The sequence below is a fragment of the Microbacterium sp. P26 genome (assembly GCF_023712585.1).
Lineage (GTDB): Bacteria > Actinomycetota > Actinomycetes > Actinomycetales > Microbacteriaceae > Microbacterium > Microbacterium algihabitans_A.
The window spans coordinates 566,025-623,695 of the sequence record NZ_JAMAXZ010000001.1 but is presented as its reverse complement, the minus strand read 5'-3'; the positions used below and the strand labels follow the sequence as shown (position 1 = coordinate 623,695).

45 protein-coding genes and 1 pseudogene (2 of these 46 cut by a window edge) are annotated in these 57,671 nt (G+C 70.2%); 19 read left to right on the top strand and 27 right to left on the bottom strand.

Annotation, left to right across the window (positions count from 1 at the left end; genetic code table 11):
• From M3667_RS02915 to M3667_RS02900, 4 genes are all read right to left on the bottom strand, one after another.
• Positions 1–657: the 5' portion of a helix-turn-helix domain-containing protein gene (locus M3667_RS02915; RefSeq protein ID WP_251504692.1), read on the bottom strand. Its footprint begins 300 nt before the window's first position; the window shows 657 of its 957 coding nt (coding positions 1–657); the start codon lies at positions 655–657; its stop codon lies beyond the left edge, outside the window.
• A 115-nt stretch (positions 658–772) separates the two neighbouring features.
• Positions 773–1,366: a TetR/AcrR family transcriptional regulator gene (locus M3667_RS02910; protein WP_251504690.1), complete on the bottom strand. Its 594-nt coding sequence runs from the start codon at positions 1,364–1,366 to the stop codon at positions 773–775.
• Positions 1,367–1,646: 280 nt separating this feature from the next.
• Positions 1,647–3,668: a primary-amine oxidase gene (locus M3667_RS02905; protein ID WP_251504689.1), complete on the bottom strand. Its 2,022-nt coding sequence runs from the start codon at positions 3,666–3,668 to the stop codon at positions 1,647–1,649.
• A gap of 227 nt (positions 3,669–3,895) precedes the next feature.
• Positions 3,896–4,600 carry an IclR family transcriptional regulator gene (locus M3667_RS02900; RefSeq protein WP_251504687.1) on the bottom strand — a complete coding sequence of 235 codons (705 nt, stop codon included), beginning with the start codon at positions 4,598–4,600 and terminating at the stop codon, positions 3,896–3,898.
• 97 nt (positions 4,601–4,697) lie between these two features.
• Between M3667_RS02900 and M3667_RS02895 the strand changes: the two genes are divergently transcribed.
• Together M3667_RS02895 and M3667_RS02890 are read left to right on the top strand one after the other, a co-directional pair.
• Positions 4,698–6,548 carry an FAD-dependent monooxygenase gene (locus M3667_RS02895; protein WP_251504685.1) on the top strand — a complete coding sequence of 617 codons (1,851 nt, stop codon included), beginning with the start codon at positions 4,698–4,700 and terminating at the stop codon, positions 6,546–6,548.
• A gap of 137 nt (positions 6,549–6,685) precedes the next feature.
• Positions 6,686–8,158 carry an NAD-dependent succinate-semialdehyde dehydrogenase gene (locus tag M3667_RS02890; RefSeq protein ID WP_251504683.1) on the top strand — a complete coding sequence of 491 codons (1,473 nt, stop codon included), beginning with the start codon at positions 6,686–6,688 and terminating at the stop codon, positions 8,156–8,158.
• Positions 8,159–8,533: 375 nt separating this feature from the next.
• Here M3667_RS02890 and M3667_RS02885 read toward each other — a convergent pair whose 3' ends face one another.
• Positions 8,534–9,973 (bottom strand): XRE family transcriptional regulator, encoded by a 1,440-nt coding sequence (locus M3667_RS02885; protein ID WP_251504680.1) that lies wholly within the window; start codon positions 9,971–9,973, stop codon positions 8,534–8,536.
• Positions 9,974–10,092: 119 nt separating this feature from the next.
• Here M3667_RS02885 and M3667_RS02880 point away from each other — a divergent pair, with 119 nt between their 5' ends.
• Positions 10,093–11,982 (top strand): phosphoenolpyruvate carboxykinase (GTP), encoded by a 1,890-nt coding sequence (locus M3667_RS02880; RefSeq protein WP_251504677.1) that lies wholly within the window; start codon positions 10,093–10,095, stop codon positions 11,980–11,982.
• A 100-nt stretch (positions 11,983–12,082) separates the two neighbouring features.
• Here the strand turns inward: M3667_RS02880 and M3667_RS02875 are convergent, their stop codons facing one another.
• A complete protein-coding gene (locus M3667_RS02875; protein WP_251504674.1) occupies positions 12,083–12,538 on the bottom strand; it encodes a hypothetical protein in 456 nt (151 codons plus the stop codon).
• 170 nt (positions 12,539–12,708) lie between these two features.
• On the opposite strand from M3667_RS02875, the gene M3667_RS02870 reads away from it, so the two are divergent.
• Genes M3667_RS02870 through M3667_RS02860 form a run of 3 tightly spaced genes read left to right on the top strand, consistent with a single transcriptional unit; the run spans position 12,709 to position 14,957 of the window.
• Entirely contained in the window at positions 12,709–13,473 is a 765-nt protein-coding gene (locus M3667_RS02870) for an ABC transporter ATP-binding protein (RefSeq protein ID WP_251504671.1), read from the top strand.
• Positions 13,470–13,868, top strand: coding sequence for a hypothetical protein (locus tag M3667_RS02865; protein ID WP_251504668.1), 399 nt, complete (start codon positions 13,470–13,472; stop codon positions 13,866–13,868). Before M3667_RS02870 ends, M3667_RS02865 begins: the two co-directional genes overlap by 4 nt.
• 21 nt (positions 13,869–13,889) lie before the next feature.
• The gene (locus M3667_RS02860; RefSeq protein ID WP_251505068.1) at positions 13,890–14,957 is read left to right on the top strand and encodes an ABC transporter permease; all 1,068 of its coding nucleotides are present in this window, start codon (positions 13,890–13,892) and stop codon (positions 14,955–14,957) included.
• Between the two features lie 166 nt (positions 14,958–15,123).
• Here the strand turns inward: M3667_RS02860 and M3667_RS02855 are convergent, their stop codons facing one another.
• The 7 genes from M3667_RS02855 to ribD all read right to left on the bottom strand — a co-directional run bounded on the left by M3667_RS02855 (position 15,124) and on the right by ribD (position 22,612).
• On the bottom strand, positions 15,124–17,001 hold the full coding sequence (locus M3667_RS02855; protein ID WP_251504664.1) for an ABC transporter ATP-binding protein: 1,878 nt from the start codon (positions 16,999–17,001) through the stop codon (positions 15,124–15,126).
• Between the two features lie 247 nt (positions 17,002–17,248).
• Positions 17,249–18,703 carry an MFS transporter gene (locus tag M3667_RS02850; RefSeq protein WP_251504661.1) on the bottom strand — a complete coding sequence of 485 codons (1,455 nt, stop codon included), beginning with the start codon at positions 18,701–18,703 and terminating at the stop codon, positions 17,249–17,251.
• Positions 18,704–18,883: 180 nt separating this feature from the next.
• A complete protein-coding gene (locus tag M3667_RS16705; RefSeq protein ID WP_285837337.1) occupies positions 18,884–19,012 on the bottom strand; it encodes a hypothetical protein in 129 nt (42 codons plus the stop codon).
• 132 nt (positions 19,013–19,144) lie between these two features.
• Positions 19,145–19,618: a 6,7-dimethyl-8-ribityllumazine synthase gene (gene ribH, locus M3667_RS02845; protein ID WP_251504658.1), complete on the bottom strand. Its 474-nt coding sequence runs from the start codon at positions 19,616–19,618 to the stop codon at positions 19,145–19,147.
• The gene (ribA, locus tag M3667_RS02840) at positions 19,618–20,886 is read right to left on the bottom strand and encodes a GTP cyclohydrolase II (protein ID WP_144829050.1); all 1,269 of its coding nucleotides are present in this window, start codon (positions 20,884–20,886) and stop codon (positions 19,618–19,620) included. The genes ribH and ribA overlap by 1 nt, the downstream gene beginning before the upstream one ends.
• Positions 20,883–21,539, bottom strand: a complete 657-nt coding sequence (locus M3667_RS02835) for a riboflavin synthase (RefSeq protein ID WP_251504655.1) — start codon at positions 21,537–21,539, stop codon at positions 20,883–20,885. The genes ribA and M3667_RS02835 overlap by 4 nt, the downstream gene beginning before the upstream one ends.
• A complete protein-coding gene (ribD, locus tag M3667_RS02830) occupies positions 21,539–22,612 on the bottom strand; it encodes a bifunctional diaminohydroxyphosphoribosylaminopyrimidine deaminase/5-amino-6-(5-phosphoribosylamino)uracil reductase RibD (protein ID WP_251504650.1) in 1,074 nt (357 codons plus the stop codon). Before ribD ends, M3667_RS02835 begins: the two co-directional genes overlap by 1 nt.
• Before the next feature lie 571 nt (positions 22,613–23,183).
• Here ribD and M3667_RS02825 point away from each other — a divergent pair.
• On the top strand, positions 23,184–25,721 hold the full coding sequence (locus M3667_RS02825; protein ID WP_251504647.1) for a polysaccharide lyase 8 family protein: 2,538 nt from the start codon (positions 23,184–23,186) through the stop codon (positions 25,719–25,721).
• Here the strand turns inward: M3667_RS02825 and M3667_RS02820 are convergent.
• Together M3667_RS02820 and M3667_RS02815 are read right to left on the bottom strand one after the other, a co-directional pair.
• Positions 25,714–26,577, bottom strand: coding sequence for an Fpg/Nei family DNA glycosylase (locus M3667_RS02820; protein ID WP_251504644.1), 864 nt, complete (start codon positions 26,575–26,577; stop codon positions 25,714–25,716). The two genes, M3667_RS02825 and M3667_RS02820, sit on opposite strands and share 8 nt — an antisense overlap.
• A 52-nt stretch (positions 26,578–26,629) precedes the next feature.
• The gene (locus tag M3667_RS02815) at positions 26,630–27,187 is read right to left on the bottom strand and encodes a GNAT family N-acetyltransferase (RefSeq protein ID WP_251504641.1); all 558 of its coding nucleotides are present in this window, start codon (positions 27,185–27,187) and stop codon (positions 26,630–26,632) included.
• A 413-nt stretch (positions 27,188–27,600) separates the two neighbouring features.
• On the opposite strand from M3667_RS02815, the gene M3667_RS02810 reads away from it, so the two are divergent.
• The gene (locus M3667_RS02810) at positions 27,601–28,467 is read left to right on the top strand and encodes an endonuclease domain-containing protein (protein ID WP_251504638.1); all 867 of its coding nucleotides are present in this window, start codon (positions 27,601–27,603) and stop codon (positions 28,465–28,467) included.
• 415 nt (positions 28,468–28,882) lie between these two features.
• On the opposite strand, the gene trpS is transcribed toward M3667_RS02810, so the two are convergent.
• The 7 genes from trpS to sdhC form a co-directional block, all read right to left on the bottom strand.
• A complete protein-coding gene (trpS, locus tag M3667_RS02805) occupies positions 28,883–29,887 on the bottom strand; it encodes a tryptophan--tRNA ligase (protein ID WP_308196425.1) in 1,005 nt (334 codons plus the stop codon).
• A 275-nt stretch (positions 29,888–30,162) separates the two neighbouring features.
• On the bottom strand, positions 30,163–31,011 hold the full coding sequence (locus M3667_RS02800) for an exodeoxyribonuclease III (RefSeq protein ID WP_251504635.1): 849 nt from the start codon (positions 31,009–31,011) through the stop codon (positions 30,163–30,165).
• 91 nt (positions 31,012–31,102) lie between these two features.
• Positions 31,103–32,302, bottom strand: coding sequence for a YihY/virulence factor BrkB family protein (locus M3667_RS02795; RefSeq protein ID WP_251504632.1), 1,200 nt, complete (start codon positions 32,300–32,302; stop codon positions 31,103–31,105).
• Between the two features lie 209 nt (positions 32,303–32,511).
• Positions 32,512–33,297 carry a succinate dehydrogenase iron-sulfur subunit gene (locus tag M3667_RS02790; protein WP_251504629.1) on the bottom strand — a complete coding sequence of 262 codons (786 nt, stop codon included), beginning with the start codon at positions 33,295–33,297 and terminating at the stop codon, positions 32,512–32,514.
• Position 33,298: 1 nt separating this feature from the next.
• On the bottom strand, positions 33,299–35,128 hold the full coding sequence (sdhA, locus tag M3667_RS02785) for a succinate dehydrogenase flavoprotein subunit (protein ID WP_251504626.1): 1,830 nt from the start codon (positions 35,126–35,128) through the stop codon (positions 33,299–33,301).
• A gap of 58 nt (positions 35,129–35,186) precedes the next feature.
• Positions 35,187–35,645 (bottom strand): succinate dehydrogenase hydrophobic membrane anchor subunit, encoded by a 459-nt coding sequence (locus tag M3667_RS02780; protein WP_251504623.1) that lies wholly within the window; start codon positions 35,643–35,645, stop codon positions 35,187–35,189.
• The gene (sdhC, locus tag M3667_RS02775) at positions 35,645–36,079 is read right to left on the bottom strand and encodes a succinate dehydrogenase, cytochrome b556 subunit (RefSeq protein ID WP_251504620.1); all 435 of its coding nucleotides are present in this window, start codon (positions 36,077–36,079) and stop codon (positions 35,645–35,647) included. Before sdhC ends, M3667_RS02780 begins: the two co-directional genes overlap by 1 nt.
• Positions 36,080–36,292: 213 nt before the next feature.
• Between sdhC and M3667_RS02770 the strand changes: the two genes are divergently transcribed.
• The 8 genes and pseudogenes from M3667_RS02770 to M3667_RS02735 all read left to right on the top strand — a co-directional run bounded on the left by M3667_RS02770 (position 36,293) and on the right by M3667_RS02735 (position 45,928).
• Positions 36,293–37,411 carry a mannose-1-phosphate guanylyltransferase gene (locus M3667_RS02770; protein ID WP_251504617.1) on the top strand — a complete coding sequence of 373 codons (1,119 nt, stop codon included), beginning with the start codon at positions 36,293–36,295 and terminating at the stop codon, positions 37,409–37,411.
• A gap of 194 nt (positions 37,412–37,605) precedes the next feature.
• A complete protein-coding gene (locus tag M3667_RS02765; RefSeq protein WP_251504614.1) occupies positions 37,606–38,712 on the top strand; it encodes a BMP family ABC transporter substrate-binding protein in 1,107 nt (368 codons plus the stop codon).
• Positions 38,713–38,872: 160 nt separating this feature from the next.
• Positions 38,873–40,393 (top strand): ABC transporter ATP-binding protein, encoded by a 1,521-nt coding sequence (locus M3667_RS02760; RefSeq protein ID WP_251504611.1) that lies wholly within the window; start codon positions 38,873–38,875, stop codon positions 40,391–40,393.
• Positions 40,390–41,754: an ABC transporter permease gene (locus M3667_RS02755; protein ID WP_251504608.1), complete on the top strand. Its 1,365-nt coding sequence runs from the start codon at positions 40,390–40,392 to the stop codon at positions 41,752–41,754. The genes M3667_RS02760 and M3667_RS02755 overlap by 4 nt, the downstream gene beginning before the upstream one ends.
• Positions 41,751–43,049: an ABC transporter permease gene (locus M3667_RS02750; protein ID WP_251504605.1), complete on the top strand. Its 1,299-nt coding sequence runs from the start codon at positions 41,751–41,753 to the stop codon at positions 43,047–43,049. The genes M3667_RS02755 and M3667_RS02750 overlap by 4 nt, the downstream gene beginning before the upstream one ends.
• A 34-nt stretch (positions 43,050–43,083) precedes the next feature.
• Positions 43,084–43,497: pseudogene (locus tag M3667_RS02745) on the top strand (cytidine deaminase); the annotation flags it as partial.
• Positions 43,494–44,798, top strand: a complete 1,305-nt coding sequence (locus M3667_RS02740; RefSeq protein WP_251504602.1) for a thymidine phosphorylase — start codon at positions 43,494–43,496, stop codon at positions 44,796–44,798. The pseudogene M3667_RS02745 and the gene M3667_RS02740, both read left to right, overlap by 4 nt.
• A gap of 23 nt (positions 44,799–44,821) precedes the next feature.
• The gene (locus tag M3667_RS02735) at positions 44,822–45,928 is read left to right on the top strand and encodes an adenosine deaminase (protein ID WP_251504600.1); all 1,107 of its coding nucleotides are present in this window, start codon (positions 44,822–44,824) and stop codon (positions 45,926–45,928) included.
• Between the two features lie 249 nt (positions 45,929–46,177).
• On the opposite strand, the gene M3667_RS02730 is transcribed toward M3667_RS02735, so the two are convergent.
• Together M3667_RS02730 and M3667_RS02725 are read right to left on the bottom strand one after the other, a co-directional pair.
• Positions 46,178–46,855 carry a response regulator gene (locus M3667_RS02730; RefSeq protein ID WP_251504585.1) on the bottom strand — a complete coding sequence of 226 codons (678 nt, stop codon included), beginning with the start codon at positions 46,853–46,855 and terminating at the stop codon, positions 46,178–46,180.
• A complete protein-coding gene (locus M3667_RS02725; protein ID WP_251504582.1) occupies positions 46,855–48,429 on the bottom strand; it encodes an ATP-binding protein in 1,575 nt (524 codons plus the stop codon). The genes M3667_RS02730 and M3667_RS02725 overlap by 1 nt, the downstream gene beginning before the upstream one ends.
• Before the next feature lie 169 nt (positions 48,430–48,598).
• Here M3667_RS02725 and M3667_RS02720 point away from each other — a divergent pair, with 169 nt between their 5' ends.
• The 3 genes from M3667_RS02720 to M3667_RS02710 are packed head-to-tail and all read left to right on the top strand — an operon-like array spanning position 48,599 to position 51,837.
• Positions 48,599–49,615 (top strand): tripartite tricarboxylate transporter substrate binding protein, encoded by a 1,017-nt coding sequence (locus tag M3667_RS02720; protein WP_251504579.1) that lies wholly within the window; start codon positions 48,599–48,601, stop codon positions 49,613–49,615.
• The gene (locus tag M3667_RS02715; protein ID WP_251504575.1) at positions 49,612–50,163 is read left to right on the top strand and encodes a tripartite tricarboxylate transporter TctB family protein; all 552 of its coding nucleotides are present in this window, start codon (positions 49,612–49,614) and stop codon (positions 50,161–50,163) included. Before M3667_RS02720 ends, M3667_RS02715 begins: the two co-directional genes overlap by 4 nt.
• A 12-nt stretch (positions 50,164–50,175) precedes the next feature.
• Positions 50,176–51,837 (top strand): tripartite tricarboxylate transporter permease, encoded by a 1,662-nt coding sequence (locus tag M3667_RS02710; protein WP_251504572.1) that lies wholly within the window; start codon positions 50,176–50,178, stop codon positions 51,835–51,837.
• Between the two features lie 131 nt (positions 51,838–51,968).
• Here M3667_RS02710 and M3667_RS02705 read toward each other — a convergent pair whose 3' ends face one another.
• From M3667_RS02705 to M3667_RS02695, 3 genes are all read right to left on the bottom strand, one after another.
• Positions 51,969–52,823: a class C sortase gene (locus tag M3667_RS02705; RefSeq protein ID WP_251504569.1), complete on the bottom strand. Its 855-nt coding sequence runs from the start codon at positions 52,821–52,823 to the stop codon at positions 51,969–51,971.
• 134 nt (positions 52,824–52,957) lie between these two features.
• Positions 52,958–54,472 carry a SpaH/EbpB family LPXTG-anchored major pilin gene (locus M3667_RS02700; protein WP_251504566.1) on the bottom strand — a complete coding sequence of 505 codons (1,515 nt, stop codon included), beginning with the start codon at positions 54,470–54,472 and terminating at the stop codon, positions 52,958–52,960.
• 83 nt (positions 54,473–54,555) lie between these two features.
• Positions 54,556–57,671, bottom strand: the 3' portion of a protein-coding gene (locus tag M3667_RS02695; protein ID WP_251504563.1) for an LPXTG cell wall anchor domain-containing protein. Its footprint extends 1,168 nt past the window's final position; 3,116 of the gene's 4,284 nt are visible here — the last part of the coding sequence; its start codon lies beyond the right edge, outside the window; the stop codon is at positions 54,556–54,558.

The window sequence follows — 57,671 nt, the reverse complement described above, 5'->3', positions numbered from 1 at the left end:
CTCGACCCGGCGGCGCAGTCCCGCGTGCGGGTCGGTCGCGTCGACGCCGCTGCCGAGCTCGTGCGCGTAGACGGTGGCCAGCAGGTCGAGGGCGGTGTGTACGAGGCGCGACCCGGAAGGGCTCGCGACCTGGTCGAGGTGCGTGCCGAGCTGCGCGAGGAACGGCGCGACGACCCCGCCGAGCCCTCCGTCGCCGGCGATGCGCACCGCGGTGAGCTGCGCCAAGGCCGACGAGGGCAGGGGCAGCGCGCTGGGGGCGAACATCGTGACGATCGTGCGGAAGTCGCCGCTGAAAGCCAGCGTGTACGGCCGCGACGTGTCGTACACGGCGAAGTCGCCGGGGCGCAGCAGCGCTTCGCGGCCGTCCTGGATGAGAAGGCCCGAGCCCGCGAGCATGAGGCTCATCTTCACGGCCGGGCCGTCGGCGCGGGCGATGAGGTCGGGCGTGCGCTCGACCACGTGCGCCGAGGCGGCGACGGTCGAGACATGGATGCCGTCGGCCGAGGCCGCGCGGATGCTCCCGCGGAAGTGGTCGGGGTCGGCGGCGGTGACGTGCAGCGGCACGAAACTGTCGTCGACGGCGGCGCGGAAGGCAGCCAGGTCGGCGGCGTGGATGGCGGTGACACCCGATCCGGGTCGGGTCATGACGATCGACATGGGAGACCTCCTCGTTTCCCTTGACCTTCGGCTCCCGCATCATTTTTATCCGACGCTTGTAGAGCCAAAGTTTCCCGAATATTACCTCTCTGTATCGGCTGCCGCGAGTGCTTTCTCAGCGGAGCATGTCGACGAGGGCGTCGACCGTCGCTCGCATGCGCTGCTCGCGCGCCGTCTCGGGCAGCAGGATGCCGTTGGCCTGCATCCCGTTCACCGCGTGCAGGATCGCATCGCTCACGGCCTGCACATCGAGGCCGTCGCGCACCTCGCCCTGGGCCTGCGCCTCGGCGACCATCTCGGCGAACGCCTGCTGCCACTCGCGCATGAGATCGCGGAACATCGTCGCCAACGCGGGGTCGGCGGCGGCGTACTCGAGGAAGGCGATGACGATGCGCGCCTCGAGAGCGCGCTCCTCGTCGATGGGCGCGGCCTCGAGCAGAAAGGCCCGCAGTGCGGCGAGCCCCGTCGCCCCCGACGCGGCGCGATGCGCGGCGACGCGCGCATTGGTCGCGGCGAACACATGGGCGAACGCCGCCGTGAGGATCGCGCTCTTGTCGGGGAAATAGTGCGTCACGCTGCCGTTGGCCAGGCCCAGCTCGCGCGCGAGCTCGCGCATGGTCGTGGCCTCGATGCCGCGCTCGGCGATCAGGCGCCAGGTCGCCAGCACGATCTCGTGTCGGCGGGCCTCGTGGTCGACCAGTCGGGGCACGCGCGTCCTCTTTCCTCGTGTCCGGATGCCGGGAGGGATCGGCTCGACCGGCTCACCCTATCCGGCGGGTCGGGGGCGGCCGGCCTGAGCTGTCGTAACCCCAGCGATTCGCGCATCCTCCGCGGCATCCGGGGCCTCCGGGCTGAGGTCGTGCGGATCGCCGAGGTTCTGCGGCGCACCGGCACCCGCGGGGCGCAACCTCAACGATTCGCGCATCCTCCGCGGCATCCGGGGTCTCCGGGCTGAGGTTGTGCGGATCGCCGAGGTTCTGCGGCGCCCGTCAGTGCCCGCAGCTGCAGGCCGCCCCGCCCCCGCAGCATCCGTCGCCGCCGCCCGCGTGCGCCTGCGACGACTCGGGCAGATCAAGCGCCGGGTTGCGGTCGAGGAAGCCGTAGGGCTTGAGCCAGAATCCGGCGTAGTCGACGGGCATGATCGGCCAGTCCTCGGGCCGTGGCACGTGGGTCAGGCCGAACGTGTGCCACAGCACGAGATCGGCGCCGTCGATCGAGCGATCGTCGGCGGTGTAGGCCGGAAGCCCCGCGCCACCCGCGTGAGCATTGGGGTAGCGACCGGCGGGCCAGCGTTCGTCGGGGTCGTACGCGGTGCCCCACAGGTGCTTGGTCGCGAAGGCCGCGCGTGCGGCGACCGTCGAGGCCGGATCCGCCATCAGCAGAGCCGTCGGCTCGGGGATAAGGTGGTACGCGGTGGGCTTGCCGACGTAGTTGGTGCGGGTGGTCGACTGCACCTCCCACACGCGGGCGACCGAGGTGTCGGCCTCGCGCTGCGCCTCCTGCTCGGTACGCAGCGGCGTGTGCGACCAGGTGAAGGCGTTGCCGAACGGATTGTCGTCACCCATCGGGATGCGCTCGGCGTCCACCTCGAACAGGCGGTTCTCGTCGCCGTCGACCGCCATGTCGAGCCGCGCCGAGAAGAGGTGCTGGTGCACCGGTGCGAACACGCCGGGCGCGATCTCGGGGGCGTGCCGGTTGGTCGAGCCGGGCTCGCCGCCGCCGACGAACACGATGCCGGTGGCCTTGGCCTCGACCTGGATCGACCCGTCGAGGTAGAAGTACCAGAAGAAGCCGTAGTCGTAGTTGCCGATCGTGGCGAAGTACGACACCACCAGGCGCCGCGAACGACGCACGTGCGAGCCGACCGGGCCGGGCTCGGTGTGCTTCCACAGCACGCCGTAGTCCTCCTCGTGCATGCAGACCGCGTTGGGGATGCGCATCGCGTGACCGTGGTCGTCGGCGACGTGGCCGTCGAAGTAGTGGATGACGCCGAGGCAGTCGCACCCGAGCTCGAGGTGGTTGGCGTTCTTGCCGAGCAGGTACTCGCCGGCGTCGAAGTAGCTGATCCAGAAGCGGGTGTTGCTGGTGTCGCCGTAGGGCACAACCATCTCGGGCACGCTCGCGCGCGAGAGCACGGGGCGGTCGTCGAAGCGCACGTCGTGCAGCACGAGTCCTTCGCGGGCGTTGAAGTCGACGCGCAGCGACCAGTTCTCCCACTGCACGTGCGAGCCGGTGACCGCGAAGCTCGGCCCCTCGGGCTGGGTGATCTCGATCGGCCTCAGCGTCGTGCGCGCGGGTCCGGTCGCCGCGGGGTCGTATCGGCCGCTGCCGGAGGGCACGGGCACGTCGCCCTCGTCCTCGATGCCGATCACCCGGTTCGCGGTGAGGTCGATGTGCACGATCAGGCCCTCGACGGGGTGCGCCCACGCGATGTCGTCCTCGCTGTCGCGGAGGAAGGTGAGCGAGCGGATGACGCGGCGCCCGACCTCGTTCTCCCGCCCGACGAACCCCGGGGCGAGCGGTGTGCAGAACGCCAGGTCGATGCGGTCGGCGAGCCCGCGACGCTCCATCGCGGCCTGCCACTCGGGCGAGGCCTTGACCAGTTCGGCGGCGCGCTCGTACTCCTCGAACAGGTACTGCGGCTGCCCGTAGGGCGCGGTGTCGGACACGTACCGACGGCTGCTCACCACGTCGCCCGCGGTGATCGCGACGATCGCCTCGGTCACCTCCCCGGTCGCGGTGTCGAGCAGGGTGACGTCGGCGCGACGGTCGAGGGGGTCTCCCGGATGCCACGCGGCCACGGCCGTCTTCTCGGGTTCGGCGGGCAGCAGCATGGGCACCCGCACGGTCTCTCCGAGCAGTCCCGCCGCGACCAGGATGTCGCGCGTGCGCTCGATCTCCCCCGCGCTCAGCGGGTCGAGGGGATGTGTCGCCGGCCGGGCGCCCGTCGCGGGCTCGAGGTCGGGGTTCTCCATCGCCTGGTCGACGGTGGGGTGAGCGTGTTCGTGCATGTGTGTCTCCTCCACCGTCCACCCTCGTCGCCCGGGATCGAGCGGGGTTGTCTGCGCGTGCACGGCCGATGTCAGCGCGTGCGTGGCCCGTCTGGCCGTGAGACTGCACCTCGCTGACGAGCCCGTTGCAGCCTGACACGCAGATGTCAGCGAGTTGCAGTCTCGGCGGAATGCGTGTCGGGCAGGGCCGGGGCGCAGCGCGGGGGACAGCGCGACGCGCGTCCGATCTACAGCGCCCCCCGGATCGCGGATGCCGCGGCCTCGAGCCGCGTGGCGATCGCGGCGTCGTCGAGGTCGGTCGACACGTGCACGGCGGCCACCGCCGCGGGCTCGCGGCCCTGCACCGCGAGGGGGACCGCCACCGCGCGGAGCGTCGGGATCACCTCGTCGTGACTGCGCGCCCAGCCGCGGTCTGCGGCATCCGCCACCTCCGACGCCAGCCGGGCGTCGACCTCGTCGGGCCACCGCCGCGGAGGGAGCTGCGCGAGGATCGCGCGACCGGGAGCACCTCGGGTGACCGGATGCCGCGACCCGGGCCGCTGCGCCACCGCGGTCACCGTGTGCCGGGGTTCGACGCTCGCGAGGGTCACGCATTCGTCGTGGTCGAGCACGACGAGGAAGCACGTCATGCCGAGGTCGTTGGCGGCCGCGGTGAGCTCGGGCAGGGCCTCGGCCTGCAGGTCGGCGGCGACGCCCGCGGCCAGGGCGGCCAGGCCCGTGCCGAGGCGCACGGCCCCCGCGGCGTCACGGGTGACGAGGCCGTGGTCTTCGAGCGTGCGCAGCAGGCGATAGGCGACCGAGCGGTGCAGGTCGACGCGCCCCGCGAGCTCGTCGATCGTGAGCGGCGTGCGGGCGTCGGCGAGCACCTCGAGCAGCCGGATGCCGCGACTCAGCGTCTGCGAAGCGGGGGCGGAGTCTTGCCGTGGCGTCATGGCTCGGCTAACCTCTCGTTCGATAGCGGAACGCTGCGTTCGAATATAGAACACACCGTCTCGCGGGGCAACCTCGACATCGACGTCAGGAGAAACGATGCAGTTCCACCACCACGGCTACGTCTCGGGCGATCCGCGCGTGCAGAACGCCGCGGGCACCGGCCTCGACCGACCCGAGCGCCTGCCCGACGAGGTCGACGTGCTCATCGTGGGCTCCGGACCCGCCGGCATGCTGCTGGCCGCGCAGATGTCGCAGTTCCCCCAGCTCACCACGCGCCTCATCGAGAAGCGCGGGGGGCGTTTGCCGCTGGGTCAGGCCGACGGCATCCAGCCCCGCAGCGTCGAGACGTTCCAGGCGTTCGGCTTCGCCGACCGCATCACCGCCGAGGCCTACAACATCGGCTGGATGAACTTCTGGGCTCCGAACCCCGAGGCCCCCGACGAGATCGTGCGCACCACCCGCACCGAGGACTACGGCTTCAAGATCAGCGAGTTCCCGCACCTCATCGTCAATCAGGCGCGCGTGCTCGACTACTTCGCCGAGGCCGCCGCCGACGGCCCGGCGCGCATCCGCCCCGACTACGGCGTCGAGTTCCTCGGACTCACGGTCGGCGAGGGGGAGTACCCCGTCGAGGTGCGCGTGCGCACCGCCGAGGGCGAGCGCACGATTCACGCGAAATACGTCGCCGGATGCGACGGTGCCCGCAGCGGCGTGCGCCAGGCGATCGGCCGCATCCACGTCGGCGCCGCGGCCCGGCACGCGTGGGGCGTGATGGACGTGCTCGTCGAGACCGACTTCCCCGACTGGCGCATCAAGTGCGCGATCAACGCGGCGGCGGGCAACATCCTGCACATCCCGCGCGAGGGGGGCTACCTCAGCCGCATGTACATCGACCTCGGCGAGGTCGCGGCCGATGACGACCACCGCGTGCGGCAGACCCCGATCGACGAGGTGATCCGCCGGGCCAACGAGATCCTGCACCCGTACTCGATCGACGTGAAGCAGGTCGCGTGGCACAGCGTGTACGAGGTGGGGCACCGGGTGACCGACCAGTTCGTCGACGACCTCGACAGCCCTCGGGTCTTCCTCACCGGCGATGCCTGCCACACCCACAGCGCCAAGGCCGGGCAGGGCATGAACGTCTCGATGCAGGACGGCTTCAACCTCGGCTGGAAGCTCGGGCACGTGCTCACCGGCCTGGCCTCCGCCGACCTCCTGCGCACCTACGACGATGAGCGTCGCCCCGTCGCCCAGCAGCTGATCGACTTCGACCGCGAGTGGTCGTCGCTCATGGCGCGCAAGCCCGGCGAGATCACCGACCCCGCGGAGCTGTCGACCTACTACCTGGCCACGGCCGAGTTCCCCTCGGGCTTCATGACGCACTACGGCCCCTCGGCGATCACCGCCGACGCGCCCGCTCAGGAGCTGGCATCCGGATTCCCCGTCGGCAAGCGCTTCAAGAGCGTCGAGGTCGTGCGGGTGTGCGACGGCAACCCCGTGCACCTCGGTCACCACGCGCGCGCGGACGGTCGCTGGCGCGTGTACGTCTTCGCGGATGCCGAGGGCTCGGCACTGCGGGAGTGGGCCACGGCGGCGCGCGAGATCGTCGAGCGTCTCACCCCCGCGGGGGCCGACCTCGACGCGGTGTTCGACGTGAAGGCGGTGTACCCGGGGCGCTGGGAAGACGTGGTCGACGTGCCGGATCTGTTCCGGCCGCGCTCGGGCCCGCTCGGCCTGACCGACTGGGAGAAGGTCTTCGCCGCCGCGCCCTCCGCCTGGACGAGCGCCGACATCTTCGCCGAGCGCGGGATCGCCGCCGAAGGAGCCGTCGTGGTCGTGCGCCCCGATCAGTACGTCGCTCACGTGCTGCCGCTGACCGACCCGGCCGGGCTCGAGCGCTTCTTCGCCGGGGTGATGGCGCAGCCGGCGGAGGCGGTCGCGCACTGACGGCACGGGAACGTGCGCCGGGGACGGCTGGCCACGACGGCGAGCACGCCAACCCCGTTGTACGCAACGTATATCGGCGCACCCCCGTGTGCTGACGAGAATGGGCGGGACACCCCCGCATCGATCCAGGAGGATTCATGACCGATTCGCGCGAGAGCGAGCTGCTGGCATCCGTACCCACCGGCCTGCTGATCAACGGGGAGTGGCGCGCCGCCACGGGCGGCAAAACCGTCGACGTCAACGACCCCTCCACGGGTGAGGTCATCCACCAGATCGCCGACGCGACCGTCGACGACGGCATCGCGGCGATGGATGCCGCGGCCGACGCGTTCCCGTCGTGGGCCGCGACCCCCTCGCGCGAGCGCGCCGAGATCCTCCGTCGTGCGTTCGACCTGCTGCAGGAGCGCAAGGAAGACATCGCGCTGCTCATGACCCTCGAGATGGGCAAGCCCCTCGCCGAGGCGCGCGGAGAGGTCGGCTACGGCGGGGAGTTCCTCCGCTGGTTCAGCGAGGTCACCGCGCACACCCAGGGCCGCTACGGCGCCAACCCCGAGGGCACCGGTCGCATGATCGTGTCGCAGCACCCCGTGGGCCCGTGCTACCTCATCACCCCGTGGAACTTCCCCCTCGCGATGGCCACGCGCAAGATCGCGCCCGCGCTCGCCGCCGGCTGCACGGTCGTCATCAAGCCCGCGACCCTGACGCCGCTCACGACGCTGTTCTTCGCGCAGATCCTGCAGGACGCAGGCCTCCCCGCCGGTGTCGTCAACGTCGTGACCACCACCCACACCGGTCCGGTCTCCGAGCGCATCATCTCCGACCCGCGCCTGCGCAAGCTCTCGTTCACGGGTTCGACCCCGGTCGGCGTGAAGCTGCTGCAGCAGGCCGCGCCCGGCGTGCTGCGCACCTCGATGGAGCTCGGCGGCAACGCCCCGTTCGTCGTGTTCGACGACGCCGACCTCGACAAGGCGGTCGAGGGGGCGATGCTCGCAAAGTTCCGCAACATCGGTCAGGCCTGCACCGCCGCCAACCGCTTCATCGTGCAGCGCGGCGTCGTCGAGGAGTTCACCCGCCGAGTCACCGAGCGCGTGCAGGGCATGAAGATCGGCCGCGGCACCGAAGAGGGCGTGCAGATCGGACCCCTCATCGACGACCGCGCCGTCGACAAGGCCAAGACCCTCGTGGGTGACGCCGTCGAGCGCGGCGCGACCGTCACCGTGGGCGGCTCGCCCATCGATGGTCCCGGCACGTTCTTCGAGCCCACGGTCGTCTCCGACGTGCAGCCGGGCAGCGACATCCTCCGCGAGGAGATCTTCGGACCCGTGCTCGCGATCATCCCCTTCGACGACGAAGACGACGCCGTGCGCCTCGCCAACGACACCGAGTACGGCCTTGTCTCGTACGTCTTCACCGAGTCGCTCGCGCGCGGTCAGCGCATGATCGACAAGCTCGAGACCGGAATGATGGGCCTCAACGTCGGCGTCGTCTCCAACGCCGCGGCCCCCTTCGGCGGGTGGAAGCAGTCGGGCCTCGGCCGCGAGGGCGGCGACGAGGGCATCCACGAGTACCTGCAGACCAAGTACACGCTGACGGCGAACCCCTACGCCTGACCGGCTGAGCCCAGAACACCGGATGCCACGACCCTGGCGCCCCACGAGGGCCCGGGGTCGTGGCATCCGTCGTTCCGTCCGCATCCCCGCGACACAACGCAGGAGATCCCGTTCTCCGGCGGCCCATCTGGTCCGTTGGGAGGCTTCGTCGCGCGGAACTCCTGTGTCATGTTGGGGCAGGCGGAGGACGCCACAGCTCCCCGTTGCTCGGCGCGCCGGGGCGGCGCCGTCCGCGGCACTCGCCGTTCCACGACACGAAGCAGGAGATCCCGTTCTGCGGTCGCCTATCCGACCCCCTGGGCGACCTCGCCGACCGCACGTCCTGCGTTGTGTCGCAGGAGGGGGCGGATGCCGACGTCCCCGGCCGACCCGGCGTCAGCCGTTCGCGTGCCGGTCGAGGAAGGCGAACACCTCCGCGTCGTCGACACCGGGGAACATGCCGCGGGGGAGGGGCGAGAACATGTGCCGGTGCACGCGCGCGCTCGGCCAGGCCTTGCCCTGCCAGCGCTCCGCCGCCTCGGTGTCGGGGCGGCGGCAGCACGATTCGTCGGGGCAGTGCGACACACCCCGCGTCGAGGTCTCGCGTCCGCGGAACCACCGCGCGTCGTCGAACGGCACGCCCACGGTGATCGAGAAATCGCCGTCGCTGGTGATGCCCGTCTGGGTCGAGCACCAGAACGTGCCGGCGGGGGTGTCGGTGTACTGGTAGTGCTCGGTGGTGCGGTTGTGCTCGTCGAACGCCGACCGCGCCGAGAACTTCTTGCACACGACCTGGCCCTCGACGGACCCGGTGACGTCGGTGGGAAGCGGGAGTCCGTCGTTCTCGTACACGCGCGAGATCGCGCCGTCGCCGTCGACGCGCAAGAAGTGCAGATGGATGCCGAGGTGCGTCGTCATCAGATTGGTCATGCGCATCGCGGCTGCCTCGTGGGTCACCCCGAAGGCGTCGCGGAAGTCTTCGACGGCGAGGTTGCGGTCTTTCTTCGCCTGCGCGAGGAAGGCCACCGAGCTCGTCTCGGGCATGAGGCAGCACGCGGCGAAGTAGTTGATCTCGAGGCGCTGCTGCAGGAAGTCGGCGTAATCGGTGGGCGGGCGGTGCCCGAGCAGGCGGTGCGCCATCGCCTGCAGGGCCATCGAGCGCAGGCCGTGGCCGCCCGGGATCGAGGCCGGCGGCAGGTAGATGCGCCCGTTCTCGAGGTCGGTGACCGAGCGGGCCGAGTGCGGCAGGTCGCTGACGTAGAGCAGCTCGAAGCCCAGCTGCTCGGCCATGATGCTCACCGTGCGGTGGGTGAGGGCGCCGGTCGAGTGCCCGGCGGCCTTGAGCTGCTTCTCGGCGAGGCGCTCGATCTCGGGCAGGTGATTGGCGATCTCGCGCATGCGCAGGCGCAGCTCGGTGTTGGCGCGGCGGGCTTCTTCGGGGCTCGCGATCGTGGCGCGTTCACGGCGCTGCAGCTCGCGGTGAAGGCCGAGCACGGCTTCGATCGTGTCGTCGCTCGTGCCCTTGGTGACCTTGACCGGCGGGATGCCGAGCTGACGGAAGAACGGAGAGGTCTGGGCCTTCTCGAGCTCGATCTCGAGCGCCGCCCGCCGGTTCGGGGGTTCGCGCGAGAGCAGCTCGGTGACCTCGGTTTCGGTCGCTCGCGCGATCTCCTGCAGCAGCGAGAGCTTGGGTTCGCGCTTGCCGTTTTCGATGAGGCTCAGCTGGCTGCCGGCCACTCCGACCAGGGCACCGAGCTCGTCGAGGGTGTAGCCCCGCGCGAGGCGATGGTGCCGGATGCGATGACCCAGGGTCGTGAGTTCGAAGGTGGACGCCATTCCTTGACCATAGCGAAAGAATGCCGTTTCTTACAGGTCGGAATCTCTTTAAGACCGTGTTCTGCACCCGCACCATGGAGGAACGACACCGATATTCGCTCTCAACCGAGGAGAACGACATGGCACTCGCCGACTTCCTGGCCCCCCGCTCCACCGGCCGCGCCGCTGCGGCCCCCACCGCCCCCGCCCGTTCCGGCTACGGCGTGCGCCCGGCCGTCGACGGTCCCGGCCTCGCCGCCCTCACCGCCTGGGTCGACCAGGTCGCCGCTCTCACCCAGCCCGACCGCATCCACTGGGTCGACGGCTCGGCCGCTGAGAACGACGCCCTCCTTCGCGAGATGGTCGACGAGGGCAAGCTCATCAAGCTCAATCCCGAGTGGCGCCCCGGCTCGTACCTCGCCCGCTCGCACCCCGGCGACGTCGCCCGGCTCGAGTCGCGCACCTACATCGCCTCGAACCGCGAAGAAGACGCCGGCCCCACGAACAACTGGATCGCGCCCGCCGAGATCCGCGAGACGCTGAACGGCGTCTTCGAGGGCTCGATGCGCGGCCGCACCATGTACGTCGTGCCGTTCTCGATGGGCGCGGTCGGCGGCCCGCTCAGCCACATCGGCGTGCAGATCACCGACAGCGCCTACGCCGTGGCATCCATCGGGGTCATGACGCGCGTGGGCACGGCGGTGCTCGAGCAGATCGCGCAGGGCGCCCCGTGGGTCAAGACCGTCCACTCCGTCGGCGCCCCGCTCGCGCCGGGCGAGGCCGACGTCACGTGGCCGTGCAACGACGAGAAGTACATCGTGCACTTCCCCGACACGCTCGAGGTGTGGTCGTTCGGCTCGGGATACGGCGGCAACGCGATCCTCGCGAAGAAGTGCTTCGCGCTGCGCATCGCCTCGGTCATCGGCCGTGACGAGGGCTGGCTGGCCGAGCACATGCTGCTCATCCGCGTCATCGACCCGAAGGGCAAGGCGTACCACGTCGCGGCGGCCTTCCCGTCGGCGTGCGGCAAGACGAACCTCGCGATGCTGCGCCCCACGATCCCCGGCTGGCGCGTCGAGACGCTCGGCGACGACATCACCTGGATCCGTCCCGGCGAAGACGGGCGCCTGTGGGCCATCAACCCCGAGGCCGGCTTCTTCGGCGTCGCCCCTGGCACCGGTGAGTCGACCAACGTCACGGCGATCGAGACGCTGTGGGGCAACACGATCTTCACCAACGTCGCGCTGCGCCCCGACGGCGACGTGTGGTGGGAGGGTCTGACCGACGAGGCGCCCCCGCACCTCACCGACTGGGAGGGCAAGGCCTGGACGCCCGCGTCGGGCCGCCCTGCCGCGCACCCCAACTCGCGTTTCACCGTCGGTGCCGCGCAGTGCCCGCAGATCGCCGAGGACTGGGAGGCCCCCGAAGGCGTCCCCCTCGACGTCATCCTGTTCGGTGGCCGCCGCGCGACCAACGTCCCGCTGGTCGTCGAGGCGACCGACTGGTCGCACGGCGTGTTCATCGGCTCGACGGTCTCGAGCGAGAAGACCGCCGCGCAGGAGGGCACCGTCGGAGAGCTGCGCCGCGACCCCTTCGCGATGCTGCCCTTCTGCGGGTACAACATGGGCGACTACTTCGGCCACTGGCTGAAGGTCGGCCAGAAGCTCCGCTTCGACCGTGCTCCGCGCATCTTCCAGGTGAACTGGTTCCGCAAGGGCGACGACGGCCGTTTCCTCTGGCCCGGCTTCGGCGACAACGCCCGCGTGATCGACTGGATCATCCGACGTGTCGACGGACAGGTGGATGCCGTGGACAGCCCGATCGGCCGCCTCCCCAAGGTCGAAGACCTCGAGCTGTCGGGTCTCGACCTCCCCGCCGCCGACCTCGAGGAGCTGTTCTCGATCGACCGCGCGTCGTGGCTCGCCGAGGCCGACCTGACCGAGGAGTTCTACGACACCTTCGGTTCGCACCTGCCGGCCGCCCTGCGCGCCGAGCTCGCCGCGCTGCGCTACCGCCTGCAGCGCGCCTGAGACCGGCTCGCCCTCCGCGCCGTGTCGCGCGGACAGGGCGAGCCCTCGAATCGACGCCCCTCCCGTTCTTGGCGCGCGGGAGGGGCGTCGGTGTTTCCGCTCACGATGCGGTCGGCGACTTCTCCTTCTCGCCGGGGCTGTTGGGCGTCCAGCCGTACCAGCCGTCGGGCGTGGCGATCACCGACCATGCCCCGCACGCGAACACCCGGTCCTTCGCGTAGACGTCGGGGGCGTCGTCGATGTGCACGGTCGGGGCTGACTGCCTCTCCACCTCGACGCAGGTCGCGGTGTCGAGAGGGGAGCCGCTGCGCGCGATCGCTGCGGCGACCTCGCCGTCGCGCTTGGTCTTCACGACGATCCCGGTCGCGTCGGAGGGCAGCCACGGCACCGTCGTGTCGGCCCGGGCGGCGACGTCGGCGGCGTCGGTGTACTCCGTGGTGACCTCTTGCGACAGCGCCTGCTCGATGCCGGTGCAGCCGGCGAGCGAGAGGGTGAGGGCCCCGCCCGCGGCCACGGCCAGGGCGAACAGGAGCGGTGAGGTGCGGTGCGATGTCATGGTTCGATCGTGGCCGGGTGAGGTCGCCGGGTCGTCGTCCCCGGGGATGACGACCGTCCCTCTCGAGACGCATTTCACCCCGCCGCCCGTGCAGCGTCATCCCCGGGATGTACGACGAGACGACGTCAGGCCGATGCCGCCGGTCGGGGGTGATCCGTAGCGTCGCAGTCATGCAGCAGAATCCTTCCGACACCGCGCCGATGGCCGCGCGGGTGCAGAACCTCACGAAGACCTTCGGTACCGGCGAGTCGCGCGTCCACGCGCTCGACGACGTCACGATCGGCCTCCGCCGTGGCGAGTTCACCGCGATCATGGGACCGTCCGGCTCGGGCAAGTCCACTCTCATGCACGTCATGGCGGGACTGGATGCCGCGACCTCGGGCCGCGCATTCATCGGCGACACCGAGATCACCGGGCTCAGCGACCTCGACCTGACCGTGCTGCGCCGCTCGCGCGTCGGGTTCGTCTTCCAGTCGTTCAATCTCGTGCCGACGCTCGACGTGCTCGGCAACATCACGCTGCCGTTCGAGCTGGCCGGTCGGTCTCCCTCGCCCGAGACCCGACGCCGCATCGACGCGCTCGTCGAGTCGATGGGACTGGGCGGTCGTCTGCGTCACCGCCCGCACGAGCTCTCGGGCGGTCAGCAGCAGCGGGTCGCCATCGCGCGGGCCCTGGCGACGCAGCCCGACCTGATCTTCGCCGACGAGCCCACCGGCAACCTCGACTCCCGCACCGGCCGCGAGGTGCTGACGTTGCTGGCCGCGGCGAGCCGGGAGCACGGGCAGTCGATCGCGATGGTGACGCACGACCCCGTCGCCGCCTCCCACGCCGATCGGGTGATCTTCCTCGGCGACGGTCGCTTTGTCGCCGACACCCCGCGCCAGAGCGCCGAGGCGATCTCGGCCTACATGCTGTCGTCGGAGCTCAGAGCATGAGCGGCGTCGTCGAGCGGCCCGTCGGTGCGGCGCGCCCCCGCCGTCTGCCGCGTGCTCTGTCCCCGGCTCTGCCCCGCGCCCTGCCCCGTGCGCAACGCGGTCTCGGCGCGTCGGTCCTGGTCGCCGCCATCTCGAGCGGCTTCGGCACGCTGCTCATCGCCGCCACCGGTTTCATCGGCACGTGGTTGCTGGCGGCGCCTTACCTCGCGGGTCGCGAGAGCGTCGTCGCGGTCGTGGCGATCCTCAGCGCGCTGCTGGTCGGCGTGGCGATGTTCGTCGCGGCGATCGTCACCACCAACACCTTCGCGACGATCGTCGCCGGCCGGACGCGGCAGATCGCCCTGATGCGCCTGATCGGGGCCTCGGCGCGGTCGGAGCGCGTGCGGGTCGCGTGACAGGGTCTCGTGGTGGGGGCCATGGGAGCGGTCGTGGGGCTGATCGGCGGGACAGCGGTCGCCGCCGCCCTGCTGCCGGTGGCGCGCACCGCGTGGGGGATCGACGTCGACTACGCCCTCCTGCAGCCGGTACTTATCGCTCCCGCCGTCATCGTGACCCTCACGACGTGGGCCGCCGCCTGGGTCGGTTCGCGCCGGGTGCTCGAGGTGACGCCCCTGCAGGCGATCTCGGGGGCGACCGAGCGCAATCGGAGCGAGGCCGTCGGCGGTCGCGGTCGCCGCATCTTCGCGGGAACCCTCTTCTTCGGCGGCACGCTGGTGCTGGCCGCGGGGATCGCCCTGGGCCTTCTCTCACCCCTCGGCGTCGTCGTGGCGTTCTTGGGCGGCATCTTCTCGTTCACGGGACTGAGCCTCGGCGCGACCGTGGTCATGCCGCCCCTGCTCCGCGTGACCGGACGTCTCTTCGGTCGGTCGGCCGAGGCGCGCCTGGCGGCGGAGAACGCGCTGCGCTACCCCGAGCGCTCGAGTCGCATGGCGATCGGCGTCGTGATGGGAGTCACGCTCGTGACGATGTTCGCGGTCGCCTCGCAGTCGGCCCGTGACCTTCTCGTTCGATCGGGCGGCGGCGAGCCGCCGGAGGAACTGCTCGCGCTCATGGACACCTTCGCCACGATCATGATGTCGCTCGTCGCCGTGTCGGCCGTCATCGCCGCCGTCGGCCTGGTGAACCTCCTCACGCTCGGGGTGATCCAGCGCCGCCGGGAGCTCGGTCTGCTGCGCACGCTCGGCTTCGCCGCCCCGCAGATCCGGCACATGGTGCTGCTCGAGGCCGCCCACCTCACCGTGACCTCGGTGGCGCTCGGGCTCGTGCTCGGCGTGATCTACGGCTGGGCGGGAGCGCAGTCGCTGCTCGGGTCGGTCGGCGTCCCGCCGGAGTTCTCGTCGCCGACGTTCCTGCGGCCGAGCATCCCGTGGGCGACCGTGGGGATCGTCGCGGTGGCCACCGCACTGCTCACCGCCGTCGCCGCCGTCGCTCCCACGCGCCTGGCCACGGCGGTGTCGCCGATCGACGCCCTCTCGGGCGACTGATCCGCCGCGCCGGGCGCCACGCGGGCCGGCCGACCCACTGCGACCGCGAGACGGCATCCGGCTGACAACTCGGCGTCGAGCTGCAACGGACTCGTCAGCGAGATGCAGTCTCGCGTTCGGAGTGAGGCTCGTGCCCGCCCCGGGCCCACCGCCCGCCCCGCGCCGATCAGACCAGCAGCTGGTGCTTCGCCAAGTCGCGGTAGAGGGGAGTGGATGCCACGAGCTCGCTGTGCGTGCCCCGACCCACGACCCGGCCCTTGTCGAGCACCACGATGAGATCGCTGTCGACGACCGTCGACAGGCGGTGCGCGATGACGAGCAGGGTGCGGTCGGTCGCGACGGCGTCGATCGCCTCGCGCATGCGCTGCTCGTTGACGCCGTCGAGCGAGGAGGTCGATTCGTCGAGCAGCAGCACCGGGGGAGCGGCCAGCAGTGCGCGGGCGATCGCGAGGCGCTGGCGTTCTCCGCCCGAGAGCATGACGCCGTCTTCGCCCACGGGAGCGTCGACACCGAGCGGGCTGCGCTCGAGCACGTCGCCGAGGTTGACCGCGCGCAGCACCCGCTCGCAGTCGGCGTCGGATGCCGCCGGCGAGGCGAGTCGCAGGTTGTCGGCGATCGTGCCGGCCAGGGTCGGCGCATCCTGCTCGACGTAGCCGAAGCGGGCGCGCAGGTCGTCGCGGGAGAGGTCGCGCGCGTCGACGCCGTCGACGAGGATCGCCCCGCCCGTCGGGTCGTAGAAGCGCTCGATGAGGGCGAGGATCGTACTCTTGCCCGCGCCCGAGGGGCCGACCAGGGCGACGCGCGACCCGCGCGGCACCTCGAACGACACTCCCCGCAGCACGTCGCGGTCGTCGTCGACCTCGGCGGCCGTCTCGTCGGCCACGCGCTCGAGGTGCGCCTGCTCGAGCACCGAGCGGGCCTCGGCGGCGGCGGCCTCGCGCGCCTTCACGACGTTGTCGGGATAGCGGAAGTGCACGTCGCGGAACGTCAGGGCCGCGGCATCCGGAACAGCCGCAGGCGACGAGGGACGGTCGGCGTCGTCTTCGAGGGGGAGGTCGAGCACCTCTTGGATGCGCCCCAGCGCGCCCAGCGCCTGATTGACCGAGGTGATGGCGCCGATCGCCGAGGCCAGGGGCTGCACGAGCAGGAACAGGAAGATCACGAAGGTGACGAGCGAGGCGACGTCGATGGCGCCGGATGCCACGCGGTATCCGCCGACGCCGAGCACGACCAGCAGCGACACCTGCAGGGCGACGAAGGCGATCGGCACGATGAGCGCCGACACCCGCGCAATGCGCACGCCCGCGGCATAGGCGGCCGTGGCGTTCTCAGTCACCGCCGCGATCTCGCGCTCGGTCGCGCCCGACGCGCGGATCGTGCGGATCGAGCCGACGGCGCGCTCGACGCCCGATGACAGTTCGCCGACCTTGGCCTGCTGATCGGCGGACGCCGCGCGGATCCGCGTGCTCAACAGCACGACCACCGCGAGCGACGCGCCCACGACCACCACGATGAGCCCCAGCAGCAGCGGGTCGATGAAGGCCATCGCGATGACCGCGCCGACGAGGATGAGGGCGTTGCCCACGGCATCCGCGAAGCCCTGGGTGAGCACCGCGTACAGCAGGGTCGTGTCGGTGCCCACGCGCGAGACGAGATCGCCCGTGCGACGCGCGTCGAACTCGCTGATGGGCAGGCGCAGGATGCGCGCGATGAGTCGCCGCCGGCTCGAGAACACCACCGCGGTGCCGGTGCGCTGCAGGAGATAGTGCTGGAAGCCCGAGATGACCGACGACAGCACGACGAAGCCCACCAGCAGCCACACCAGGGCACCGAGGGGGATGCTGGCCTGCACGCGCGAGATGACCTCGCCGACGAGCAGCGGCTGCGCGAGGGTCGCGGCGGCGCCGAGCACGCTGAGAACGGCGACCACGACGAGCGTGCGCTTGTGCTCGAGCAGGAACGGGACCAGCTGACGGAACGACGCGCGCGGGCCTTCGGGCGCGCGGCGGCCGCGCCGACCACGCGCGGGAGCGGGAAACGACATGCTCACCTCGGGAAAGGAATGGGGTGCTTCGACCGTACCCCGCACCACCGACACCGCCGGTCGGTCCGCTCGACGGCGTGCACAACTCCGGAGAATTCATCGACTCACCGCGATGCGAGCAGTCCGGGCTCCCCGCGCAGCCGCGGATCTCCGGAGTTGGGCCCGCACGACGACGAAGCCCGGTGAGAACGACGGATGCCACGAGGCCTGGGCCCCGTGGCATCCGGTGTCCGATGCGAACGCGTGGTTACGGCGCGGTCGCTCCGGCGGCGATGTTGTCGTCGTAGTCGACGTCCTTCGTCTCGGGCGAGAGCACGAGGGCGATCAGCGTCAGCACGCCCATGACCGAGAGATACACGCCCACGAGCCACGGGTTGCCGTCGCCGGCGGCCCACAGCGCGACCGCGACGATCGGCGCGAGGGCCGCGCCCAGGATCGACGAGACGTTGTACGAGATCGCCGACCCGGTGTAGCGGGTGTTGGTCGGGAAAAGCTCCGGCAGCACCGCGCCCATCGGGCCGAAGGTCGCGCCCATGAGCAGGAAGCCCAGCACCAGGAAGGCCTGCACCAGCGCTCCGGTGAACTTGGGATCGGCCGCGGGCAACAGGAACACCGAGAACAGCAGACCGAACACGATGATCGCGATGGTCACGCCGATCAGCAGACGCTTACGGCCGATCGCGTCGGCGACGGGGCCGGAGAGCATCGTGAACACACCGAAGAACACCACGCCGATGATCTGCATGATCACGAAGTCGGTGTAGCCGAAGCCGAGGCCGGGCACGTAGGCGGCGGCGTCGAACGCGGTGCCGGCCTTCTCGGCCGCAGCGGCGGCTCCCTCGGCGGTGGGCTTGGTGCCGTACGACAGCGTGAAGCTCGTCATCAGATAGAACAGCACGTAGGTCGCCAGCATGATGAACGTGCCGAGGATCAGCTGCTTCCAGTTGCGGCGGAGCACCTCACCCAGCGGGAACTTGCGGATCGCGCCGCTCTTCTCGGCCTTCGCGAACGACTCGCTCTCGACCAGCTTGAGGCGCACGTAGAGGCCGACGATGACCATGATCGCCGAGAACAGGAACGGCACGCGCCAGCCCCAGGTGAGGAACTCCTCGGAGCGCTGAGCCGTGCCGTCGGGGTGCGGCAGGGCGAAGTTGATCACGAGGAACACCGTGTTGGCGATGATGAAGCCGATCGGGGCGCCCAGCTGCGGGAACGTGCCGAACAGGGCGCGCTTTCCCTTCGGGGCGTTCTCGGTGGCGACCAGCGCCGCGCCCGACCACTCGCCGCCGAGGGCGAAGCCCTGCGCGAGGCGCATGATCAGCAGCAGCACCGCGGCCCAGACGCCGATCTCGTTGAAGGTCGGCAGGCAGCCGATGAGGAAGGTCGCGACACCCATCGTGAGAAGGGATGCCACGAGGGTGGCCTTGCGGCCGAAGCGGTCGCCGAAATGGCCGAACACGACGGCACCGAGGGGGCGCGCGACCATCGCGGCGCCGAAGACGCTGAACGACAGCAGCAGCGAGGTGGTCTCGTTGCCGGTGGGGAAGAAGAGCACCGGGAACACGAGCACGGCCGCCGTGGCGTACGCGTAGAAGTCGTAGAACTCGATCGTGGTGCCGATGAGGCTCGCGGTGATGACGCGCGAGCGCGGGTTGGCCGGTGCGGCCGGGGTCGAGCGAGTGGAGGGGGATGACGTGGTCATGACTGCCTGACGGGAAGGGTCTTCAATCGCGTCCGGGGTGGGGCGCAGCGGTGGCGCGCAGCGGTCACGGGGGTGGTGGTGAGAGAGCGCACGGGCGGAGGCACCGGCGACGTCCCCGAGTGAGGGGCGTCTAGACCCTCCAGTCTATGCGCGCGCTGAGCGCGCCCCCGACGCGCGCGGTCAGCGCCAGATGACGGCGAGACCGGCGTTGAGCAGGGCCCCGACCCGCGTGCGGTCCCTGAGCTTGTCGAAGGGCCCGCCTCCGACCCGCGCCCGCCCCGACCCGCGGACCCCCGGTGGCTTCGACATGCTCAGCCACCTCCCTCCCCCTGACCCGCACGCCCCCGGTGGCTTCGACAGGCTCAGCCACCTCCCGCCGGCCCGCGAACGCGAACGGGCCCGGCGACCGCAGAGGTCGCCGGGCCCGTCGTGAAGAACGCGTCAGCCGCGCAGGTCGCGCAAAACGAGGGCGGTGCGGATCGCGGCATCCGCGGCCTCTTCGCCCTTGTCCTCCTTGGAGCCCTCGAGGCCCGCACGGTCGAGGCCCTGCTGCTCGTCGTCCAGCGTGAGCACGCCGAAGCCGACGGGCTTTCCGGCGTCGAGGGCCACGCGGGTCAGGCCGTCGGTGGCCGCCGACGAGACGAACTCAAAGTGCGGCGTTCCGCCCCGGATGATCACGCCCAGGGCCACCACGGCATCCGCCCCGCCCTCGAAGGCCGCGCGGGCGGCGACGGGCAGCTCGAACGAGCCGGGGACCCGCACGACGCGGTAGGTCGCGCCGGTCGCGTCGAGCACGCGCTTCGCGCCCGCGATCAGACCGTTCGTGATGACCTCGTGCCACGTTCCCGCGACCACGACGACGTTCAGACCCGACGCGTCGACGCCGCCGGTCTCGGGTGCTCCACTGCCGGCCATCAGGCGCTCTCTTCCTTCATGTGCGCGAGGGCGTCGCGCAGGTCGTCCTCGGCGATGATGTGACCCATGCGGTCGCGCTTCGTCTCGAGGTACTGGTGGTTGTTGGGGCCGACGCCCACGAGCAGCGGAACCTGCTCGACGACGTCGAGGCCGAAGCCGCGCAGCTGCGCGACCTTGTCGGTGTTGTTCGTCAGCAGGCGCACCTTCTCGACGCCGAGGTCGGTCAGGATGCCGGCGGCGGCGGCGTAGTCGCGCGCATCGGCGGGCAGGCCGAGGGCGAGGTTGGCGTCGACGGTGTCCATGCCGCGCTCCTGCAGGTTGTAGGCGCGCAGCTTGTTGATCAGGCCGATGCCGCGACCCTCGTGTCCGCGCATGTAGATCACGATGCCGCCATCGCGGTCGATCGTGTCGAGGGCCGCCTCGAGCTGCGGACCGCACTCGCACTTGAGCGAACCGAAGGCCTCACCCGTCAGGCACTCGGAGTGCACCCGCACGAGCGGGGCCTCATCCGAGAGGTCGCCCGACACGACGGCGAGGTGGTCGGTGCCGGTGATGCGGTCCTTGTACGCGAGGAAGCGGAAGGTGCCGTGCGAGGTGGGCACGTTCGACTCGGCGCGCAGGCTCACCCGGCGGCGCGCGGGGGCGGTCGCGGGCAGCGGGTCGGTCTCGTTGAGGTAGCCGATGAGCTGCTCGATCGTGATGACCGGGATGCCGTCGCGCTCGCCGAGCTCGAAGAGTCCGGGCAGGCGCATCATGCTGCCGTCTTCGGCGACGACCTCGGCGATCGCGCCGACGGGTTCGAGTCCCGCGAGGCGCATGAGGTCGACCGCGGCCTCGGTGTGGCCCGCGCGCTCGCGCACGCCGCCGTCGACGGCGCGCAGCGGCAGCACGTGTCCGGGGCGGATGAGGCTGGTCGGAACCGACGCGGGGTCGGAGAGCACGTTGAGGGTTCGCGCGCGGTCGGCGGCGCTGATGCCGGTGGTGACCCCGGATGCCGCGTCGACGCTGACCGTGTACGCGGTGCCGCGGGCGTCCTGGTTGACCTCGACCATGGGAGGCAGGTCGAGGCGATCGGCCCATTCGCCGGGCATGGGGGCGCAGACGTATCCGCTGGACCACCGCACGGTCCAGGCGAGCCACTCGGGGGTCGCGAGCTGCGCCGAGATGATGACGTCGCCCTCGTTCTCGCGGTTCTCGTCGTCGGCGACCAGGATGGGTCGACCCTGACGCAGGGCCTCCAGGGCCTCGGGGATGGTGGACAGGCTCATCGGGAGCCCCTCTCGGTCTGTGCGGCGGTCGCCGCGGGATTCTCTGTCGTGCGGAAGGCGAGCATGCGCTGGACATGACGGGCCAGAATGTCGGTTTCGAGGTTCACGGGCGTGCCGGCTTCGGCGCGGCCCAGGGTCGTGGCCTCGAGCGTTTCGGGGATCAGCGAGACCTCGAGCCACGGCTCGGGCTCGGAGGCGTCGCTCACGGCACTGACGGTGAGCGAGACGCCGTCGATCGCGATCGATCCCTTGTCGACCACGAGAGGGGCGAGGTGGGCCGGGATGCCGACGCGCACGACGCTCCACTGCGCACCGGGTCGCACCTCGCGCACCACGCCGGTGCCGTCGATGTGGCCCTGCACGATGTGCCCGCCCAGGCGGCCGTGCGCGGCTGTCGCTCGCTCGAGGTTGACCGGGAGGCCCGGGGCGACGCCCGCGAGCGTCGACATGTCGAGGGTCTGCTTCATCACGTCGGCGGTGAACCAGTCGTCGCCCTGGTCGACGACAGTGAGGCACACGCCGCTCACCGAGATCGAGTCGCCGTGACCGGCGTCCGACACCGACAGGGGGGCGCGCAGGGTCAGGCGCACGCCGTCGCCCGAGGGCTCGACGGCCGTGACGGCGCCGATCTCTTCGACGATTCCGGTGAACATCAGGCGTCTCCTTCGTTCTCGCCCGCGGTCGCGGGCACAGTCTCGGTTCTTCGGGGTGTGGTCGCGGCCGGGCGGGCGACGATCAGCAGATCGTCGCCGAGGGGGGTGACGGATGCCATTGACAGGCGCTTCGCCGCGTCGATGCTCGGCACGCCCACATCCCCCAGAGCGAGGCGTGAGCCACCGAGCAGCACGGGCGCGACGTAGACGAGCAGCTCGTCGGCGAGGCCCTCGCGCACGAACGCGCTCGCCAGCGTCGGCCCGCCCTCGACGAACACGCGCTGCACGCCCTGCTCGGCGAGGTCGGCGAGCACCGCGTGCAGGTCGCGCGTCGCATAGAACAGGGGGTCGCGCGGGTGGCGGCGCACCGCGGCATCCGGAGCCGTCTCGCTCTCGCCGATGATGACGGGCATCGGCTGGTCCTCAAGGAGCGTCCCGTCGTCCGCTCGCGCGGTCAGCGCGGGGTCGTCGGAGCGCACGGTGCCCGTGCCGGCGACGATCGCGTCGGCCTGCGCACGGCGCGCGTGCACGTCGCGTCGGGCGTCGGGTCCGGTGATCCACTGGCTCGTGCCGTCGTCGGCGGCGGCGCGACCGTCGAGGCTCTGCGCCCACTTGACCGTGACGTGCGGGCGGCCGGTGCGCTGCAGGTGCGTCCAGTCGGCGACGAGCGCCGCGGCGGCATCCGCCTCGGGTCCCGACTCGACGTCGACGCCGGCTGCGCGCAGGCGATCGGCGCCGCCGGCTGCGGCGTCGGTGGGGTCGTCGAGCGCGAAGACCACGCGCGCGACCCCCGCCTCGATGAGCGCGACGGCGCAGGGACCGGTGCGACCGGTGTGATTGCACGGCTCGAGGGTCACGACGGCGGTGGTGCCGCGGGCCGCGCCGGGGGCGAGCTGCGAGAGCGCGTCGACCTCGGCGTGGGCGGTGCCGGCTCCGCGGTGGAAGCCTTCGGCGAGGATCACGCCCTCGGGCGAGAGGATCACGGCTCCGACCTGCGGGTTGAGCCCGCGCGGGCCGCGCCGGGCGAGCTGCAGCGCTCGCCGCATGGCGTCGATCTCGACGGCGGATGCCATTTCCCTGTCCTTCCCGCGGAATCGGGGCAGGGCCAGCGGGAAGGCGCGTCGCGCCATCCGTGCTGCCTCCTATCCGGACTAGCGAGGGCTGACCCTCGCATCACCGTCGGTCCCGGAATTCCACCGGATCGGCCCCACCGCCTGAGCGGAGGGGTTCGCGGACTATCACCGCCGGTTCGGATTCTCACCGACCCCGGAGCACGTTTTTGCTCTTCGGAGTCTACTCAACGCCGCTCGGGCGGTTTCATTCCCCGTCATGGAGCGACGTTTGGTGGTGATCCCGTGACCGCTGGTCATCGGGGGCTCACCGCCTTCGGAGGACCTTCTCGTCGTGATCGGCGACGCATCGCGGGTGGCTTCACCCCTCTGCCGCGCGCCCCCTGCCTTGCGGACGACCGCGCTCGGCCGACCAGGATCGACCGACATCCGAGAGGGAGACATGCCGCAGAACCCGAACGCAGACCACGGAGACCTGGCAACCCGTCGACAGCTGATGGCGGGCGCCGTGTGGGCGGTCCCGGCCGTCTCTGTCATGGTCGCGTCGCCCGCTTACGCGGCTTCGACATCGCGCATGCGGTTCGGAAGCACGGCGTACACGACGACGCTCGAACAGAACGTGCTCGTTAGTCTGCATGTCGACGACGTCGACACGAGGGGGGTCAGCGCGGCGCTCGTCTACAGCGCCGGCGTGCGGGGACCCGCCACCGTCGTGATCGCAGGGGGCGTCGCGTCCTTCTTCGTGCGTGCGGATTCGACGGGCGTGGGGTGGATCACCGCGGCCAGCGCCATCGGGACGACCACCGCCTCGGTTCTCGCAAGAACTCCCACGATCGACGATCTGCGACAGCGGTGGCGACTGACGGCCGTCGGCGAGTCCCTCGACGGCGACCACTTCGACGAGAACGTCGCCAAGGCCGCGGCCGGCGAACTCGGTGTCTCGAACTATCGCGCGGGGCTCTGGGCCAGGTCGATGCTGCTCTCGTCGTCGAGTCTCTGGGCGGATCTTCCGCTCGGAACCAACTCCGCCAACCTCACGTCGACCGCGAACAGGCTGGAGGCGATCGGTATCGCGTCACGGACGTCGGGCAGCGCCCTCTGGGGCGACGAGTCGGTGTCGACACGAATCGCGGCCGGAGTTCTGCGCTTCATCGAGATCGCCTACCAACCCGGAGCGGTCGAATACGGCAACTGGTACGACTGGGCGATCGGCGCGCCCCAGAGGCTTCTGAGCGCGGCGATCTTCGCGCACGGGTCGTTGACGCCCGCGCAAGTGACCCGGATCGTCGGTGCCGTCGGTGGTCACGTGTCCGACGCGAGCATCGCGCTCGCAACGGCCGCCAACACGTCCGACATGCTCGTCAGTCGCGTGCTCTCCGGTGTCCTCTCCGGGGATCCCGCGTTGATATCGGCGGGCATGGCGGCGGTGCCGAAGGTGATCGACACCGTGTGGAAGGGTGACGGGTTCTACGCTGACGGATCTTTCGTGCAGCACACCCGCGTGGCCTACACGGGCACCTACGGAGCCGAACTGCTGCGCGGAGTGGCTCTGTTGGCCGGACTGACCGCCGGGACCTCGTGGGCGCTCTCGGCCACGGACCTGTCCCGCCTGGTGCAGCACGTGGAAGACGGGGTGCTGCCCCTGCTCATCGCGAGCATCGTGCCCGACGCCGTCTCAGGGAGGGCGTGCGCATGGATCGGCACGAGCGACAACACGCGCGGCCGTCACCTGGTCGCCCAGCTCGTGCGCCTCAGCGACGTCGTGCCGACGTCGGTTCGGGCCTCATGGCGCGCGCGGTTCGCAGACTTCTTCTCGCGCTCCCAACCGACCCCTATCACGACGATGCGTCAAGACGAGTACAGCGTCGTCTCCGACGTCCTTCGAGACCTTTCGATCGTCCCCAGCGCCGCTGCATCATCACGGTCGTTCACGATGATGAGCCGGGCGGTGCTGCGGGCGAGCACATGGGGCGTCGCGATCGCCATGTCGTCCACCCGTACCTCGTACTACGAATACGGAAACAACGCCAACCGTCGGGGGTGGCACACCGGCGTCGGCATGGTCAGTTGGTGGGGCGTGGATGGTCTCGGATCGACGCAGTTCGCCGACGACTACTGGCCGACGGTCGATCCGTACGCCCATCCCGGAATCACGGTGAGTCGAAAACCCGTCCCCGACGGATTCGGCGGCGACTTCGCGAACACCCGGCCGAGCAACGCGTGGGCGGGCGGCGCGCTCTGCGAGAACGCCGCAGCGATCGGAACCATCGCGAAGCCGATGAACTCGACCCTCGCCGCAAAGAAGTCGTGGTTCTTCGCCGAGGATGTCCTCGTCTGTCTCGGGAGTGACATCTCCTCCGCCGACGGCTACCCGGTCGCGACCGTCGTCGACAACCGCAATCTGGGTGCCGAAGGGGAGTGCATCTTCACTGTCGACGATGAGCGGATGCCATTCCCGCTCGGCACCCAGAAGCGTCTCACCGACCGCCCCTGGATCCATCTCGACGGCACCGGCGGATACGTCCTGCTGCAGCAGGGTCTCGTCGACGTCGCGTGGGAAGAACGGTCGGGGCGGTGGTCGGATATCGCCTTCGGGGGCACCACCCCAGTGACGACTCGACGGTACGCGCGCGTGTCGATCGATCACGGCGTCGATCCGACGTCGGGTTCTTACGAGTACGTCATGCTGCCCGGTGCGAGTCTCGTCAGGGTGCGGGATTTCGCGGAGACCATCGACGCGAGGGTCGTTACCCTCGCCCAGGGCGCAGACGCTCACGCCGTGAGGTTCGCGCAGTCGGGCGTCGTCACCGCGAACGTGTGGGCCGCGGGCGGGCCGATAGCCGGAGTGTCCGTGACGCAGCCGGTCTCGTTCGTCTTCGCTCCCTCGGCGACTCAGCCCTGGCTCGCCCTCGCCGATCCGCAGGTGACGCTGACCTCGGTGGATGTGACAATCGCGAGAGCGGGAACCTACGTCGGACAGGATCGTCGTGTCACCGTGCTCGAGAGCGGCGACAAGGTGCGCCTGCGCGTCGACCTCTCCGGCTCGGGTGGGGCGAGCGTCGTGCTTCCCCTGCGATGGGCGGGTGAAGAGCCGGGCGATAACGTCACTTGAGCAGCCGCGACAGCCGGCGGTCGGCGAGCAGCTTGCCGCCGGTCTGGCAGGTGGGGCAGTACTCGAGGGAGTTGTCGGCGAAGAACACGCTGCGCACCTCATCGCCGCAGACCGGACACGCCTCGCCGCGTCGCCCGTGCACGCGCATGCCGCGGCGCTTGGCGTCCTTCAACTCGGCGGGCGGTTTGCCGCGTGCCGCGTCGATCGCCTCGGCCAGAGTCGTCGTCATCGCCGCGTAGAGCTGGTCGACCTCGGCATCCGACAGATTCGCCGCCAGCGCATACGGCGACATCTTGGCCGCGTGCAGGATCTCGTCGGAGTAGGCGTTGCCGACGCCCGCGATGATCGACTGGTCGCGCAGCACGCCCTTGATCTGCGTGCGACGCCCCTCGAGCAGCGAGCCGAACGTCGCGCGGTCGAAGCCCTCGCTCAGCGGATCGGGACCGAGCCGCGCGACGCCCGGCACCTCGGCGGGGGAGCGAACGGCGTACACCGCGAGCGACTTCTTGGTGCCGGCCTCGGTGAGGTCGAACCCCGAGCCGTCATCGAAGCCGACGCGCAGGGCGATCGGCGTCTTGCCGGGCTTGATGATCGTCGCGGGTAGCGCGTCGTACCACCGCAGCCATCCCGCCTTGGCGAGGTGGAACACCAGGTGCACGCCCGCATCGGTCGAGACGTCGACGAACTTGCCGTGGCGATCGACACCCGTCACGTGGGCCCCGACCAGCGCGGTGAGCGGCGGGTCGTAGGTCTTCAGTGCGTTGATGGCCGACACGGTGGCCTTGTCGACGCGCAGCCCCGTCACGCGCCCGCGCAGGTATTCGACGAGCCCCTCGACCTCTGGCATCTCCGGCATGCGGCCATGCTGCCACGGACCTCCGACATCGGCGCAGGCCCTTGCCCCCGGCCTAGAGCACGGGCCAGGGCTGAGGGTCGCGGGCGTCGGAGCGCAGCAGCCCGCCCACCCACATGTCGGAGCGCCCCAGCGAGTTCACGCCCGCCTGCCGCAGCAGCCCCTCGTAGCGGAACCCGACCGCCCGCGCCACGCGCGCCGACTCGAGATTGCCCACGACCGCACGCCACTCGATGCGCTGCACCGTCGGCCGTTCGGCGGCGAAGCCCCAGTCGACAACGGCCCGCGCCGCCTCGGTGGCCAGCCCTTGACCGCGCACGCTCGACGAGACCCAGTAGCCGATCTCGGGACCACCCGACGGCAGTTTGGCTAGGCCCACCATGCCGACCAGTCGCCCCTCGAAGCGAATCGCCCACGTCGCCTCCGACCCCTCGGTCCACCACGTGCGCGTCAGTTCGACGAACGTCTCGGCGTCGGCCGGCAGGTAGGGCGACGGCACGGTCGTGAACCGCTGGATCGCGGCATCTTGGCACTCCGCGTGGATCGCCGCGACGTCGCTCCCGCGCGGCGCCGACAGCTCGAGGCGGGCGGTGCGCAGGATCTCCGGTTCCATCCGGCCACGCTACCGGCGGCGGCGGGCCCGTCCGCGGGTAGCGTGGCCGGGGCAGCCGCACCTCGGCGCGGTGCTGCGGCACAACGCAGGACTTTCCGCCCGTTCCGCGCCCCCACACGCCACACGTCGCGGATCACCCGAGAAGATCCTGCGTTGCGCCCCGCACCGCGCACAGGCGGGCCTGCCCGACCCGGCGTGGGACCGGTGACCGGTCCAGGGCGGCGCGAGCCTCGGTGAACACAACGCAGGACGTGCACTGTGAGGAACGGCAATGACATCGGCATCATTGGGCACACGGAGCGCTTTTCCTGCGCTGTGTCGAGGCTTCTCCCCACCGGCGCCGCTGCCCCAGTTGTCCCCGCTCGAGCCGGATTCGCCGATCACTGCGGCAGGATCCGTCCACTGTGTGTCGGATGACCTCACCTTCCATTCCCGATTTCGCACCCGGTCACACGCTGAGCTACGCGGACGTACGCGCAACAGGGGCCACCCGGGCCGAGGTGCGCTCGGCGCTGGCCGAGGGGGTGCTGGTGCGCGCCCGTCGGAACGTCTACCTCGATGGCTCAGCGCCGCAAGCCGTTCGGGCAGCGCAGCGTGTCGGCGGTCGACTCGACTGCGTGTCCGCCCTCGCTGAAGCGGGCATTTTCGTTCTCGACAAGAATGGTCTGCACGTCCAGGTCGAGCCGGAGCGTTCGCGGCTGAGGTCGCCCCATTCCCGCGAGACTCGACTGTCCGGTAGTCAGGGAGTCGTCGTCCACTGGCGCGCGTGCGCCGCGGGCAGCCTCCACACGGTCCCGATCGTCGAGGCTCTTGCGGCTGCGGTTCGTTGTCAGCCTCCTCGCGCCGCGATCGCGACACTCGACAGCGCCTTGTTCACTGGTGCGATCGACGCGGACGGCCTTGCGGAGGTGTTCAAGCTCCTCGCGGCCCGATATCAGGTGCTTCGACCCCTCATCGATGCTCGCGCGGAGGCGGGTTCGGAGACGATCGCCCGCCTTCTCCTGCGCGCGAACGGCTGCGACGTTCGAGTTCAGGTGCAGATCGACGGAGTCGGGCGAGTTGACCTCCTGGTCGATGACTGGATCGTCGTCGAATGCGACAGCCGCGCACATCACGGTGGGTGGGAGGCGCAGGAGCGAGATCGATTGCGCGACCTGCGCCTGGCCGAGCGCGGTTACGTGGTTCTGCGTCCCTCCGCGCGGCTGATTTTCTCCGAGCCTGAGATCCTCGCGCGCGCCGTTGCCGGCCTTCGGCAGCACTCCGCTCGGCTCAGCAGGTGATAGCACGTGGGTGCCCGCTGAGATATAACGCAGGAGCATAGGGCTCCAGTATCCGCAGAGGGGGCGTGAGCTCCACCCAGAGCGTCAATCTCCTGCGCTACGTCGCGATGGCGTGCGGGTCCGGCTCCGCTCCGTCACTCGCCTATGGGGGCGACGTTTCCTCAGCGGACAGGGCGTCCCCCCCCGTCCCCCCGACGCAGCGCAGGAGAATCGCTCGTGCGCCCACCTCTGGGGACGGCGGAGAGGGGGCAGAGGCGTGGAATTCCTGCGCTGTGTCTGGGAAGCCCCGCGGACGGGCTTCCCTCGGACGGCCGTTGGACGCAATCGGGCCTCCGGAGGCACGCCCACAGCCGCCCCCGAAATCACGACGCCCGCACGACTCAGCGAGTCGCGCGGGCGTCGGACAGCCGAAGGGTCAGCCGCGCCGGAGCATGCCGATGCGGTCGTACACGTCGGTGAGGGTCTTCTCGGCGACGGATGCCGCCTTGCCGGCGTTGACGGCCAGCACGCGGTCGAGTTCGGCGGGGTCGTCGAGCAGTTCCATGGCCCGCGCGCGCACCGGCTCGAACTCGTTGACGACGACCTCGGCGAGGCCCTTCTTGAAGTCGCCGTAGCCGCGGCCCGCGTACTCGTCTTCGATCGAGGTGATCTCGCGGCCGGTGAGGGCCGAGTAGATGACGAGCAGGTTCGAGACGCCCGGCTTGGTCTCGCGGTCGAAGCGCACCGACCCCTCGGAGTCGGTCATGGCGCGCATGATCTTCTTCGCGCTGACCTTGGGGTCGTCGAGCAGCCACAGCACGCCCGCGTCGGACTCGGCCGACTTCGACATCTTGGCTGTGGGGTTCTGCAGGTCGTAGATGCGGGCGGTCTCGCGCCGGATCACGGGCTTCGGCACCGTGAAGGTCTCACCGAAGCGCTGATTGAAGCGCTCGGCCAGGTCGCGCGTGAGCTCGATGTGCTGCTTCTGGTCGTCGCCGACGGGCACGACGTCGGTCTGGTACAGCAGGATGTCGGCGGCCATCAGCACCGGATAGGTGAAGAGGCCGACGTTGGTGGCATCCGTGCCGTAGCGGGCCGACTTGTCCTTGAACTGGGTCATGCGCCCGGCCTCGCCGAAGCCCGTGAGGGTCGACAGTACCCACTGCAGCTCGGCGTGCGCGGGCACGTGCGACTGCACGTACAGCGTCGAGCGCGAGGGCTCGATGCCGGCGGCGATGTACTGGGCGGCGGTGCGGCGGGTCTTCTCGCGACGCTCGGCGGGGTCGCCGGGCTGCGTCAGGGCGTGCAGGTCGACGACCGAGAAGAAGGCGTCGTACTGGTCCTGGAGGTCGCGCCACTGCAGGAGGGCCCCGATGTAGTTGCCGATCTGAAGGCTGTCGGCGGAGGGCTGCATTCCGGAGTAGAGGCGCTCGGTGGTCACCGTACGATCCTAGGCCGCGTGCGCGGGGCCGACCTTCCGTCGGGGGAGGGTCCGGATGCCGGCACCCGGCCCGGCGACGCATCGGGGCACCGCGCTCGGCGCACGCAGGGCGACGGTCACCCCACCGGACGATGGGTCCGGTGCCACGTTCGCGGCGGAGAGGACCGGATGCCGGTCGCCCGAGGATTCGCGCCCGACGCGCGGCGACGCCCGCGGCCGGTCGCCCGGGGATCCGCGGCTGACGCGCACCGAGGCCGGGCGGGTACGCCCCGGCGTCAGCGCCCGAGCGTGTAGTCGACGATCACGGGGGAGTGATCGCTCCACCGGGTGTCGTAGGACGGGGCGCGGTCGACCCGGTACGAGGTGACGCGCTCGGCCAGGGCGGGCGTGGCGACGTGGTAGTCGATGCGCCAGCCGCTGTCGGTGTCGAACGCCTTTCCGCGCATCGACCAGAACGTGTACGGCCCCTCGACCTCGCCCATGGCGCGGCGACCCACGTCGATCCAGCCGAGGCCGGTGCCGGTCGACCCGTCGACGCCCTCGACCTGCTCGCCCGCGGGGCCGAAGAAGCGGTCGAAGTAGGCACGCTCGCGCGGAAGGAAGCCGGCGTTCTTGCGGTTGCCGCGCCAGTTCTTGATGTCGAGTTCCCTGTGGCCGACGTTCAGATCGCCGGTGACGAGGGCCAGCTCGCTCGAGGTGGCGAGCTCGGCGAGGCGGCGTTCCATCGCGTCGAGGAACAGCCATTTCGCGTCTTGCTTGGGGGTGTCGACCTCGCCGCTGTGCACGTAGGCGCTGACGATGGTGACGGTCTCGCCGTCGATGTCGAAGTCGGTCTCGATCCACCGGCCCGACGCATCGAGCGGCTCGGGGCCGAGGTGCGTGCGGGTCTCGACGCCGGGCAGGCGGCTGAGGATGGCGACTCCCGCGCGCCCCTTCGCGAGGGCTTCGTCGTTGACGATCTCCCACCCGGGGAGGGCCTCGGCGAGCTGGTCGGCGGTGGCCCGCACCTCTTGCAGGGTGACGATGTCGGCGCCGGAGGCGTCGAGCCATTCGACCATGCCCTTGCGGACGGCGGCACGGATGCCATTGACGTTGACGGAGACGATACGCACGGAACGAGCCACCCCACGAGCCTATCCACGACCTCCGACATCGAGCCCGTGCGGGCGGGACGGGGCTGCGCGCCCGGCCGCCGGCATCCGGACCCGAACCGGCTCAGTCGGGCAGCAGCGACGTCCGCCGAGGGGCGGGCACGTCGGCCTCGGCCCGCGCGAGGTTCTTCTCGGCGGCGATCACCCGACGCTTCGCACGCCAGCGGAGCGGCCATCGCGACATCGCGAACGCCTTCTCGGCCTCGCGCAGACCCACCTGGGCGGCGATGACGAGGGCGGCCTGCTCCATCGCCCGGCGGTCTTCGGGGGAGCGCAGCGGCACGTCGCGATCGCCCGCGGCCACCGCGATCCACGCCGCCGACACGAGGATCACGATGCCGATGAAGCGGAACCACAGCAGGAATCCGATGAGCACCGTGAAGGTCGCCAGCAGCGGGTTCGAGGGGGTGTAGACGAAGAGGAAACCGGCGGCCACCTGCAGCACGACGATGCCGGTCGCACCCACGACGGCGCCGGGCCACGCGCGCCGCCACGACAGCGTCGTGCCGGTCAAGAAGCGGAACAGCGAGGCGAGGGCGACGGTGTTGATGCCGAACGCCACGACGAGCGAGACCAGACGCGCCCCGATCGACCAGCCGAGGGTCTCGCGATCCCACCCGATGAGCCCGAACACGAGGTCGACGGCGCCGGTGGTCACCGAACCCAGCAGAGCGCCGACGAGCAGCGAGATGCCGAACAGCACCGAGGCCACGAAGTCGCGGGCCTTGAGCATGACGTAGTTGCGCAGGTCGAAGGGGAGGCCGAAGGTGTCGCGCACGGCGCGGCGGGTGAAGGTGACGAAGCCGATCGCCGTCCACACGACCACCACGACGGCCACGATGCCGGTGACAGTGAGCAGGCGCCCGCTCTCCTGCGCCACGGCCTCGACCTGGTCGCGGTCGACGAGTCCGTTCTCGCTGATCAGGCCCGGGATGTAGCTGTTGACGATCCGGATGAGTCCCGTGATCGCGCTGGTGCTGCCGCCGAGCCAGATGCCCACGCCCGCGAACGCGAGATACAGCGCCGAGAAGACGGCGAACAGCCCCTGGTAGCTCATGCCGGCGGCGAGCAGGAAGCCGTTGTGCTGGAGGAAGTGCCGCCACACCCGGATCGGGAACCACTGCGCGATGCGTTGCGCCCGCGCGAGGGGCTGGTCGAGTCGCCCGCGCACCGCCGACTGGGCCTCCGCGAGGCGCTCCCGCAGCGAGGTGTCCTCGGCGCGCACCGCGGGCAGCGGACGCGGGTCGGGGGCGGTCTCGGTCACCTGGAAAGCCTAGATGAACGGATGCCGCGGGCTCGGCCGTCGCGCGGGATCCCGGCATCCGGAACCTTCGGTCGCCCCGCGGGAGTCGCCACGATCTTTCGCCTCGACCCGCGCCGAAGCGACGGGTCGTGGCCTCTCGCGCGCGCACGCGCGCCGGGAACGACGAACGGCGGGGCGCCTGCGCGCACCCGCCGTTCGAGAGGCTGAGGTCAGCGACCGCCGCGGAGGACGGCCTGCTTGACCTCGGCGATGGCCTTCGTGACCTCAATGCCGCGCGGGCACGCCTCGGTGCAGTTGAAGGTGGTGCGGCAGCGCCACACGCCCTCTTTGTCGTTGAGGATGTCGAGGCGCACGTCGCCCGCGTCGTCGCGCGAGTCGAAGATGAAGCGGTGCGCGTTGACGATCGCGGCGGGACCGAAGTACTGACCGTCGGTCCAGAACACGGGGCACGACGAGGTGCACGCGGCGCACAGGATGCACTTGGTGGTGTCATCGAAGACCTCGCGGTCGACGATCGACTGCACGCGCTCCTTGCCGGGCTCGGGCTTCGAGTTCGAGATGAGGAAGGGCTGCACCTCGCGGTAGGAGGCGAAGAACGGCTCCATGTCGACGATGAGGTCCTTCTCGAGCGGAAGGCCCTTGATCGCCTCGACGTAGATCGGCTGCGAGATGTCGAGATCCTTGATCAGCGTCTTGCAGGCCAGGCGGTTGCGGCCGTTGATGCGCATGGCATCCGATCCGCAGATGCCGTGCGCGCACGAGCGGCGGAACGACAGCGAGCCGTCGACCTCCCACTTGATCTTGTGCAGGGCATCGAGCACGCGGTCGGTGGAGAACAGCTCCACGTCGTAGTCGACCCAGCGCGGCTCGTCATCGACCTCGGGGTCGAAGCGACGGATGTTGAAGGTGACGAGGAACGACTGGATCCCGGTGTCTTCGGGGGTCTCCACGACCTCGTCGGAGGTGTCTACGGTCTCGACGACGGTGGATGCCATCTCAGTACTTCCTCTCCAGCGGCGGGTAGCGGAGCTCCCCGGCCTCGTTCTTGGTGAACACCACGGGCTTCCAGCCGAGTTCGATGTGATCGGCCGGGTGCGACGAGTGGGGGTCGCCCGACAGGTACGCCATGGTGTGCTGCATGTATTTCTCGTCGTCGCGCGTGGGGAAGTCGTCGCGCATGTGACCGCCGCGGCTCTCCTCGCGGTTCTGCGCCGAGTAGACGACGACCTCGGCGAGGTCGAGCAGGAAGCCCAGCTCGACGGCCTCGAGCAGGTCGGTGTTGAAGCGCTTGCCCTTGTCGTCGACGTGGATGTTCTTGTAGCGCTCGCGGAGGTCGGCGATCACGTCCATGACGTGGGCGAGCGACTCGTGCGTGCGGAAGACCTGCGCGCCCTTGTCCATCTCGTCCTGCAGCGTCTTGCGCAGCACCGCGATGCGCTCGGTTCCGCTGTTGTTGCGCAGGTCCTCGATGAGACCGCGCACCTCGGCGGCGGGGTCTTCGGGGAGCGGCACGAAGTCGGCGGTCTTGACGTACTCGACGGCGTTGCGGCCGGCGCGCTTGCCGAAGACGTTGATGTCGAGCAGCGAGTTGGTGCCGAGGCGGTTCGAGCCGTGCACCGAGACGCACGCGCACTCACCGGCGGCGTAGAGGCCCGGAACGACGGTGTCGTTGTCGGCGAGCACCTCGGCCTTGATGTTGGTGGGGATGCCGCCCATCGCGTAGTGCGCGGTCGGCATGACCGGCACCGGCTCGACCACCGGGTCGACGCCCAGGTAGGTGCGGGCGAACTCGGTGATGTCGGGGAGCTTGGTCTCGAGCACCTCGGCGCCCAGGTGCGTGCAGTCCAGCAGCACGTAGTCGCGGTGGGGGCCGGCTCCGCGGCCCTCGGCCACTTCTTGCACCATGCAGCGGGCGACGATGTCGCGGGGCGCGAGGTCTTTGATGGTGGGGGCGTAGCGCTCCATGAAGCGCTCACCGCTCGCGTTGCGCAGGATCGCGCCCTCACCGCGGGCACCCTCGGTGAGGAGGATGCCGAGGCCGGCGAGGCCGGTCGGGTGGAACTGGAAGAACTCCATGTCCTCCAGCGGCAGGCCCTTGCGCCACACGATGCCGACGCCGTCACCGGTGAGGGTGTGGGCATTGGAGGTGGTCTTGAAGATCTTGCCGAAACCGCCGGTCGCGAAGATGACGGCCTTCGACTGGAACACGTGCAGCTCGCCCGTGGCCAGGTCGTAAGCCACGACACCGGCGACCTGCGTCTTGCCGGCGTCATCCTTCACGGTGACGAGGTCGAGCACGTAGAACTCGTTGAAGAAGTTGATGCCGAGCTTGACGCAGTTCTGGAACAGCGTCTGCAGGATCATGTGACCGGTACGGTCGGCGGCGTAGCAGGCACGGCGCACGGGCGTCTTTCCGTGGTCGGCGGTGTGCCCGCCGAAACGGCGCTGATCGATCTTGCCCTCGGGCGTGCGGTTGAACGGCAGGCCCATGTTCTCGAGGTCGATGACGGCGTCGATGGCCTCTTTGGCGAGGATCTCCGCGGCATCCTGGTCGACGAGGTAGTCGCCGCCCTTGATGGTGTCGAAGGTGTGCCACTCCCAGGAGTCCTCTTCGACGTTGGCCAGCGCCGCGGCCATGCCACCCTGCGCCGCACCGGTGTGCGAACGCGTGGGGTAGAGCTTCGAGATGACGGCGGTCTTCGCGCCGGGGCCGGCCTCGATGGCCGCGCGCATGCCCGCGCCGCCGGCGCCGACGATGACGACGTCGAACTGGTGGTAGTGGACGCCGTCTTTGACGATCGAGTCCGAACTGGTCTGAGTGCTCACGTGTGCAATGCCTCTGCTGTCAGGGGAAAGACGTCGGGGGAGATCGGATGCCACCGGCTCACGCCGCCTGGCACACGTCCCACAGGCTGCTGGACTCGGTCACGCCGATGCAGGGGTCGAAGGTGAAGACCACGAGCGTGCCGAGCAGGATGAGGAAGCCGGCCGAGACCCACAGGGAACCGACGAGGATCTTGCGGACGGTCGCGTTGCCGACGTAGTCGTTGACGATCGTGCGCATGCCGTTGGCGCCGTGGATGAGGGCGAGCCAGAGCATCAGCACGTCCCACCACTGCCAGAACGGCGAGGCGAGCTTGCCCGCGACGAACGCGAAGTCGACCTGGTGGATGCCCTCGCCCGTCATGAGGTTGACGAAGAGGTGACCGAAGATCAGGACGATCAGCAGCACGCCGGAGGCGCGCATGTAGATCCAACCCCACTTCTCGAGGTTGGAGCCCTTCTTGCGCACGCTGGGGGTGCGGGGGGCGGGGATCGTGGCGGCTTCTTGGGCGACGGACATCAGTGGCTCCCGGTGACGGCGCTGAAGACGTTGATCAGGTGGCGCGGGGTGAACCCGAGCATCGTGACGACCCACAGGCCCAGCACGCCCCACCACAGCTGACGCTGGTGGCGCGTGGCCCAGGGCCAGAAGTCCACGAGGATGATGCGCAGGCCGTTGAACGCGTGATAGGCGACCGCGCCGACGAGGGCGACTTCGCCGAGGCCCATGATGGGGTTCTTGTACTGCGCGATGACGGCGTCGTAGGCCTCGGGCGAGACGCGGATGAGCGCCGTGTCGAGGATGTGCACCAAGAGGAAGAAGAAGATGGCGACGCCGGTGATGCGGTGAAGCACCCACGACCACATTCCTTCGCGGCCCCGGTACAGAGTGCCGCGGGGCCTCTTCGAGGTGGTCTCTTTCACCGACGGCGTGGCACGTGCTGGTGCTGACACGGTCGTCCTCCCTGATCGAACACGGTGTGGGGCCTCGCACGGGCCCCGAGCGTCACACGGGCGCCATTGAATACTACGGCCGGGCTATGAACGCCGGGGATTAGGGCCGCCTAAGACTCTCTCGATATCGAGATATCCCGGATGCCGTTCACCCGGCGTTCCTCCGCGTCGCGCGCGCAGGCGGGAGGGGGCGCGAACGCTAGTGTCGGTGCCATGGCACACCCTGCGATCGACGATTTCTACGCCGTGATCCCCGCCGGAGGGATCGGCAGCCGTCTGTGGCCCCTGTCCCGCGCCGATGCGCCCAAGTTCCTCCACGACCTCACCGGGTCGGGCCAGACGCTCCTGCGCGACACGTGGGACCGCCTCGCTCCGCTCTCGGGCGACGACCGCATCGCCGTCGTCACGGGTCGTGCGCACCGCGCCGCCGTCGAACGCGAGCTGCCGGGCGTTCCCGACCACAACGTCTTCCTCGAGTCGGAGCCGCGCGACTCGTCGGCCGCCATCGGCCTGGCCGCGGCGATCCTCGTGCGCCGCGAGCCCGACGTGATCATCGGCTCGTTCGCGGCCGACCACGTCATCCGCCAGACGCGGCAGTTCGAGTTCGCGGTGCACCAGGCCGTGGCGGTGGCCCGCGAGGGGTACATCTGCACGATCGGCATCCAGCCGGCCGAGCCCTCGGTCGGCTTCGGCTACATCAAGCAGGCCGACGAGCTGATCGTCGAGGGCGCCCCCGAGGCCTACATCGTCGAGCGCTTCGTCGAGAAGCCCGACCTCGACACGGCCAAGGAGTACTTCGCCGACCGCGCGTACCTCTGGAACGCGGGCATGTTCATCACGCGCGCCGACGTGCTGCTGGCCGAGCTCGCCGTCAACGAGCCCGAACTGCACGCGGGTCTGCTCGAGCTGGCCGAGGCCTGGGACGACCGGGATCGTCGCGGCCCCGCGGTCGATCGCATCTGGCCGGGTCTGAAGAAGATCGCCATCGACTACTCCGTCGCCGAGCCCGCGGCCGAGAAGGGGCGTCTCGCCGTCATCCCCGGGCACTTCGACTGGGACGACGTGGGCGACTTCGCCAGCCTCTCCAAGCTCAACTCCTCCGGCGGCCGCAACGAGCTGGCCATCCTGGGTGAAGACGCGCGGGTGCTCTCCGACGCCTCCAGCGGCATCGTGGTCTCGCAGACCAAGCGCGTGATCAGCCTCATCGGCGTGCGCGACATCGTCGTGGTCGACACCCCCGACGCGCTCCTGGTCACGACCAGCGAGAACGCCCAGCGCGTGAAGGGCGTGGTCGACGCGCTCAAGCTGACCGGTCGCGGCGACGTGCTCTGAGACCGGATGCCACACCACGTGGCATCCGGTGCCTTCGGGCGGAGGGCGTGTGGCGGTCTCATGACGCGAGATTGCGTCTTTGTAACCATTGGCCCGCACGGCGGCTCCCCGGTCACGAGCATCGCGACACAGTAGGTAACGTGACGGGATCGTCCCCCGAACCCGTTGGGGGCATCCGTCTTGGAGGACCATTCGTGAAGACCACGAAGAAGGCCGTCGTCAGCGGCCTCGCCATGATCGGCGCCGCGGCGCTGCTCGCCGGTTGCGGCGCCGCACCCGAGAGCAACGGCGCATCCGGTGGTGCCGCCGCCGGCGCCAGCGACTACCTGCCCTGCATGGTGTCCGACGCCGGTGGCTTCGACGACAAGTCGTTCAACCAGCTCGGCAAGGAGGGCGTCGACGAGGCGGCCTCGCAGCTCGGCTCGAAGACCCCGATCGAGGTCGAGTCGCAGGCTGAGACCGACTACGCCTCCAACCTGCAGAACCTCGTCGACCAGGGCTGCAACACGATCGTCACGGTCGGCTTCCTCCTCGCCCCGGCGGCTCTCGAGTCGGCCAAGGCCAACCCCGACCTGCAGTACGTCTCGATCGACGACACCGTCGACAGCGACTTCGACGGCAAGACCGACGCGCCGAACATCAAGCCGATCATCTTCGACACCGCGCAGTCCGCGTACCTCGCCGGCTACCTCGCCGCGGGCACCTCGAAGACCGGCGTCGTGGGTACCTTCGGTGGCCTGAACATCCCGACCGTGAGCATCTTCATGGACGGCTTCGCCCAGGGCGTCGAGAAGTACAACACCGACAACGGCGCCACCGTGCGCGTTGTGGGCTGGGACCGCGCCGCCAAGGACGGCTCGTTCACCGGTGGCTTCGAGGCCAACGACACCGCCCGCCAGACCGCGCAGGCGCTCATCGACCAGAACGTCGACGTGCTGCTGCCCGTCGGTGGCCCGATCTACCAGTCGGCCGCCGTCGCCATCAAGGACGCCGGGCGCGAGATCGCCCTGGTCGGCGTGGACGCCGACGTGTACGAGACCGACCCCTCGGTCGGCGAGCTGCTGCTGACCTCGATCCTCAAGGGCATCGACGTGGGTACGAAGGACGCCATCGTCGCCGCGGGCGAGGGCAACTTCGACGCCACCCCGTTCGTCGGCACGCTCGAGAACGAGGGTGTCGGCCTGGCCCCGTACCACGACTGGTCGGACCGCGTTCCCGCCGAGCTGACGTCGAAGATCGACGAGCTCAAGGCCAGCATCATCAGCGGAGACATCACCGTCGAGTCCTACCTCGCCGGCTGAGTCAGCACCGCTTTTCGGGGAGGCCGGCTTTCGCCGGCCTCCCCTCCCTTATGAACGAGACCGGTGACATCGGTCTGCTCCCCGGGGATCGCCGCCCACGAAGCGGCCCCCAGCCGGTCCGCCCTCCGCGACCGGCGCCACAGAACCTAGGATCGGGAACATGAAGCTCGAACTCCGCGGGATCACGAAAACCTTCGGATCCCTGGTGGCGAATGATCACATCGACCTCACCGTCGAGGCCGGAGAGATCCACTGCCTGCTCGGCGAGAACGGTGCCGGCAAATCCACCCTCATGAATGTCCTCTACGGCCTCTACCAGGCCGACGGGGGAGAGATCCTGCTCGACGACGCCGTCCAGCACTTCTCCGGCCCCGGCGACGCGATGCGCGCGGGCATCGGCATGGTGCACCAGCACTTCATGCTCATCCCCGTCTTCACCGTCGCTGAGAACGTGATGCTCGGTCACGAGCCCACCAAGGTCGGCGGGCGTCTCGACCTCGCGGCCGCGCGGGCCAAGGTCAAGGAAATTTCCGACCGGTTCGGGTTCGCCGTCGACCCCGATGCCCTCGTCGACGACCTCCCCGTCGGCGTGCAGCAGCGCGTCGAGATCATCAAGGCCCTCTCGCGCGACGCGAAGGTGCTCGTCTTCGACGAGCCCACCGCCGTGCTCACCCCCCAGGAAACCGACGAGCTGATGGCGATCATGCGTCAGCTGCGCGACGCGGGCACCTCGATCGTGTTCATCACGCACAAGCTGCGCGAGGTGCGCGAGGTCGCCGATCGCATCACCGTCATCCGCCTCGGCAAGGTCGTGGGCGAGGCCGAGCCCACGGCCTCCAACGCGGAACTGGCTTCGCTCATGGTCGGTCGCGCCGTCGAGCTCACCGTGCAGAAGGACGCCCCCACCCTCGGCGAGGTCGGACTTGCCGTCTCCGGGCTGAGCGTGGTCGACGCGATCGGTCAGGTGGTCGTCAACGACGTCAGCTTCGAGGTGCGACGCGGCGAGGTGCTCGCCATCGCCGGGGTGCAGGGCAATGGGCAGACCGAACTCACCGAAGCGTTGGTCGGGCTCCAGGAGCGCGTCGAGGGGTCCATCCGCCTCGACGGCAAAGAGCTGCACGGGTCGACGGTTCGCGCCGTGCTCGACGCCGGAGTCGGGTTCGTGCCCGAAGACCGCAAAGAAGACGGGCTGGTCGGGGAGTTCTCCATCGCGGAGAACCTCATGCTCGACCGCGCCGACGGGGCACCGTTCGTCAAGGCGGGGGCCCTGCAGCTGTCGACCCTGGCCGAGTTCGCGCGCGAGAAGGTCTCGGAGTTCGACGTGCGCACCCCCTCGATCGAGACCCCGGTCGGGCGTCTGTCGGGCGGCAACCAGCAGAAGGTCGTTCTGGCGCGCGAGCTCAGCCGCGATCTGCGGCTCTTCGTGGCCGCACAGCCCACGCGCGGCGTCGACGTCGGGTCGATCGAATTCATCCACAAGCGCGTCATCGAGACGCGCGACGCCGGTGTCCCGGTCATCGTCGTCTCGACCGAGCTCGACGAGGTCACCGCTCTCGCCGACCGCATCATGGTGATGTACCGCGGTCGCGTCGTGGGCATCGTCCCCGGCGACACCTCGCGCGACGTGCTCGGCCTCATGATGGCCGGCGAAGCGCCCCAGAACGAAGGAGTCGCCGCGTGAGCGATTCGTACAGCCCGCACGACCCGACCGCCGCGCGTGCCGATCGCGCCGCCGAGGTCGCCGAGGCGACGCAGGCGGACGTCGCCCTGGAGGGCGCCTCGCCCGTCGATCCGGCCGCAGGTGCGCGCGTCGTCGCGCCCGAACCCGCCCCCGACGAGAACCGTTGGCGGCGCGCGGCGCGCGAGATCGCCACCGGAAACGCGATCATCTCGGTGCTCGCGGTCATCCTCGCCCTCATCGTGGGCGCGATCATGATCGCGGCCACCGACGAGAACGTCCAGGCGGCGGCGGGGTATTTCTTCGCTCGACCCGGCGACACCCTCGCCGCGATCTGGCAGTCGGTGTCGGGGGCCTACGCGTCGTTCTTCCAGGGCGCGATCTACAACTTCCGTCGACCCGAGTTCGCCACCGGCATCCGCCCGCTCACCGAGACCCTGACGTTCGCGACGCCGCTGATCGCCGCCGGTCTCGGCGTCGCCCTCGCCTTCCGCGTCGGCATGTTCAACATCGGCGGTCGCGGGCAGATGCTCGTCGCCGCGGCGGCCGGCGGGTACGTCGCGTTCGCGTTCGACCTGCCGTGGGGTCTGCACATGATCGTCGCGCTCGTCGCCGGCGTCGTGGCCGGAGCCCTGTGGGCCGGCATCGCCGGTCTGCTCAAGGCGCGGACCGGTGCGCACGAGGTGATCGTCACGATCATGCTCAACTACGTCGGGTTCTACCTCGTCTACTACCTGCTGCGCACGCCCGGCCTGTTGCAGGCTCCGGGGTCGAACAACCCCACGACCCCGGCGATGAAGGACACCGCGGTGTTCCCCGACCTGTTCGGTTCGGGCTACAACCTGCACTTCGGCTTCATCCTGTCGCTCGTGGCCGTCGCGGTCGTGTGGTGGATCCTCGAGCGGTCCTCGCTCGGCTTCCGTTTCCGCGCCGTGGGGCTCAACCCCAACGCCGCTCGTGTGGCCGGCATCAACGTGAAGGCGATGTACGTCATCGCCATGCTGATCTCGGGCGCCCTCATCGGGCTCGCCGGCGTCGATCAGGTGCTCGGCACCGTCACGACCGGCTTCTCCAGCGGCATCGACGCGGGCATCGGTTTCGACGCCATCACCGTCGCCCTGCTCGGTCGCTCCACCCCGGTGGGCGTTCTGGTCGCCGGCATCCTGTTTGGCGCGTTCAAGGCCGGCGGGTTCGCCATGCAGGCCGCCAACGGCGTTCCGATCGACATCGTGCTCGTCGTGCAGTCGCTGATCGTGCTGTTCATCGCCGCACCCCCGCTCGTGCGCGCCATCTTCCGTCTGCCCGCCCCCGGGGCCCGCTCGACGAAGACCCGCGCCCCGAAGAAGAAGGAGGCGGCCAAGTGAGCACCACGGTTCCGCACGCCGAGGCGTCGTCGCAGCCCGACGCGCTCGAGAAGTCCGTCGTCGTCAGCAAGAAGACGCCCATCATCTACGGCGTGATCACGCTGCTGGCGCTCGTTCTCTTCGTCATCGCCCGTCAGGACGGCGACGCGGTGTTCCGCATCTCCAGCCCCGGCGAGTTCCTGCAGCTGCCCGAGGTCGTGCTCGGCGGTGTCGTCACCGGCATCGTGTGCACGATCCTGCTCGCGGCCGTCACCGTGGTGAGCGTGCTCATGGTGCGCGCCCACCGCCGCCCGCCGATCTGGCTCGCCGTCATCTTCGCGCTGGTGTTCATGACCGGCTTCCTCACCTGGGCCGCCGCCGGTGCCACCACCTCGGTCATCCCGCTGACGGGTCTGCTCGCCGGTGGCCTGAGCCTCTCGGTCCCGCTGATCTTCGGCGCGATGGCCGGTGTGCTCAGCGAGCGGGTCGGCGTGGTCAACATCGCGATCGAGGGTCAGCTACTCGCCGGTGCCTTCACCTCGGCGGTCGTCGCCACCGCGACGGGCAACCCCTTCATCGGTCTGCTGGCCGCGGGCGTCTCGGGCGTGCTGGTGTCGTTCGTACTGGCGGCCTTCGCCATCAAGTACTTCGTCGACCAGGTGATCGTCGGTGTCGTGCTCAACGTGCTCGTGGTCGGACTGACGAGCTTCCTGTTCTCGCAGGTGCTCGCCCCCAACGCCGAAACGCTGAACTCGCCCCCGCGCTTCCCGCGTCTGCCGATCCCGCTGCTGGCCGACATCCCGATCCTCGGGCCGATGCTGTTCAACCAGACGATCATCGTCTACCTGATGTACGTCACGGTCGCCCTGGTCTACGTCGGTCTGTTCCACACCCGCTGGGGCCTGCGCCTCCGCGCGGTCGGCGAGCACCCGCAGGCAGCTGACACGGTCGGCATCAACATCGCCAAGACGCGCTTCTGGAACGTCGCCCTCGGTGGCGCCATCGCCGGTCTGGGTGGGGCGTTCTTCACGCTCGGCTCCGTCGGCGCGTTCAACAAAGAGATGACGGCCGGTGCCGGTTACATCGCCCTCGCGGCGGTCATCTTCGGCCAGTGGGACCCGATCCGCGCGACGCTGGCGGCACTGCTGTTCGGCTTCGCGTCGAACCTGCAGAACACCCTCGGCGTCATCGGTTCGCCGGTGCCGAGCGAGTTCATGCTCATGCTGCCGTACGTGGTGACGATCTTCGCCGTCGCCGGTCTGGTCGGAAAGGTCCGCGGACCCGCGGCCGCCGGCAAACCGTACGTCAAGGGCTGACCGGCCCGACCACCCGTCCCTTCACGAGAGGACCCACCACTCCACGATGACCGACATCGACTGGGACGAACTCCGTTCCGCCGCCACGGATGCCATGCACCGCGCGTACGCGCCCTATTCCCGCTTCAAGGTGGGCGCCGCGGCGCTCGTGGCCGACGGCCGGATCGTCTCCGGATGCAACGTCGAGAACGCCTCGTACGGCGTGACGTTGTGCGCCGAATGCGGACTCGTGTCCGACCTGCACATGAGCGGGGGCGGCCAGCTGGTCGCCTTCGTGTGCGTCGACGGCGAGGGTCGCACACTCATGCCGTGCGGCCGCTGCCGCCAGCTGCTGTTCGAGCACGCGATCCCGGGCATGCTGCTCGAGACCGTCAGCGGCATCCGGACCATCGACGAGGTGCTGCCCGACGCCTTCGGCCCGCGCGACCTCGAGGAGGCGGCACGATGACACTTCGACAGGGACCCGTCGAGTCGTACGACGCCGTCGACATCATTCGTTCCCAGCGCGATGGCAAGGCCATCTCCGAGGGCGAGATCCGCTGGCTCGTCGACGCGTACACGCGTGGCTACGTGATGGACGCGCAGATGGCGGCGTTCACGATGGCGGTCCTGCTGAACGGCCTCGGCCGCGACCAGATCCGCGTGCTGACCGACGCGATGATCGCCTCGGGCGAGCGCATGGACTTCTCGTCGCTCGGCAAGACCACGGTCGACAAGCACTCGACCGGAGGCGTGGGCGACAAGATCACGCTCCCGCTCGCTCCGCTGGTCGCCGCCTTCGGCGTCGCCGTGCCGCAGCTCTCGGGTCGCGGTCTCGGCCACACCGGGGGCACGCTCGACAAGCTCGAGTCGATCCCCGGCTGGCGCGCGGCGCTCTCGAACGACGAGATCATGGCGCAGTTGCGCGACGTGGGCGCTGTCATCTGCGCCGCCGGCACCGGTCTCGCCCCCGCCGACAAGAAGCTGTACGCCCTGCGCGACGTCACCGGAACCGTCGAGGCGATCCCGCTGATCGCCTCGAGCATCATGTCGAAGAAGATCGCCGAGGGCACCGACTCCCTCGTGCTCGACGTGAAGTTCGGCTCGGGCGCCTTCATGCAGGACATCGATCGCGCGCGTGAGCTCGCCGAGACCATGGTCGCCCTCGGCACCGACTCGGGCGTGAACACGACGGCGCTGCTCACCGACATGAACGTGCCGCTGGGTCTTGCGATCGGCAACGCCAACGAGGTGCGCGAATCGGTCGAGGTGCTCGCCGGCGGCGGACCCGCCGACGTGGTCGAGCTGACCGTCGCCCTCGCGCGCGAGATGCTGACCCTCGCCGGCAAGCCCGACGCCGACGTCGAAGCCGCCCTGTCGGACGGCCGCGCGATGGACGTGTGGAAGCGCATGATCCGTGCGCAGGACGGCGATCCGGATGCCGCTTTGCCCACGCCCCGCGAGACGCACACGGTGGTCGCCGACCGCTCCGGCGTCGTCACGCGCGTCGACGCCCTGCCCTTCGGCATCGGTGCGTGGCGCCTGGGCGCCGGCCGCGCCCGCGCGGAAGACGCCGTGGTGCACGCCGCGGGCATCGACCTGCACGTGACGGTCGGTCAGTCCATCAGCGCCGGTCAGCCGTTGTTCACCCTCTCGGCCGACGATGAGACGCGCTTCCCGCGCGCGCTCGACGCGGTCGAGGGAGCGTGGGAGATCGGCGACACCGCCCCCTCCGCGCGGTCGCTCGTGCGCGAACGCATCACCGCGTGATGGCATCCGGAAAGAGGAGCACCATGGCCACCGAAGACGTCCGCATCGGCGGCCGGAAGATCAGTGATCTTCCGAAGGTCTCGCTGCACGATCACCTCGACGGCGGCCTCCGCCCCGAGACGGTGCTCGAGCTCGCCGACGAGGTGGGTCTCGACCTGCCCGCCGACGACGCGAAGGGCCTCACCGCCTGGTTCAGCGACCACCTCGACGGAGGCTCCCTCGAGGACTACCTCGAGAAGTTCGACGCGACCGTCGGTGTGATGCAGACCCGTGAGGGTCTCGTGCGCGTCGCGAAGGAGTTCGTCGAAGACCTCGCCGTCGACGGCGTCGTGTACGGCGAGGTGCGCTGGGCTCCCGAGCAGCACCTCACCCGCGGGCTGAGCCTCGACGACGTGGTGGATGCCGTGCAGGAGGGCATCGAAGAGGGTGAAGACGCCGCCGACGCACGCGGACACGACATCCGCGTCGGTCAGCTGCTGACGGCCCTGCGCCACAACGACAACGCGCGCGACATCGCCGAGCTCGCCGTCTCGTGGCGCGGTCGCGGTGTCGTCGGCTTCGATCTCGCCGGCCCCGAGGACGGGTTCCTGCCGTCGCGCCACCGCGAGGCGTTCGACTACCTCGCGCAGGAGTTCTTCCCCACGACCGTGCACGCGGGCGAGGGGGCGGGACTGGCCTCCATCCGCTCCGCCCTGATCGACGGTCGCGCCCTGCGCCTCGGTCACGGCGTGCGCATCGCCAACGACCTCGACGTCGTCTCGCGCGAGGGCGAAGAGGTGCAGGTCACCTTCGGCGACCTGGCGCGGTGGGTGCGCGATCGCGAGATCACGCTCGAGCTGTCGCCGACATCGAACCTGCAGTCGGGCGCCGTCACGGCCTGGGGCGACACGATGGACGCCCACCCGTTCGACCTGCTCTACCAGCTCGACTTCTCGGTGACCGTGAACGTCGACAACCGCCTGATGAGCGCGACCACGCTCACGCGCGAGCTCGGTCTGCTCGCTCAGGCCTTCGAGTACGACCTCGACGACCTCGAGGCGTTCCAGCTCAACGCCGCCGCCGGGGCCTTCCTGCCGGTGGAGGAGCGCGAGGAGCTCATCGAGATCATCAGCGAGGGCTTCCAGCGCTGAGCCGGGCTGTTCAGGGGCGTGCACCTGCGGGTGCGCGCCCCTTCGGCTTCCTCGGTGAGCGTCCAGAACACCCGGACGACTCTGCGCGATGGTCCGGGTGTCGTGGACACTCAACGGGAGCTGGATGCCGCGTCCCGGGGCGCATGTGTGCTGAGCGTCCAAAACACCCGGACGACTCTGCGCAATGGTCCGGGTGTCGTGGACGCTCAACGGGGGGCGCGGGGCGCCGAGGGCGCGGGAGCGGGATGCTCAGGACGCGGCAGCGACCACCGTGTAGCGCGTGCTCGGCCGGCCGGCGGTGGAGTAGTCGAGGCTGCGGGTGCACTCGCCGTCCTCGGCGATGTGCTCGAGGTACCGACGGCAGCTGACCCGCGAGAGCCCGAGGCGATCTGCGACCTCCGAGGCGCTCGCGGAACCGAGCTCGACCAGCGCCGACCGCACCAGGTCGAGGGTGGGGCGTGACAGGCCCTTCGGCAACGGTCGGCGGGTGATCGGTCGGAGCACGGCGTCGACGCCCTGCTGGTCGAGGGAGCCCGCGACCGCGGCCGACGATCGGCGTTCGGCGAGCACGTCGTCGATGCGCGCGTGCAGCTCTCCCGCGGTGAACGGCTTCACGAGGTAGTGCTGCACGCCCATGAGTCGGGCGGTGCGCACGGTGTCGACGTCGCGCGCGGCGGTGACCGCGATGACCTCGGGTTGCGGAAGGCCCGCGTCGGCCCGTACGGCGCGCAGCGCGTCGAGCCCCGAGAAGCCGGGGAGGTGGACGTCGAGGAGGACGAGGTCGGGGCGGAGTCGGTCGATCGCCGTCACGGCATCCGGACCGCTCCCCGCCGTCCCGACCAGCTCGCACGACGGATGCGCCGAGACGAAACGGCCGTGCAGAGACGCGACCGCGGGGATGTCGTCGACCACCAGCACCCGCAGCATCACGAGACCCTCTCCGCCACGGGCAGCGACACCTCGAACCGGGCGCCGCCCAGCGGGGACGGCACGACGCGGGCATCGCCGCCGCGCCGCCGCGCCACGCGGCGCACGAGCGCGAGCCCGATGCCGCGGGCCCGGTCGCGGGTGTCCTTGGTGCTGACGCCCTCGTCGAAGACGTGCTCGCACAGAGCGGCCGGCACCCCCGCGCCGCTGTCGTCGACCCGCACGTGCACGCCGGGCCCGGTGGCATCGACCTCCACCCGCAGACGATCGCCGGGGCGACACGCTTCCAGAGCGTTGTCGACGAGGTTGCCGACCACGGTCACGAGGTCACCGACCACCTCGGGAGCCGGGGTCCCGTGGGCTGCGACCTCGAGGCCGACGTCGAGCTCACGCGAGCGGGCGAGCTTGACCGACAGCAGCGCCGTCAGCTCGCTGCCCAGGGCCGCGGCATCCGGACCCGGATCGAGGGGACCGCCGGGCCGCACCCGGGCGATGAAGTCGCGGGCGTCGTCGTAGGCGCCGAGCTCCAGCAGGCCCGAGACCACGTGCAGCGAGTTGGCGAACTCGTGCGCCTGCGCCCGCAGGCCCTCGGTGAGCGACTGCTGGCCGTCCATCTGGCGCAGCGCCTCGTGGAGTTCGCTGTGGTCTCGCAGCAGCAGGGTCGCGCCCACCGAACGCCCGCGGTCGTCGCGCAGGCCCGTCGAGCGAGCGATGACGGGGCGTTCTCCGGCCAGCACGAGCCGCCCCTCGGGCTCACCGTCTTCCATCACTTGCAGCAGCGGGCCGTCGAGCGTCTCGTCCGCGCGCCGACCCACCAGCGGTCCGCGGCCGATGAGCCTCTCGGCGGAATCGTTGGCGCTGGTGACGATGCCGCGGTGGTCCACGCGCACGACGCCCTCGCTGAGGCGGTGGAGCATCGTCTCGCGCTCGCCGACCATCTCGGCGATCTCGTCGGGCTCCAGACCGAAGATGCGCCGCCGGATGAGGGCGGCGACCCAGGCCGCGCCGAAGACGCCCGCCACGGCCGCGCCGCCGAAGGCCAGCAGCAGTCCCGGCAGGCGCGATTGCAGGTCGGCGGCGAGCTCGGACTCCAGCACCCCGACCGAGACCGAGCCGATGACCTGCGCCCCCTCCTCGTCGCCGTCGGCGAAGACCGGCACCTTGACGCGATACGACTCGCCGAGCGTGCCGGTCTCGGTGCCCGACCAGACCTGCCCCGACAGGGGAATCGACGGGTCGGTCGACACGCTCTCGCCGATGCGGTCGGGATTCGGGTGCGAGAAGCGGATGCCGGAGGGGTCGGTCACCACGACATAGGTCAGCGACGACGCCTCGCGGATCACCTCGGCGACGGGCTGGATCGCGACGGAGGGGTCGGGGTCGTCGAACGCCTCGACGATGACGGGCAAGCGTGCGATCGACAGGGCAACGCCCACCATGCGCTCGCGGTAGGAGTCGCGGATCGCGCTCTCCTGGATCCACACGGTGACGACGCCGGCTCCGAGGGTCACGACGCACACGATCAACGCCTGCAGCAGCAACAGCTGCAGTCTCAGCGACAGTGCTCGGACCACGGTTCATTCTCTCTCGTCACCCGCACCTGGCCGACGGTCGAGCGCGACCAATAGTTGCCGAACTCGTTCTTAGTTGCGCAAGCGCGACGGCATCCGGCAGCTCTGCCTACCGTGAGCGATCAGCGGGGAGGCGACGGAGCCTCCTCGAACTCGAAGAGGAGTACCGCGCATGCGTCGCACCACCTTTGCCCTCGTCCCGCTGGCCGCGCTGTCGGTCGTGGCCCTCACCGCGTGCAACCCGCAGGGGGCGGGAGCCGGGGGAGCAGCGGCGTCGCAGGATGCCGCATCCATCGACGCCGTGAACATCGTCGTCCCCGCCGACCCGGGCGGTGGCTGGGACCAGACCGGTCGCGCCGTCTCGGACGTGCTCACCGGAGACGACCTCGTCGGCACCGCGGCCGTCAGCAACGTCGGCGGCGCCGGCGGCACCGTCGGACTGGCCTCGCTCGCCAACGAGCGCGACCCCTACACGCTCATGGTCACGGGCCTGGTGATGGTGGGAGCCGTCGAGACCAACGCGGCCGAGAACCGCATCGAGGACACCACCCCGATCGCCCGCCTCACCGAGGAGCCCCTCGTGGTCGTGGTGCCCGCCGCGAGCGAGTACCAGACGCTGAAGGACCTCGTCGACGCCGTCGTCGCCGACGGACAGGCCGTCACCATCACCGGCGGTTCGGCGGGCGGTGCCGACCACATCCTCGCCGGCCTCCTGCTCGAAGAGGCCGGGCTCACGGGCGCCGACATCACCACGAAGCTGAACTACGTGCCCAACGCCGGCGGCGGCGAGGCCGTGTCGCTCCTGCTCGGCAACAACGCCGCGGCCGGCATCTCGGGCGTGGGCGAGTTCGCCGAGTACGTCGACTCGGGCGACCTGCGCGCACTCGCCGTGTCGAGCGAGGAGCCCGCGACGCTGCTGCCCGACGTGCCGACGATGACCAGCGAGGGCTTCGACGTCGTCTACACGAACTGGCGCGGACTGCTCGCACCCGGCGGGATCAGCGAAGCGGATGCCGAGGGTCTGACCAAGCTCGTGACCGACATGCACGCCTCCGACGCCTGGAAGAGCGTGCTCGAGGAGCGCGGCTGGACCGACGCCTTCCTCACGGGTGAGGAGTTCACCACGTTCGTCGACGAGAACATCGTCGACGTCTCGGGCACCCTGAAGAACATCGGGCTGGTGTCGTGACGACGACCGACGCACCGGGAGCGGCGACCGCCCGCCCCCGGTGGGACGCCGACCGGGTCGGCAACGCGATCTTCGCGGGCGTCGTCTTCGGCCTCGGGGTCTTCGCCCTCGTCGGGGCCTTCGCCATCCGCGTGCCCGCAGGGGCCGCGATCGGCCCCCAGGTGTTCCCCTTCGCCGTCGCGGTGATCCTGCTCGGCTCGGGTGCGGCGCTCGTCGTCGCGGCGCTGCGGGGCCAGGTCGCCCCGCGCGAAGAGGGCGAAGACATCGACCCCGACGCCACGACCGACTGGTGGACGATCCTCAAGCTCGTCGCCCTGATGGTCGCCGTGCTGCTGCTTCTCGAACTGCTCGGCTGGTGGATGGTCGCCGCCCTGCTGTTCGGCGGCGTCGCCTGGACCCTCGGTGCCAAACGCCCCTGGGTCGCCTTCCTCGTCGGTCTCGTCATCGGCATCGGCACCCAGCTCCTTTTCGGTGAGGGCCTGGGCCTCTTCCTTCCTCGCGGGGCCGCCTTCGACTGGTGGTACGGCCCCGGACCCCTGTTCGGCTAGGAGACCGTCGACATGGATGCTGTCAACTCCCTCATGGAGGGATTCGCCACCGCGCTGCAGCCGGAGTACCTGCTGTTCGCGCTGCTCGGCGTCGTCATCGGGACCGCGGTCGGAGTGCTCCCGGGCATCGGACCTGCCATGACCGTGGCGCTGCTGCTGCCGCTGACCTACTCGCTGTCGCCGACGGCGGCCATCATCACCTTCGCCGGGATCTACTACGGCGGGATGTACGGGGGCTCGACCACCAGCATCCTGCTGAACACCCCCGGAGAGTCGGCCTCGGTCATCACCGCGATCGAGGGCAACAAGATGGCCAAGCTCGGTCGTGGAGCGGCGGCCCTGGCCACCGCGGCGATCGGCTCGTTCATCGCCGGCACGATCGCCACGGCCCTGCTGACCCTGTTCGCGCCCCTGTTGGCGCGCTTCGCGGTCAACCTCTCACCGGCCGATTTCGTCGCCCTCATCGTGGTCGCGTTCATCACCGTCGGGGCCCTGCTGGGTTCCTCGCCCGCGCGCGGCCTCGCCTCGCTCGGCATCGGACTGCTCGTGGGCCTCATCGGCACCGAGGCGACGACCGGTCAGGCGCGGTACACGATGGGCGTGCTCGCCCTCTCCGACGGCGTGAGCGTCGTGCTCGTGGCCGTCGGCCTCTTCGCCGTCGGCGAGACCCTGTACGTCGCCGCGCGCCTGCGGCACGGCACGATCCCCGTGATCCCCGTCACGCGCGGCTGGCGCAGCTGGATGACGCGAGAGGACTGGAGGCGCTCCTGGAAGCCGTGGTTACGCGGCACCTTCATCGGCTTCCCGATCGGCACCATCCCCGCCGGCGGCGCGGACGTGGCGACCTTTCTCTCGTACGCGAGCGAGAAGAAGCTGTCGAAGAACAAGGAGCAGTTCGGTCGCGGGGCGATCGAGGGCGTCGCCGGTCCCGAGGCGGCCAACAACGCCGCCGCGGCGGGCGTGCTCGTGCCGCTTCTGACCCTGGGTCTTCCGACGACGGCGACCGCGGCCATCATCATCACGGCGTTCCAGTCCTACGGCATCCAGCCCGGACCGCAGCTCTTCCAGAACCAGGGCGACCTGGTGTGGGCGCTGATCGCGAGCCTGTACATCGGCAACGTACTGCTGATCGTGCTGAACCTGCCGCTGGCGGGCCTGTGGGTGAAGGTGCTGCAGATTCCGCGTCCGTACCTGTACGCCGGCATCCTCACCTTCGCGGTGCTGGGCGCCTACGCGGTGAGCTTCTCGACGCTCGACATCGTGATCCTGCTCATCGTGGGAGCGCTCGGGTACTTCATGCGGCGCTTCGGCTTCCCGATCGCCCCGCTCATCGTGGGGCTGATCCTCGGGCCCATGGGCGAGCAGCAGCTGCGCAAAGCGCTGCAGCTGAGCCAGGGCAACGTCGCCGACCTCGTGCTGCACCCGTTCGCCGCGAGCGCGTACGTGCTGCTGGCCGTCTTTCTTGTGGCGGGCCTGTGGCTGAAGCGTCGGCAGAGCCGGTACGAGCGGGCGCTGGAGGCCTCGCTCGCCGCGACCGAGGGGCACCCTCAGGCCGCGGTCGACCACCTGTGGGAGGCGGGCGAGCGCCCGACCGACGTGCGGACCGAGACGATCCGCGCCGAGCTCGCGGCCGAGAAGGCACGGACTGCGCGGGGTGAGCCTCCGCGGGAGTGAACCCCTGTCGAGTGTCCACGACACGCCGCACCCGGGCTGGGGGTGCGGCGTGTTCTGGTTTCTCGGCGGGGGTCGAAGGCGAGGGCGGATGCCGTGACACCCGGCCTCCGTCCGTGCGGCCCATCGCGGGCTCAGGTCCGGGGCGGGAGCTTCCGACGCGGAGGCCGACCGGCCCACCAGACGTAGAGGCCCGTGACAAGAGCGGAGCCGGCGAGGACGAAGATCCACCAGGGAAACGTCGGAATCTCGGGGTGGCCCCCCGCGCCGTCGAGCTCGGACTGCGGGGTCGGGATGACTCGCTCTCCGGTGACGAGGATGCGGTGGCTGTTGACACCCAGTGGGGTGCACGTCACGAGCGTGACGAGGTCGCGGCCGACGACCGGGGCGAGTGATTCGGTGTCCTCCGGCTCGACGACGCGGGTATCGACCACCCGGTAGACGAGGACTTCGCCGAAGACCTCGATGGTGAAGGTGTCGTCGTTCGCGACCCGATCGAGGTGGGTGAAGAGCTCGGCCGTGGCGAGACCGCGGTGCGCGGTGAGGACCGAGTGGGTCGTATCGCCGCCGACGGGCAGCGCCGTTCCCTCGAGATGGCCGACGCCCTCGTAGAGCACCTGCTCACTCGTGCCGTGGTAGACCGGCAGGTCGACGTCGATGCTCGGGATCTTGAGCCGCGCCATCAGTCCCGCCTCGTCGGAGCGCAACTGATCGGCGTACTCGCTCGTCTGGTCGGGCGCGTTGGCCAGGGGAAGTCGTTCATTCGCCGCGATCTCGGCACCGCCGTCGACGAGGCGGGCGTTGTACCGCCGCGCGGCCTCGAGCCGGTCGGCCAGGGTGTCGGCGCCGAGGTCGCGGATCTGATCGGAGTATCCGTCGATGATCTGCGACTGCGCGTACTGCGCGAACCATGCCGCGACGGTGGGGTACATCAACAGGGCCACCCCCGCCAGCGCTCCCACCGCGAGAAGGAGGGAGACGACGGACAAGCGCCACGGTGCGCGTCGACGGTCCCGACGCAAGGCCGGAGGGGAGGCCCGATCTTCGGACCTCCCCTCCGGGGAGGGGGACGACGGTGCGGCAGCGCGCCGACCCGTCATCCCCTTCACTGTGCGATCGTCCCTCAGGCCGAGGCCGGGGCCGTGCGGACACGCCGCCGCGCGACGACGAAGGCGGAGCCGACCATCACCGTGAGCAGGGCCGCACCGCCGACACCGAACCATAGGCCGCCGTCGCCACCGGTGATGGGCAGGGCGAATGCGGGAACCTGGTTGTGTGCGAACTCGAGGTAGTTGCGCACCGGCGCGGTGGTCGAGGTCGGGCCGGGCACGACCGCGGTCAGGACGCGGTCGGGCGAGGGCAGCTGGTAACCGGTGGGCGGCGTGATCTCACGCACCCAGTAGTTGCCGGGGGTGATGATCGGAATGACCACGTTGCCGTTGGCGCCGGTCGTCCAGTTGGTCTCGCCGTTGATGACGATCGGGTTGGCCCCGTTGATCGCATCCTGCTCCGTGAGGAAGACCTGGTAGATCGCGCCCGCGAGGTTCACGCGGCCGCCGTTCGAGGTCGTGTAGGCGTTGACCGTGAGCTGGCCGATCGGCGTGCTGCCGGTGACCGTCTCGAGCGCGCCATTGACGTTCGCCGACGCGGTGTTGACGATGACGCCGCTCGCGGGGATCGACGTGGCGCGGGTCAGGACGTTGAACGTCACCGTTCCGCCCTGCAGCCCCGCGAGGCGCGTGCGGCCGGCGGGGGTGAAGGTGAGAGTGAGCGCGCCGGCCGTGTTCGTGATCGTGTAGTCGGAGTTCTCGGTGAACGTCTGCGCCGCGCCGGCCGCGTTGGTGACCACGACGTTCGTCGGGGTGACTCCCGCGGGAACCGTGGCCGCGGTGAGGTACGTCAGCTCGGCCGGCAAGTTGTCGGTGAGCGTGAAGACGTCGACCGCGTCACCCGCGGCGAGCGTCGGAATCGACGAAGCGATGGCCCAGCGGATCAGATCGGGGTTGCGCTGCTCGACCGAACCGGCCGGAGCGGGAACCCGCGTCTTGGTCAGTTGCGTCACCGCGTTCTTCGGATAGACGTGCACGTCATAGATCCACTGATTGGCGGGGGAGCCCGCGGCGCCGGTCGGCGTGGGCAGCGTCAGCAGGAACGGCGCGGCGGGGTTGGTCGCGGTCGCCGGGAGCTGCGTCTCGGTGATGAGGTACACGCCGATCGGCAGTCCGGAGGGATACAGTGCCGGGTCGGGCGAGAACGTCGAGACGCCCGCCGCGTTCGAGACGGACGAGACGAAGCTCACCGTGTTCGGGCGCTGCGCCGCCTGCGCCGGGGTCAGCGATGCGGCCTGCGTCCAGCCCGCGGCCGTCGTCAGGTCGATTCCCGAGACCAGCGTCGCGGTGAACTGCGCGCCCGACAGAGGATCGGCGGGCGGGCTCGCGAGCTGCTGACCCGTGCTGATCGGGTTGAGGGGCGTCGACGGGCCCAGCGCGTGCTTGTGGATCGTCAGCGTGCGGGTCTGGTCCGAATCGATGTTGCCCGGGAGCGTCACGGCTGAAGCCGGTGCGACGGCACCGACGGCGGCGAGGGCCCCGAGCGCGAGGACGCTCACAATGGCGCCTGCTCTCTTGCGGATGGACATTTTCTCTCCTTGAGAAGTGATGGGTGAGGCGGATGGGGATGGGGAAAGCGGTTGTGGTCGGCGGCGTCGCGCGACGGGAGGGGTCATGTCGGAAGGCTCCCTCCCTTGCGTCGGCGAGAGATCGCGGCGCCCGCGACGGCGAGGGCGAGCAGGAGGCCCCCGGCGATGACGAACGCGTCGGCGCCCATCCCGCCTGTGAGGGGGAGACGGGGTCCGACGACCGGGGCGTTGACGAACCGGTACACGACGTTCTGCCCGGCGGCGGGAGCGGTGATGGTGCGGCTGCTCACCGTCGTCCAGGTCGTGCCGTCGAGTCGCTCAAGGCGGAGGGTCTGATAGCTCAGCCGGGTGCCCGACACCGTGGGGGCTTCCGAGAGGGTGTACCCGTGACCCGGTCGCACCTCGAAGGTGCTCGCGGCGTTCTGTCCGGCGGAGTAGGCGGCGCCGACCCGGCTCTGGGTGGGAAGCGTGGCTCCGGTCAGCGCGGCGGGAGTGGCCGTCACGGTCCAGGTCGAGGGCACGAAGCCGGAGCCGGGTGTCACGACGTCCTTCAACAGGGTCATCGTGGCCGTGGCGTTGGTGACCGTGCAGGTGGCCGCGGCTCCGGTGGCGAGGGTGACGTCTCCTGCGGCGGTGACGGGCAGTGCGGCACCGCTCGCGTCGACGCACTGCCAGGGCCCCACCTGCACGTACGCGGCGTTGGTGCCGGACTCCGAGAGGCGGTAGGCGCGCGCGGGGCTGACGGGGACGTTCGTGGTGGCCGCGGTCCCCGTGCGCCCGGTGGGGCCGGGCAGGGCGCCGGCGGGACCGGTGGCGGTCACGGTCCATTCGGTCGCCGCGAGCGAGCCGGACGACACCGTCTTCACAAGGGTGAGGGAGGTGATCGCCTGATTCGTCAGGGTGCACGCGACGGTCGCCGAGGGGCCCACGTTCAGCAGGGTGCCGCTGACGACCCCGGCTGCGGTCGTGAAGGTCACCGGGGTGGTCGCCCCGTTCACCGTGCAGGTTCCGCTGACGAAGGTGAAGCGCGTCTGCTGCACCTCCGAGATGGTCAAGGTCGCCCGCGACGCCGCGGAGCCGTACAGCACCGTCCAGACGGCATTGCCCGAGGCATCGGAGTTCTGCCGGGGCGCTTCGCTCGGCAGGACGGTCGCCGTGCCGGTGGTCGCGGTCGCCGCGGCGCCGAGACTCCAGCCGGCGGCCGGGGTGGACTGCCCCGTCGCCGGATCGAGCACGCGTTTGGTGATGGTCACCGTCGCCACAGGACTGGGGGAGTTGAAGAACGTGCACACGACGTTGGCCCCGAACCGGTCGGGCATCGCGAAGCCGGCGCTCACGGCTGTCGTGTTCACGATCCGGATGCCGTCGGTCCAGCACTCGAGTCGAACCGTGTAGGCCCCGATGACCGAGGTGGATCCGGCCGCCATTGCCTCCGATACCGTCAACGCCGTGCCGACGCGCACGGGGAACGGTCCGACTTGGGCGGTCTGCCGCCCGGTGGTCGAGCCCGCCGTGGTCGCGGTGCCGACCGCGCCGGTGGGGTCGGCCAGGGTGATCTGAAACTGATCGGCGGCCACTGCGCGCCCGACGACGTTCTTGAGCACGCTGACGCTGCCCGGTGAGGTGCAGGTGGCGAGGTCGGTCGAGGCGAAGTCGATGCGCGGGCTGCCGGCGATGCGAGTCCACGACGTCGGATCGAACTCGTATGTGCTCGTGTTGCTCGAGAGGTAGACGGTGCCGCGCGGAGAGAAGGCGATGCCGTTGACGCTGCCGAAGGCCGGGGAGGCGTCCAGTCCGACCAGGGCGCGCGTCGTCGAGGTGTTCACGGCGAGGCTTCCTCCGTTCGCCGCGGCGAGCGTGTCGGCCGTCACGGTGAAGATGGCGGCGCTGCTGGCGTTGTTGACGGTCGCGGCGCCGAGGACGTAGAGATTGCCGCGGGAGTCGAAGGCCATGTCGCCGTTGCCGTTCGGCGCCGATCCGGTGGCGAAGGATCCGAGGTAGGCGAAGCGGGAGGCGGCCGGCGCCGACTCCGTGAAGCTCCAGACGTAGAAGAGCCCGGCGTTGAATTTGCCGAAGAGATAACGGCCCGTGGTGAGATCCACCGCGCCCGCTACGATGCTGCCCGCGACCGCCGTTCCGCCGGGTCCGACCGGGGTGTAAGCGGTGTTCGCGAGCGTCTCGAAGCCACCCGTCTGCGACCACTTCAGTACGGACAGCACCGTCGCGGCATCGGTCGATCTGTTCAGGGCGAAGGCGGTGGTGCCCCCGGCGCCCACTCCGAGCGAGTTGGCGCCGGTGACGTTCGGCCAGGTGCCGACCGTCGATTGACCGCCGTTGACGATGTCGCCCTGCACCAGCGCACCGCTCGTGGTGACGCCGTAGAACAACCCGCTGTCGCAGGCGAGGCGAACCTGCTGCAGGGTGTTGCTGAAGGTGCAGACGATCTCGGCGCCGGGGTCGCTGGGCATGACGATGGTCCCCGAGCGCGATGCTCCGGTGGCGACGACCGTGCCGTCGCGGGTGCACTCGTACGAGCTCGCGTAGCCGATGCCGGCCCCGGAGGTCGGCGTCTCATGGATCGTGTACGTGCCTCCGGCGTCGACGATCTGTCGTGACACCTGCGCGGACTGCACGCCGCTGCTCGTCCCGCTGGTCGTGGCCGAGGCCACCACCGTGGTGCCGCTGCGGATCGACAGGGTGAACTGGTCCGTGGATGCGGCGCGGGCGGGGAGGTCCTTGCGTACGGTCAGTCGCGAGGCGGGGGTGACGGTGAGCGTCGCGGCCTCCGGGGCGATCAGCGGGGTGACGACGTTGGCCGGGACGTTGACGTAGGTCGCTTCGGCGGATGCCACGACGTCGACGGTGATGGTGCACGAGGTCGCGCCCGGGGCGAGGTCTCCTCCCACCGCGCCGATGCTCGTCGCACCCGCGAGGGCCGTCACGCCGAATGCCGTGCCGGTGACCTGCGCGCACGTGCCGCCCACGTCGGGGGTCGGGGCGACGGTCAGCCCGGTGGGGAGGGTGTTCGTGAACGACCAGTCGCTCTTGGCGAGGAGGTCGGAGGTATTGGTGATCGTGTAGGTCAGCGTGGAGGGCGTGCCGACGGGGACGCTGGTGGGTCCGAACGACCAGTCCAGGCTCGGGGTGACATCCAGCAGCCGCAGGTTGTCGACGCCGAAGCCGCTGCCGGCGCCGGTCG

Excerpts from the sequence above, each read along its gene's own strand:
- M3667_RS02865 (WP_251504668.1), top strand. The coding sequence starts at position 13,470 with ATGAGCGGCGTCGTCGAGCGGCCCGTCGGTGCGGCGCGCCCCCGCCGT.
- M3667_RS02875 (WP_251504674.1), bottom strand. The coding sequence starts at position 12,538 with ATGACATCGCACCGCACCTCACCGCTCCTGTTCGCCCTGGCCGTGGCC.
- M3667_RS02860 (WP_251505068.1), top strand. The coding sequence starts at position 13,890 with ATGGGAGCGGTCGTGGGGCTGATCGGCGGGACAGCGGTCGCCGCCGCC.
- ribH (WP_251504658.1), bottom strand. The coding sequence starts at position 19,618 with ATGGCCGGCAGTGGAGCACCCGAGACCGGCGGCGTCGACGCGTCGGGT.
- ribD (WP_251504650.1), bottom strand. The coding sequence starts at position 22,612 with ATGGCATCCGCCGTCGAGATCGACGCCATGCGGCGAGCGCTGCAGCTC.
- M3667_RS02905 (WP_251504689.1), bottom strand. The coding sequence starts at position 3,668 with ATGCACGAACACGCTCACCCCACCGTCGACCAGGCGATGGAGAACCCC.
- M3667_RS02790 (WP_251504629.1), bottom strand. The coding sequence starts at position 33,297 with ATGGCATCCACCGTCGTCGAGACCGTAGACACCTCCGACGAGGTCGTG.
- M3667_RS02720 (WP_251504579.1), top strand. The coding sequence starts at position 48,599 with ATGCGTCGCACCACCTTTGCCCTCGTCCCGCTGGCCGCGCTGTCGGTC.
- M3667_RS02810 (WP_251504638.1), top strand. The coding sequence starts at position 27,601 with ATGACCTCACCTTCCATTCCCGATTTCGCACCCGGTCACACGCTGAGC.
- M3667_RS02890 (WP_251504683.1), top strand. The coding sequence starts at position 6,686 with ATGACCGATTCGCGCGAGAGCGAGCTGCTGGCATCCGTACCCACCGGC.
- M3667_RS02735 (WP_251504600.1), top strand. The coding sequence starts at position 44,822 with ATGGCCACCGAAGACGTCCGCATCGGCGGCCGGAAGATCAGTGATCTT.
- M3667_RS02730 (WP_251504585.1), bottom strand. The coding sequence starts at position 46,855 with ATGCTGCGGGTGCTGGTGGTCGACGACATCCCCGCGGTCGCGTCTCTG.
- M3667_RS02835 (WP_251504655.1), bottom strand. The coding sequence starts at position 21,539 with ATGTTCACCGGAATCGTCGAAGAGATCGGCGCCGTCACGGCCGTCGAG.
- M3667_RS02815 (WP_251504641.1), bottom strand. The coding sequence starts at position 27,187 with ATGGAACCGGAGATCCTGCGCACCGCCCGCCTCGAGCTGTCGGCGCCG.
- M3667_RS02770 (WP_251504617.1), top strand. The coding sequence starts at position 36,293 with ATGGCACACCCTGCGATCGACGATTTCTACGCCGTGATCCCCGCCGGA.
- M3667_RS02895 (WP_251504685.1), top strand. The coding sequence starts at position 4,698 with ATGCAGTTCCACCACCACGGCTACGTCTCGGGCGATCCGCGCGTGCAG.
- M3667_RS02825 (WP_251504647.1), top strand. The coding sequence starts at position 23,184 with ATGCGGTTCGGAAGCACGGCGTACACGACGACGCTCGAACAGAACGTG.
- M3667_RS02880 (WP_251504677.1), top strand. The coding sequence starts at position 10,093 with ATGGCACTCGCCGACTTCCTGGCCCCCCGCTCCACCGGCCGCGCCGCT.
- M3667_RS02710 (WP_251504572.1), top strand. The coding sequence starts at position 50,176 with ATGGATGCTGTCAACTCCCTCATGGAGGGATTCGCCACCGCGCTGCAG.
- M3667_RS02850 (WP_251504661.1), bottom strand. The coding sequence starts at position 18,703 with ATGACCACGTCATCCCCCTCCACTCGCTCGACCCCGGCCGCACCGGCC.
- M3667_RS16705 (WP_285837337.1), bottom strand. The coding sequence starts at position 19,012 with ATGTCGAAGCCACCGGGGGTCCGCGGGTCGGGGCGGGCGCGGGTCGGA.
- M3667_RS02700 (WP_251504566.1), bottom strand. The coding sequence starts at position 54,472 with ATGTCCATCCGCAAGAGAGCAGGCGCCATTGTGAGCGTCCTCGCGCTC.
- M3667_RS02780 (WP_251504623.1), bottom strand. The coding sequence starts at position 35,645 with ATGTCCGTCGCCCAAGAAGCCGCCACGATCCCCGCCCCCCGCACCCCC.
- M3667_RS02900 (WP_251504687.1), bottom strand. The coding sequence starts at position 4,600 with ATGACGCCACGGCAAGACTCCGCCCCCGCTTCGCAGACGCTGAGTCGC.
- M3667_RS02855 (WP_251504664.1), bottom strand. The coding sequence starts at position 17,001 with ATGTCGTTTCCCGCTCCCGCGCGTGGTCGGCGCGGCCGCCGCGCGCCC.
- ribA (WP_144829050.1), bottom strand. The coding sequence starts at position 20,886 with ATGAGCCTGTCCACCATCCCCGAGGCCCTGGAGGCCCTGCGTCAGGGT.
- M3667_RS02740 (WP_251504602.1), top strand. The coding sequence starts at position 43,494 with ATGACACTTCGACAGGGACCCGTCGAGTCGTACGACGCCGTCGACATC.
- M3667_RS02820 (WP_251504644.1), bottom strand. The coding sequence starts at position 26,577 with ATGCCGGAGATGCCAGAGGTCGAGGGGCTCGTCGAATACCTGCGCGGG.
- M3667_RS02760 (WP_251504611.1), top strand. The coding sequence starts at position 38,873 with ATGAAGCTCGAACTCCGCGGGATCACGAAAACCTTCGGATCCCTGGTG.
- M3667_RS02870 (WP_251504671.1), top strand. The coding sequence starts at position 12,709 with ATGCAGCAGAATCCTTCCGACACCGCGCCGATGGCCGCGCGGGTGCAG.
- M3667_RS02885 (WP_251504680.1), bottom strand. The coding sequence starts at position 9,973 with ATGGCGTCCACCTTCGAACTCACGACCCTGGGTCATCGCATCCGGCAC.